Below are 54,934 nucleotides of genomic sequence, written 5' to 3'. Positions count from 1 at the left end.
CTCGGTCAGCCGCTTCTTGAACATGGCCTTGAAGGTCACGCCGAAGCCGGCCACCGGATTCTGGAAATCAGACACCGTCCGTCTCCTTTCCCTCACTCGCAGTAGCAGTATCGGGGCCACCACTGACAACGAGGTCCCGGTCGTGCCGGGGCCTGCGCCGGGGTACGGGCGGCAGGGACTGTCCGGGCTTGGGCGGTACGGGGAAGCCGCCGGCCATCGGATCGAAGGGGCGCTCGTCCTCGACCTCGGCCGCCTTGGCCCTCCCGTCGCGGAACATGTCCGCGATGAAGGAGAGGAGGAGGACGGCGATGACGGCGCCGGCGACGTACAGCACGATGTTCTGGAAGGCGACGTTCTCGTTGCGCAGCGCGCGGACGGTGGCGACGAGCATCAGCCACAGCACCGAGACCGGGATGAGGACCTTCCAGCCGAGCTTCATCAGCTGGTCGTAGCGGACGCGGGGCAGGGTGCCGCGGAGCCAGATGAAGAAGAAGAGCAGCAGCTGCACCTTGAGGACGAACCAGAGCATCGGCCACCAGCCGTGGTTCGCGCCCTCCCAGAAGGTGGAGATCGGGTACGGGGCGCGCCAGCCGCCGAGGAAGAGCGTCACGGAGACGGCGGAGACCGTCACCATGTTCACGTACTCGGCGAGCATGAACATCGCGAACTTGATGGAGGAGTACTCGGTGTTGAAGCCACCGACGAGGTCGCCCTCGGACTCCGGCATGTCGAACGGGGCGCGGTTGGTCTCGCCGACCATCGTGACGACGTAGATGATGAACGAGACCGGCAGCAGGACGATGAACCAGCGGTCCGCCTGCGCCTCGACGATCGCCGAGGTCGACATCGACCCGGAGTAGAGGAAGACGGAGGCGAACGCGGCGCCCATGGCGATCTCGTAGGAGATCATCTGCGCGCAGGAGCGCAGACCGCCGAGGAGCGGGTACGTCGAGCCGGAGGACCAGCCGGCGAGCACGATGCCGTAGATGCCGACCGAGGCGATGGCCAGCACGTACAGCATGGCGATCGGCAGGTCGGTGAGCTGCATCGAGGTGCGGTGGCCGAAGATCGAGACCTCGTTGCCGGCCGGACCGAACGGGATCACGGCGATGGCCATGAACGCGGGGGCGGCGGCGATGATCGGCGCGAGGATGTAGACGACCTTGTCGGCGCGCTTGACGACGACGTCCTCCTTGAGCATCAGCTTGATGCCGTCCGCGAGGGACTGGAGGAGACCCCAGGGTCCGTGCCGGTTGGGTCCGACGCGCAGCTGCATCCAGGCGACGACCTTGCGCTCCCACACGATGGAGAACAGCACGGTGATCATCAGGAAGGCGAAGCAGAAGACGGCCTTGATCGCGACGAGCCACCAGGGGTCGGTCCCGAACATGGAGAGGTCTTCAGCAGCGAGCAGCGTGTTCATGCCTGCACCTCCGTCGAAACCGCCGCGCCGATGCGGACCAGGTCGCCCGGGTGGGCGCCGGTGTCGGAGAGGACACCGCCCGCCGTGGAGTTCAGCGGGAGCCAGACCACCCGGTCGGGCATCTCGGTGACCTGGAGCGGCAGTCGGGTCGAGCCGGCCGGGCCGGTGACGGCGAGGAGGTCGCCGTCCTTGACTCCGGTCTCGGCGGCCGTGGCGGCCGAGAGCCGGGCGACGGCCGCGTGGCGGGTGCCGGCCAGGGCCGAGTCGCCCTCCTGGAGACGGCCCAGGTCGAGCAGGAGCCGGTGTCCGGCGAGGACCGCCTCGCCCTCGCCCGGCCGGGGCGCGGCCTGTGCGGGCTCGACGGGCTCGGAGGCCCGCTCGCCCTCCCAGCCGCCGAGCCGGTCCAGCTCCCGGCGGATCGCGCGCAGATCGGGCAGGGCCAGGTGCGCGTCGAGGGCGTCGGCGAGCATGTGCAGCACGCGCGCGTCCGCCGGCGGCAGCGTCCGGGTCATCTGCTCGGGCTTCAGCGCGGCCTCGAAGAGCCGTGCCCGGCCTTCCCAGTTGAGGAAGGTGCCGGGCTTCTCGGCGACCGCGGCGACCGGGAGGATGACGTCCGCCCGCTCGGTGACCTCGCTGGGCCGAAGCTCCAGGGAGACCACGAAGGCCGCGTCGAGCGCCTCACGCGCGCGTGCCGGGTCGGGCAGGTCGCGGACCTCGACGCCGCCGACGAGCAGCGCGCCCAGTTCGCCGGTGGCCGCGGCCTCGACGATCTGGCCGGTGTCGCGGCCGTAGCCGTGCGGGAGTTCGCGCACGCCCCAGGCGGCCGCGACCTCCTCACGCGCGCGTGGGTCGGTCGTGGGGCGGCCGCCGGGCAGCAGCGTCGGGATGGCGCCGGCTTCGAGCGCGCCGCGCTCGCCCGCCCGCCGCGGGATCCACACCAGCATCGCGCCGGTCGCCGTCGCCGTCCGGACGGCCGCGGTCAGTCCGCCGGGCACGGCGGCGAGCCGCTCGCCGACGGCGATGACCGCGCCATCCTTGCGCAGCGCCTCGGCCGCGTGGGTGCCGGCCTCGTCGAGGCCGACCCGGGAGGTGAGGGCGTCCAGCCACTCGGTCTCCGTGCCGGGAGCGGCCGGAAGGAGCGTGCCGCCCGCCTTGACCAGGCCGCGGGTCGCGTGCGAGGCCAGCGCGTAGGTCTTCTGGCCGCTCTTGCGCCAGGCCTTGCGGAGCCGCAGGAAGACGCCGGGGGCCTCCTCCTCGGACTCGAAGCCCACGAGCAGCACCGCCGGGGCGGCTTCGAGGGAGGTGTACGTGACTCCGCTGCCGTCCAGGTCGCGTCCGCGCCCGGCGACGGTGGAGGCCAGGAAGTCGGCCTCCTCGCTGGAGTGGACGCGGGCCCGGAAGTCGACGTCGTTGGTGTCGAGGGCGACCCGGGCGAACTTGGCGTACGCGTAGGAGTCCTCGACGGTCAGTCGCCCGCCGGCCAGGACTCCGGTGCGGCCGCGCACGAGCCCGCGGGCCGCCGCCTCCAGGGCCTCGGGCCAGGAGGCGGCCTCCAGCTCACCGGTCTCGGGGTTCCGTACGAGCGGGGTCGTCAGCCGGTCGCGCTGCTGCGCGTACCGGAAGGCGAACCGCCCCTTGTCGCACACCCACTCCTCGTTGACCTCCGGGTCCTCGGCCGCGAGCCGCCGCATGACCTTGCCGCGCCGGTGGTCCGTACGCGTGGCGCAGCCGCCCGCGCAGTGCTCGCAGACGCTCGGCGAGGAGACGAGGTCGAAGGGGCGGGAGCGGAACCGGTACGCCGCCGAGGTCAGCGCGCCGACCGGGCAGATCTGGATCGTGTTCCCGGAGAAGTACGACTCGAAGGGGTCGCCCTCGCCGGTGCCGACCTGCTGGAGGGCGCCGCGCTCGACCAGCTCGATCATCGGGTCGCCGGCGATCTGGTTGGAGAACCGGGTGCAGCGCGCGCAGAGGACGCACCGCTCGCGGTCGAGCAGCACCTGGGTCGAGATCGGTACCGGCTTCTCGTAGGTCCGCTTGTGGCCCTCGAAGCGGGACTCCGACTGCCCGTGGGACATCGCCTGGTTCTGCAGCGGGCACTCGCCGCCCTTGTCGCAGACAGGGCAGTCGAGCGGGTGGTTGATGAGCAGCAGCTCCATCACGCCGTGCTGGGCCTTCTCGGCGACCTGCGAGGTCAGCTGCGACTTCACCACCATGCCGTCGGTGCAGGTGATGGTGCAGGACGCCATCGGCTTGCGCTGGCCCTCGACCTCGACGATGCACTGCCGGCAGGCGCCGGCCGGGTCGAGGAGCGGGTGGTCGCAGAACCGCGGGATCTCGATGCCGAGCTGCTCGGCGGCGCGGATGACCAGGGTCCCCTTGGGGACGGAGATCTCGGCGCCGTCGATGGTCAGCGTGACCATGTCCTCCGGCGGTACCGCCGGGGAACCGCCGCCCGCGGGGCCGGCCGTGGTGACCGTCATGCCGTCACCTCCTTGTGGTTGTCCGCCCAGGCGGTCGACTTGGCCGGGTCGAAGGGGCAGCCCCGGCCGGTGATGTGCTGCTCGTACTCCTCGCGGAAGTACTTCAGCGAGGAGAAGATCGGGGAGGCCGCGCCGTCGCCGAGCGCGCAGAACGACTTGCCGTTGATGTTGTCGGCGATGTCGTTGAGCTTGTCGAGGTCGGACATCACGCCCTTCCCCGCCTCGATGTCACGGAGCAACTGCACCAGCCAGTAGGTGCCTTCGCGGCAGGGTGTGCACTTGCCGCAGGACTCGTGGGCGTAGAACTCGGTCCACCGGGTCACCGCGCGGACCACACAGGTGGTCTCGTCGAAGCACTGGAGCGCCTTCGTGCCGAGCATCGAGCCGGCCGCGCCCACGCCCTCGTAGTCCAGCGGGACGTCGAGGTGCTCGTCGGTGAACATCGGGGTGGAGGAGCCGCCCGGGGTCCAGAACTTCAGCCGGTGCCCGGGGCGCATGCCGCCGCTCATGTCGAGGAGCTGGCGCAGCGTGATCCCGAGCGGGGCCTCGTACTGGCCCGGCGAGGCGACGTGCCCGCTGAGCGAGTAGAGGGTGAAGCCCGGGGACTTCTCGCTGCCCATCGACTTGAACCAGTCCTTGCCCCGGTTGAGGATCGCGGGAACGGAGGCGATGGACTCGACGTTGTTCACCACGGTGGGGCAGGCGTACAGACCGGCGACCGCGGGGAAGGGCGGACGGAGCCGGGGCTGGCCGCGCCGTCCTTCGAGCGAGTCGAGCAGCGCGGTCTCCTCGCCGCAGATGTACGCGCCGGCGCCCGCGTGCACGGTGATGTCGAGGTTCAGGCCGCTGCCGAGGATGTTCCGGCCGAGGAGGCCGGCGTCGTACGCCTCGCGCACCGCCTCGTGCAGGCGGCGCAGGACGGGCACGACCTCGCCGCGCAGGTAGATGAACGCGTGCTCGGAGCGGATCGCGTAGCAGGCGATGATCATTCCCTCGATGAGGGAGTGCGGGTTGGCGAAGAGGAGCGGGATGTCCTTGCAGGTGCCCGGCTCGGACTCGTCGGCGTTGACGACGAGGTAGTGCGGCTTGCCGTCGCCCTGCGGAATGAACTGCCACTTCATCCCGGTGGGGAAGCCCGCGCCGCCACGGCCGCGCAGGCCGGAGTCCTTGACGTACGCGATGAGGTCGTCGGGCGTCATCGCGAGGGCCTTCTTCAGACCCTCGTACCCCTCGTGCCTCTTGTACGTCTCCAGGGTCCAGGCGTTGGGCTGGTCCCAGAACGCCGAGAGGACCGGCGCCAGAAGCTTCTCGGGGCTGCTGTTGTTGATCTCGGCTGCCAAGGTCATCACTCCCCCTCCCCACTGGCCGATTCGCCGCGCGGGTGGACGATCTTGTGGTGCGGGGTCTCGCCCTTGGCCAGTCGCAGCCCGACGAGCGAGGCCGGGCCGGCCCCTCCGGTGGCCTCGACGGCCCCCTCGCGCTCGTCGGGGAAGCCGGCCAGGATGCGCGCGGTCTCCTTGTACGTGCACAGCGGCGCGCCTCGCGTCGGCTCGACCGGGCGGCCGGCCCTCAGGTCGTCGACGATCTTCTTGGCGGACTGGGGCGTCTGGTTGTCGAAGAACTCCCAGTTGACCATCACGACGGGCGCGAAGTCGCAGGCCGCGTTGCACTCGATGTGCTCCAGCGTGACCTTGCCGTCCTCGGTCGTCTCGTTGTTGCCGACGCCGAGGTGCTCCTTGAGCTCCTCGAAGATGGCGTCGCCGCCCATGACCGCGCAGAGCGTGTTGGTGCAGACCCCGACCTGGTAGTCGCCGGAGGGCTTGCGCCGGTACATCGTGTAGAAGGTGGCGACCGCGGTGACCTCGGCGGTGGTCAGGCCGAGGATCTCGGCGCAGAACTTCATGCCGGTACGGGTCACATGGCCCTCCTCCGCCTGCACCAGGTGCAGCAGCGGCAGGAGCGCGGAGCGGGACCCCGGATAGCGGGCGATGATCTCCTTGGCGTCCGCCTCCAGCCGGGTTCGTACCTCGGCCGGGTAGTCGGGGGCGGGGAGCTGGGGCATCCCGAGACTGGTCTGTCCGTCCGTCATCGGTCGACGCCTCCCATCACGGGGTCGATGGACGCGACGGCGACGATGACGTCGGCGACCTGGCCGCCCTCGCACATCGCCGCCATGGCCTGCAGGTTGGTGAAGGACGGGTCGCGGAAGTGGACCCGGTAGGGGCGGGTGCCGCCGTCGGAGACGACGTGCACGCCGAGCTCGCCCTTGGGGGACTCGACGGCCGCGTACGCCTGTCCGGCGGGGACGCGGAAGCCCTCGGTGACGAGCTTGAAGTGGTGGATCAGGGCCTCCATGGAGGTGCCCATGATCTTCTTGATGTGGTCGAGGGAGTTGCCGAGTCCGTCCGGGCCGAGCGCGAGCTGCGCGGGCCAGGCGATCTTCTTGTCGCCGACCATGACCGGGCCGGGCTCCAGCCGGTCGAGGCACTGCTCGACGATCCGCAGCGACTGCCGCATCTCCTCCAGGCGGACGAGGAAGCGGCCGTAGGAGTCGCAGGTGTCGGCGGTCGGGATGTCGAACTCGTAGTTCTCGTAGCCGCAGTACGGGTCCGTCTTGCGCAGGTCGTGCGGGAGGCCCGCGGAGCGCAGGATCGGTCCGGTGGCGCCGAGCGCCATGCAGCCGCTGAGGTCGAGGTAGCCGACGTCCTGCATACGGGCCTTGAAGATGGGGTTGCCGGTGGCGAGCTTGTCGTACTCCGGCAGGTTCTTCTTCATGGTCTTCACGAACTCGCGCACGGCGTCGACGGCGCCGGGCGGGAGGTCCTGGGCGAGGCCGCCGGGGCGGATGAACGCGTGGTTCATGCGCAGGCCGGTGATCAGCTCGTACAGGTCCAGGATCATCTCGCGGTCCCGGAAGCCGTAGATCATGATCGTGGTCGCGCCCAGCTCCATACCGCCGGTGGCGATGCACACCAGGTGGGAGGAGAGCCGGTTGAGCTCCATGAGGAGGACGCGGATGACGCTGGCGCGGTCCGGGATCTGGTCGGTGATGCCGAGCAGCTTCTCGACGCCCAGGCAGTACGCCGTCTCGTTGTAGAACGAGGTGAGGTAGTCCATGCGCGTGACGAAGGTGGTGCCCTGCGTCCAGGTCCGGAACTCGAGGTTCTTCTCGATGCCGGTGTGGAGGTAGCCGATTCCGCAGCGGGCCTCGGTGACGGTCTCGCCGTCGATCTCCAGGATCAGCCGCAGCACGCCGTGCGTGGACGGGTGCTGGGGACCCATGTTGACGATGATCCGCTCGTCGTCGGCCTTGGCGGCGGACTCGACGACCTCTTCCCAGTCGCCACCGGTGACCGTGTAGACGGTGCCTTCGGTGGTCTCGCGTGCGGAGGCATGTTCGGTGCTCATCAGCTGTACGACCTCCGCTGGTCAGGAGCCGGGATCTGGGCGCCCTTGTATTCGACGGCGATGCCGCCGAGGGGGTAGTCCTTGCGCTGCGGGAAGCCCTGCCAGTCGTCCGGCATCATGATCCGGGTGAGGGCGGGGTGGCCGTCGAAGACGATGCCGAAGAAGTCGTACGTCTCGCGCTCGTGCCAGTCGTTGGTCGGATAGACCGCGACGAGCGACGGGATGTGCGGGTCGGCGTCCGGGGCGGACACCTCCAGCCGGATCAGCCGGCCGTGGGTGAGCGAGCGCAGGTGGTACACGGCATGCAGCTCGCGGCCCTTGTCGCCGAGGTAGTGGACGCCGGAGACGCCCGTACAGAGCTCGAAGCGCAGGGCGGGGTCGTCGCGCAGGGTGCGGGCGACCCGGACGAGGTGCTCGCGGGCGATGTAAAAGGTCAGCTCGTCCCGGTCGACGACGGTCTTCTCGATCGCGTTCTCCGGCAGGAGTCCCTGCTCGTCGAGGGCGCCCTCGAGCTCGTCGGCGACCTCGTCGAACCAGCCGCCGTAGGGGCGGGCGGCCGCGCCGGGGAGGCGTACGGAGCGGACGAGGCCGCTGTAGCCGGAGGTGTCGCCGCCGTTGTTGGCGCCGAACATCCCGCGCTGGACGCGGACCTCCTCACCGTGCTCCCCGCGCTGCCCGGGCAGGTTCTGCTCGGAGAGCTCCTTCTCGGGGTTCGGAGTTTCGTCGCTCACCGGAGCAGACCCTTCATCTCAATGGTCGGCAGGGCCTTGAGCGCCGCTTCCTCCGCCTCGCGGGCCGCTTCCTCCGCGTTCACGCCGAGCTTGGAGGTCTGGATCTTCTGGTGGAGCTTGAGAATCGCGTCCATCAGCATCTCCGGGCGCGGCGGGCACCCCGGCAAATAGATGTCAACCGGAACAATGTGGTCAACGCCCTGCACAATCGCGTAATTGTTGAACATTCCGCCCGAAGACGCGCAAACCCCCATGGAGATGACCCACTTGGGGTTGGGCATCTGGTCGTAGACCTGCCGCAGGACGGGCGCCATCTTCTGGCTGACGCGCCCGGCCACGATCATCAGGTCGGCCTGGCGCGGAGATCCGCGGAAGACCTCCATGCCGAAGCGCGCCAGGTCGTACCGCCCCGCGCCGGTCGTCATCATCTCGATGGCGCAGCAGGCCAGGCCGAAGGTCGCGGGGAAGACGGACGCCTTGCGCACCCAGCCCGCGGCCTGTTCGACCGTCGTCAGCAGAAAGCCGCTCGGCAGCTTCTCTTCGAGTCCCATAGGTGCCCCTCAGCCCCTCAGTCCCATTCCAGGCCGCCGCGCCGCCACACGTAGGCGTAGGCGACGAAGACGGTGAGCACGAAGAGCAACATCTCCACGAGCCCGAAAAGCCCCAGGGCGTCGAAGGTGACGGCCCAGGGGTAGAGGAAGACGATCTCGATGTCGAAGACGATGAAGAGCATCGCCGTCAGGTAGTACTTGATGGGGAAGCGGCCACCTCCGGCCGGCGTCGGCGTCGGCTCGATGCCGCACTCGTACGCCTCAAGCTTTGCCCTGTTGTACCGCTTTGGGCCGATTAGCGTGGCCATGACCACGGAGAAGATCGCAAACCCCGCACCCAGGGCACCGAGCACGAGGATGGGCGCGTACGCATTCACGCTCCTCGCTCCTTCCAGTCGTCCTTGACCGTTGGACCGCACGGTCGGGCCTCGAAGATCGCCCCCATGTGAGGCAGTTCACAAGCCCGACTGCCCCGCATCTTATGCCCGCCCCTCTGTGATCTGCGACACGGGGTACACCAAGGACTTTGTGATCTCCACCACCTGACGAAGGATCATGAAGTCGGATGAGCGGTGATCTTGGCACTCGAAGCGCCCAGGTGATCACCAGATGTGACATCCGGACCGGAAAGCGCTGGTCGGAGGGGGTGGCGCACTATCAAGAGGTGGGCCATGCAAGCAAATTGGCACTGGATGCCACGCAGGTGATAAAGCAACCGCCCGTCGCCCGGTCGGGGGCACTCGCGGACGAGAGTGGACGCGTGCGCTCTTTCACGAGCCGGATGTGACCTGCACCACACCCTCACCCGTCCGGAGAAAGCGGGGCTTGGCCATCGGTGTGAAGAGGTGGTAAGCGGCGGTCAATTCGGACGTTTCGCGGAAAACCCGTGATCAAGGGCTTGATCGGCCATGCCCGTATTGTCCGTTACGGCGTCAATAAGGGCGCCAGGTAAGCGGATTATGTGGTTCCGAACGTAACTGTGGCGCAACCCACGTTTCTTGAAGGGAACCGTGAAGCCCTGATAGCGGTTGTACTCATGTCCCACACCGCTCACATACCCAGCCACCGGAAGCCCCGCCGCAGCGCCTCGAAGCTCGCGCTCCGGGCAGGAGTTGCCGGTGGCGTCCTCAGCACCATCGCGGTGGCCGGTGCTGCCGGGCCGGCGAATGCCGAGCCGGTGACCGAGACCATCGAGATGCCCACGCTCGGTTCCCTCGACATCGACCTGGCGAGCGCCGTCTCCGCGTCGGCCGAGGCCTCCCAGCAGGAGGCCCTCGACCTGAGCCTGCAGGCCCAGGAGAACGCCGCCATCGAGAAGGCCGCCAAGGAGGCCAAGAAGGCCAAGGCGGAGGCCGACCGCAAGGCCGAGGCCGAGAAGGCCGAGAAGGCCCGCGCCGAGGCCCGCGAGCGCGCCTCCCGCACCCAGGCGCGCACCTCGCTCTCCGCGTCCTCCGACAGCGGCTCGTCGTCCAGCGCCGACAGCAGCTCGCAGGTGGCCACCGGCTCCGCCGCGGCGATCGTCGCCTTCGCCCGCGCCCAGGTCGGCGACGCCTACATCTCCGGCGGCACCGGCCCCAACTCCTGGGACTGCTCCGGTCTCGTCCAGGCCGCCTACCGCCAGGCCGGCGTCGACCTGCCGCGCATCTCCAGCTCCCAGTCGTCCATGGGCACGTCCGTCTCGCTGAGCAACCTGCAGCCGGGCGACATCCTGTACTGGGGCAGCCGCAGCGGCTCGTACCACGTGGCGATCTACGTGGGCGGCGGCAAGTACGTCGGTGCGCAGAACCCGTCGACCGGTGTCGTCGAGCGCTCCCTGGACTGGGACATGCCCTCCGGCGCGGTCCGGATCCTCTGATCACCCGCATCGCGAAGCACGACGAAGGCCGTCACTCCTCGGGGGAGTGACGGCTTTTCGCCGTTTGCCCTCTTTGCGCCTTACTTACGGAACGCCTCGATGATCCGGGCGTAGCTGTCACCGCCGTGGCCCGCGTCGACCGCGGCCCGCATCAGCTCCAGGTGCAGCTCCGGCAGCCGGTTGTCGATGCCGCGCGCCTCCCCCGCGTGCAGCAGATGCCCGATGGCGGCCACCTGGACGTCGATCGTGGCGTCCGCGCCCGGGTACTCCCCCGCGTCGATCTGCTCGGCGTACCCGGTCATGAACCAGGAGACCGTCCTCATCCAGCGGGTGGCCACCGCCGTGAAGTCCCGGGCCGGCACCCCGTCGGCGCCCGCGAGGGCGGTGGCGTGCAGCCAGCCGCCGAAGACCGACCACATGAGGCCGAGCAGTCCGGCGTCGTAGAGCGAGGCGAGGCCCGCGTCCGCGCCCAGGTCCACCGGGTCGCCGAGGACGGCCAGCGTCACGCGGTGCTCGGCGAGGAGCTCGGGCGCACCCGCGTAAAGGATCATGTTGGCGCTGTCGCCGACCCCGGGCGGCGTCGTCATGACGGCGCCGTCGAGATAGCCGATGCCGTGCTCCGCCGCCCACTCCGCCTCGGCGCGGGCCTGCTCGGGCGAGCCGGTGGTGAGGTTGACCAGGACCCGGCCCCGCAGCGACTCGGCCACGGGGGCCAGGAGTTCGCGTACGGCGGCGAAGTCGAGGACGCAGACCACGACCAGTTCGCTCGCGGTGACCGCCTCGGCGACGCCGGCCGCGCGGACGGCCCCGCGGGCGACCAGGGCGTCGGCCTTCTCCGGAGTGCGGTTGAAGACGGTGGTGCGGTGGCCGGCGGCGAGGAAGGCGTCGGCGAGGGCGGAGCCCATCTGTCCGAGGCCGATGACCGTGATGTTCTGTGCGTTCATGGACTCCACGCTCGCAGCGGCGGAATCCGGCCGACAGTGGCAGGGCTGACGACGGGCGCACGATTCCTGCCGTAGCGTCGGCGGTATGAGTACGGGAGTCGTCGCCATCGCCGTCGTACCGGACCGGCGGATCGGAACGTCGCTGTGGGAGCTGTACGAACTCTCCCTCGCGTGCGGGGTCTTCGGCATCCCGCACCCCGACCTCGCCGACCCCTGGTACGAGCTTCGGCTCTGCGGAAACTCCGGTGACGCCGGGGTCTTCTCCCTGCGGACCGACCATGGTCTCGACGGACTCGTGGGCGCGGACACCGTCATCGTGCCGTCGGTGCCCGACGCGGTCGTGGAGGACGGCGAGGAGGTGCCGGCCGAGCTGGTCGAGGCGCTGCGCGCGGCCGCCGCCTCCGGCGCACGGATGGTGTCCCTGTGCACGGGCGCCTTCGCGCTCGCCGCCGCCGGACTCCTCGACGGCCGCCGGGCCACCGCCCACTGGCAGCACACCGGGCAGCTGGCCGCCCGCCACCCCGAGGTGATCGTGGACGACTCCGTCCTCTACACGGACGAGGGAAGCGTGCTGACGAGCGCGGGAGCCACCGCCGCGCTCGACCTGTGCCTGCATCTCGTGCGCAAGGACCTCGGCGCCACGATCGCGGGGCAGCTCGCCCGGCGCCTGGTCGTGCCTGCGCACCGCACCGGCGGGCAGGCACAGTTCATCGAGGCACCGCTGCCGCCGAGCGACGGCGACAGCCTGGGACCCGTCCTGCAGTGGGCGACCGAGAACCTCGCCGACCCGCTGACCGTCGACGACCTCGCCCGGCGGGCCCGGATGAGCCCGCGCACCTTCCACCGGCGGGTGCAGGAGGCGTACGGCACCACGCCGTTGCAGTGGCTCCTGCAGCAGCGGGTGGCCCGCGCCCAGACCCTGCTCGAGTCCACCGACCTGCCGGTGGAGCTGGTCGGCGACCGCAGCGGCCTGGGCACGTCGGCCAATCTGCGGCGCCACTTCACCCGTACGGTCGGGGTCTCCCCCTCCGACTACCGGCGCGCGTTCCGGTTCAGCGACGCAGCGCCTCCGCGGGCGCGATCCGCGACGCCCGCCACGCCGGATACAGCCCGGCTATCACCCCGGTGACCAGTCCGATCGCCGGGGCCGCGGCCACCGTCGCCGAGTGCACGACCGGTGTCCAGTCCCGGACGAGCGCCACGGCGATCACCGTCGAGACACCCAGCGCCGTGCCGACCAGCCCGCCGACCGCCCCCAAAGCACCTGATTCCGTGAGGAACTGGACGGTGATGTGCCGTCCTCGGGCGCCCAGGGCCCGGCGCAGACCGATCTCCCCGGTCCGCTCCAGCACCGCCACCAGCGTGGTGTTGGCGATCCCGACCGCGCCGATCACCAGACAGATGGCGGCCAGCAGCAGGAAGAGCTGATTGAGGTCGTCGGTCACGCCGGCCCGGAGCGTCCTCGGATCCGGCGGCGGGATCGCCTTCAGATACTCCGGATGGTCCGGGCGCAGCGCCACCGGCGCCTCGTGCGCGACCTGCTCGGCCGCGCCCGCCCGGGTCGCGATCAGCATCTTCGCGTCGCCCTGCTGAGGTGGCCCCCACAGCTTCTCGGCGGTGGTCCGCGGCACCGTCACCGACATCAGCACATCGGCCCGGCGCTTCACGTCGTCGATGATCCCCGCGACGGTGAACGGCTCGTCGCCGATGAAGACCGCCGGACTCGTCTCCAGGGTGGTGATGCCGAGCCGGGCGGCCACGGACGCCCCGAGCACCACCACCGGCTGGCCGCTCTTCGAGGCGAAATCGTCGTAGAGCCGCCCCTGGGCCAGCTTCGGCACCGCGGCGTGCAGCGCGCCCGGGGAGGCGGCCACCACATCGATCTGTTCGCCGCCCGCTCCGTCGCCGACCGGCGCGGACCGTACCGTCGTGCCGGGTTCCAGCCGGACCGTCCAGTACACCCCGGCGTGCTCGACGCCGCCGAGCCGCTCGATCCGGGCGTCCGCGTCGGCCGGGAAGGCGGGATCGGCGAACTCGTTCTGCTCCTGGGCGATGTCCTCCACGGTGACCTCGGTGGCGGTCAGCAGATTGAACCGGGAGTCGATCTGCGAGGACGTCGTCGCGGTCAGCCCGAGGATGGCCACGAAGGTGCCCACGCCCAGGACGGTGCCGAGCGCGGTGAGCGCCGAGCGGCCCGGGCGCTGGAGCATCCCCGCGACGGCCTCGGACAGCACGTCCCGGGCGGTGAGCCGGGACGGCTCCACCACACGCGGTGTGGATCTGCGCAGGCGCATCCGGCTCACCCCACCCTCGCCGACTCGCTCAGCACCCCGTCGCGGATGGTCACGGTCCGCTCGCCGCGCGCCGCCACCTCCGCGTCATGGGTGATGACCACGATCGTCATGCCCGAGGCGTGCAGTTCGCCGAGGAGTCCGAGGACGGATTCGGCGTTGTCCGAGTCGAGGTTTCCGGTCGGCTCGTCGCACAGCAGCAGCGAGGGGCGTCCGGCCAGCGCGCGGGCGATGGCCACGCGCTGGCGCTCGCCGCCCGACAGCCGGCCGGGCAGCGCGTCGACGCGGTGGCCGAGGCCGACCCGTTCCAGGGAGGAACGGGCCCGCGCCCGGCGCTCGGCGCGCGGCACGGCCGAGTACACCATCGAGAGCATCACGTTCTCCGTCGCGCTGCGGTGGGGCAGCAGATGGAAGGACTGGAAGACGAAACCGATGCGGCGGCCGCGGAGCGCCGTACGGTCGCCGTCGCGCAGCCCGGCGGTGTCGATGCCGTCCAGCAGATAGGTGCCGCCAGTGGGCGCGTCGAGCAGTCCGGCGACGTTCAGGAAGGTGGACTTGCCGGAGCCGGAGGGCCCGACGATCGTGATGAACTCGCCCTTCTCCACGACGAGTTCACACGGCCGAAGCGCGGTGACCGGCGGCGGCCCCGGGTACGTGAGACTGACCTGGCGGAACTCCATGACGGGGGTGGCCGGGGACGGACCTGTGCGGGGGTCGGGGCCCTGATCCGGGCCGCTCACGAGCTGCCCTTGGACGCGCCCGCGGCTCCGCCGGGGTTGATCCCGGTGACGACCTTGTCACCCTCCTTGAGGGCACCGTCCGTGAGCGGGGTGACCTCCACGAAACCGTCGCCGGTCGTGCCGGTCCGTACCTCGATCCGCTCCTGCCTGCCCGTCCCGTCGACGGTGGTGACGACGGTCTTCCCGTCGGATCCCGCCGAGACCGCCGTGATCGGGACGACCAGCGCCTTGCCGTCGGTGGACGCGGCCTCGATGGTCAGCCGCACCTCCTGGCCGGCGAGTTCGGAGGGCAGCTCCCCGGTCGGCTGGGCCGTGAAGAGGTAGCCGACCGCGCCGGAGGCTCCGCCACCGCCCGCGTTCCCGTCGTCGTCGCCACCGCCCCCGTCCTGTGGGGCGCCGTCCTGCGCATCCTGCTGCCGGGTGGGCGAGTCGGCGACGGAGACGACCTTCGCGGCGATCTCCCTGCCCGAGTTCTCCTCCAGGATCTTCACCTTCTGGCCGGCTCTGACCATGCCCTTCTGGTGGTCCTGAAGATGGCCCTGCGCCACCAGCTTCCCGGAGGACAGGGTCATCACCGTCCCGTCGACCTGCGCCCCGGGCCGTGCCGCGACGGACGCGACCCGTGCGGGGAAGCCCTGCACGAAGACGACCTCCCCGGCCGGAAGCATCGGACCGGCCGCGGCCCGCGCCTTGGCCAGGGCTGTACGGGCGGTCCGCAGATCCGCGTCGGCCCGGTCGCGCGCCTTGCGCAGGGTCTTGTCCTGGGCCTGGTCCGTGTTGGCCCTCAGGGCGTCGCGGGCGTCCTCGGCGGCCCGTTCTGCTCCGGTGACCGCGGCCTTGGCGCCGTCGACGGCCGCGCCGTCGTCGTCCACGGCCGGCTTCGGGTCGTAGCCGACGGCGGCGTAGAAGTCCTCGACCGCGTTCTTCGTCCCCTCGCCGAACGTGCCCTTGGCGTCGCCGCCTCGGCCGTGGCCGAGCGCGGCCAGACCCTCCTGGAGCTGCTTCACGTCGTCGCCGGTGGCTCCGGGCTTGAGGTCCCGGTAGACCGGCAGCCCGCCCTTCAGCACGAAGACGGGCCGACCGGATATCTCCAGGAGGACCTGGCCCTGCCGGACGGTGTCGCCGCTCTTGACCGGGACCTTGGTGACGACCGGGGCACCACTGCCCTCGCCGCCCGAGGCCACCGGCGCGACCTGCACGGTCTGACCGGCCGCGACGGTGCCCCGCAGGACCACCGTCTCGGCGAGGACCCGCTTCTCGACCCGGGCGATCAGAACGTCCGGAGGAGGCGGTTCGGCGTCCGCCGCCACCTGGGAGGGCGACTTGATGAACGTCCCGGCGACGATCCCGCCCCCGGTCAGCACCACCGCGCCGACGACCAGACCGACGACCCAGAAGCGGCCGCGCGAGAGCCGGGAGCCTTCGGAGACGGCCTCGCGTGTGGGCGTGGCCCCGGGCGAGGTCTCCTCAGCCACCGACGACCGTCCCGCCGCTGGTGCCACCGGCCGCCGGGGAGCACTTCTTCAGGGCCTCGATCACCTTCTGGTCGCCCTTGATCTTCTCGCCCAGCGCGCCGTCGAGCGCCACCTCCCCGGTCTTGGGGTCGGGGTCCGGGTAGTCCGTGACGCCTTCCTTGCGCACGCACTCGGAGATCTTCCTCGCCTCGGCGAGCGCCGCCGGGTCGGCCTGGCCCTGGGCCGGCAGCTTGCTCGCGCAGGCCGCCTCCGCCTTCGTGATCGCGTCGGGCTTGTTGGCGTCCTTGTCGACGCGCTTCTCGCCGCTCCCGGTGTCCTGGAGCGTGAGGCCCTGCGCGGCCAGGCAGTCGTAGTACCCGGCCCAGTCCGCGGTCTTCTCCGAGGGAGAGACGGACGCGGCCGGGGGCGGCGTGCTCGCGCCACCCTTGTTCGGGGATGCGCCGTCCCCTGTGCTCGCGCATCCCGCGAGCCCGAAGGCGGCGATCAGCAGAGGTACGACGGCCGTACGGCGTGTCATCAGAGTGGTCCTTCCGGGAGGGCTTCCCATGCATGGGGGAACGCGCGATGAGGGGCCGTCGCGGCGCTGCGCTACGTCGCGTCATGGCCCCTGCGCGGGAACGGCCGGCGCCCGGCGGGCGACTCGGCACCGTCAGGATAGCCACGGGTAGTCGTGCCGGTAACTGTCTCAACGGACAGTGGACTAGCGCCTGTTGGTGCTGTTCGCTCTTTAGCGGCGGCCCACTCGGGTCGCAGACACCACACCAGCACCATCGATATGAAAGGCACCACCATGCAGCGCACTGCTATCCGTCGCGTCGCCGCCACGGCGATCGCGCTCGCCGCCATCGGCGCGGGCGCCCTCGCCACCGCGGGCTCCGCCTCGGCGGCCACCGGCAAGAACGGCTACCTGGAGAGTGGCGAGTTCGGCCTGTACTACAACTCCGGCCTGAACGGCGCGGTGTTCGACCTGTACGTCTCGGACTCCAACTTCTCCGGCGACACCTTCCCCGGCCCGGGTGCCGGCGCGGGTCAGTCCGCCAACGACAACACGGCCTCCTACTGGAACCGTGACTCGAACGTCTGGTGGGTGTACACCGACGCCAACGCCGGTGGCATCGAGGGCAGCCTCCCCGTCGGCTACAGCGGCGACGCTTCGTCGAACTTCAAGAACAAGATCTCCTCGGCCTACTACTACAAGGCCCGTTGATCAGCACTGATCGACCCGTCGGACGGCCTGTAGGCATCGCCGACGACATGTAGCGACACAGGAGCCGTTGCTCTGCCCGAAAGAGGCGGGCAGAGCAACGGCTTCGCCCATGGTAGCCACGCACATTCCTCTGGAGCAGCCCCATGCGCCCACTCGCCACGCGCGCCTCCGTCCTTCTGCTGAGCGCCACGCTTCTCACCGCCTGCTCCTCGTCGGACTCCGGTGGCGGCGACCCCAAGAGCGAGCCACAGATCGGCGCGGTGCCCAAGCTGCTCCGGACGGCCGGGCTCTCGTACCCGCTGGACACCTACGAGACCACCCACGAACAGCAACAGCAGCTCCAGAAGGCCCAGAACCGGCTGATCGGCCAGTGCATGAAGCGGTTCGGTTTCTCCTACGAGCCGCCCCCGCCCGTCGAGTCGGGCCGCGGGTCCGGATCGGACGACTCCCGCTACGGCCTCACCGATGCCGACAAGGCGGCTCGGCACGGCTACGACACACGCGGAGGCGTCGAGCCTCCGGCGAAGCCGGCGGCTCCTTCCCTCAGCGCCACCGGACAGCTCGCCCTCAGCGGCCCGGACGCCAAGGGCGGCTCGGCTCAGCCGATGAGCTGGGAGGAGGCGCAGGGGGTGGACAGCGGCAAGGTCGTCAACGGGCAGAAGGTGCCCATCGGGGGCTGCAACCGGGAGAGTTACCTCAAGCTCTACGCCCCGAAGAAGGGTGCGGTCGACGTCATGTTCGTCTTCAACGTCACCGCCGACGCCTTCACCCGTGCCCGCGAGGACTCCCGCGTCGCGGAGGCGTTCAAGGCGTGGTCGGCCTGCATGGCCGAGAAGGGGTACAAGACGGACGACCCCGTGAGCCCCCAGGAGGACCTCGGGATCGCCTCGGACACCTACGGAAGCCCGAAGGCCATCGCCGCCGCCAAGCAGGATGTCGCCTGCAAGGATCGAGCCAACCTCGTCGGCGTCTGGTACACGGTCGAGACCGCCTATCAGCAGCGGAACATCGAGCAGAACGCCGAGACTCTGAACCAGGCGAAGACCGAGCTGGGAGACCGTTTGAAGCTGGCGACGACGCTGAACGGCTGATCAGCAAAGCACCCAGACCGGCCGGAAACCGACTGATCAGCACGTCGGTTTCCGGCCGTTCGGGCGAGGACCATCAGGCGAGACGGGCAATGGATTCCGCCTCGCCGGGGGTTACGGTCACTGGCGCGACGCCGCGCCGTCGCACCGTGCACGCCGTTGCACGGTGCTCAACGAATGCCGTCTCTGGGGGGGGACAGACATGCATCGTCATGGCCAGTACTACAACCCGACACGTCCTACGGAAGCCGACGAGGAGAGATCCGGCCGGGTCAACCCGGTCACCGCTGCCCTGAACCGGCTGGATCTCCTCACCGACCGCGAGCGGGAAGTCCTCTCGGCCATGCCCGGTGGCGAGTCCAACACGGACCTCGCCGTACGGCTCGGCATCACCGAACGCACCGTCAAGTTCCATGTCACGAACATGCGCGAGAAGCTCGGCGGGCTCTCCCGTCTCCAGCTCCACCTGCTGGCCCTGCTGGCGGAGATCGTCTGGCCGGGCCGTCTTTGTCGCCCCTCCGGAGCCGGGCGGGCGACGCAGCCGACGACCGTGATCGCCCGAGGACTGCTGCTGAGGCGCACTCCCGAGGTCAGAACCTGCCCGTGACACGCGGATGCCCCCGACGACAGGCGTCGGGGGCATCACCCGTTCGTGGGCGGCCGTGGCCGCGGCACCGGCTCAGGCCTTCGGGGCCACCTTCGACAGGCCGTTGATGATCCGGTCCATCGCGTCGCCACCGGTCGGGTCCGTGAGGTTCGCGAGCATCTTCAGCGTGAACTTCATCAGGACCGGGTGGGTCAGACCGCGCTGCGTCGCGATCTTCATGATCTTCGGGTTGCCGATGATCTTCACGAAGGCGCGGCCGAGCGTGTAGTACCCGCCGTAGGTGTCCTTGAGGATCTTCGGGTAGTTGTGCAGGGCCAGTTCGCGCTGCGCCGGGGTCGACCGGGCGTGCGCCTGCACGATGACGTCGGCCGCGATCTGGCCCGACTCCATCGCGTAGGCGATGCCCTCGCCGTTGAACGGGTTGACCAGGCCGCCCGCGTCACCGACGAGCAGCAGGCCCTTGGTGTAGTGCGGCTGGCGGTTGAAGGCCATCGGCAGGGCGGCGCCGCGGATCGGCGTCGTCATGTTCTCCGGGGTGTAGCCCCAGTCCTCCGGCATCGAGGCGCACCAGGCCTTGAGGACCTCGCGCCAGTCCAGCTCCTTGAAGGCGGAGGAGGAGTTCAGGATGCCGAGGCCGACGTTGGACGTGCCGTCGCCCATGCCGAAGATCCAGCCGTAGCCGGGCAGCAGCCGGTCCTGCGGTCCGCGCCGGTCCCACAGCTCCAGCCAGGACTCCAGGTAGTCGTCGTCGTGGCGGGGGCTGGTGAAGTACGTCCGTACCGCCACGCCCATCGGCCGGTCCTCGCGCCGGTGCAGGCCCATGGCGAGCGAGAGCCGGGTCGAGTTGCCGTCGGCGGCGACGACGAGCGGCGCGTGGAAGGTGACCTCGCGCTTGTCCTCGCCGAGCTTGGCGGTCACACCGGTGATCCGTCCGGTGCGGTCGTCGATGATCGGGGCACCGACGTTGCAGCGCTCGTACAGCCGCGCGCCGGCCTTCTGCGCCTGCCGGGCGAGCTGCTCGTCGAAGTCGTCCCGCTTGCGGACGAGTCCGTAGTCCGGGTACGAGGCGAGGTCCGGCCAGTCGAGCTGGAGCCGGACGCCGCCGCCGATGATGCGCAGGCCCTTGTTGCGCAGCCAGCCGGCCTCCTCGGAGATGTCGATCCCCATGGCGACGAGCTGCTTGGTGGCACGCGGGGTGAGCCCGTCGCCGCAGACCTTCTCGCGGGGGAACGCGGTCTTCTCCAGGAGCAGGACGTCGAGTCCCGCCTTGGCCAGGTAGTACGCGGTCGTGGAGCCGGCCGGGCCTGCCCCGACGACGATCACATCTGCGCTGTGCTCGGAGAGGGGCTCGGTCACGGCGTGGTCTCCCGAAGGGTCGAGGGAAGGTCGGTCGAAGTCTATTGCGGCGGTCCCGGGGCTTCCGGGCGGTGTGCCCCTACGGGAGCTTGAAGCCCCGGTGCATCGCCACCACGCCGCCGGTCAGGTTGCGCCAGGCGACCTTGGACCAGCCGGCCTTCTGCAGCAGCCCCGCGAGGGCCGGCTGGTCGGGCCAGGACTGGATGGACTCGGCGAGGTAGACGTACGCGTCCGGGTTGGACGACACCGCCCGGGCCACCGGCGGCAGCGCCCGCATCAGGTACTCCTCGTACACCGTGCGGAACGGCTTCCAGGTCGGGTGCGAGAACTCGCAGATCACGACCCTGCCGCCGGGCTTCGTCACCCGGTACAGCTCGCGCAGCGCCCCGTCGGTGTCCTGGATGTTGCGCAGCCCGAAGGAGATCGTCACCGCGTCGAAGACGTCGTCGCGGAAGGGGAGCTTCGTACCGTCGCCGGCGGTGAACGGCATCCACGGGTGCCGCTTCTTGCCGACCTGGAGCATCCCGATCGAGAAGTCGCAGGGCACGACATAGGCTCCGGCCCGGGCGAAGGGCTGCGAGGAGGTGGCCGTCCCGGCCGCCAGGTCCAGGATCCGCTGCGCCGGGCGGGCGTCGACCGCCTTCGCGACCTCCTTGCGCCAGCGTCGGTCCTGGCCGAGCGAGAGCACATCGTTGGTGAGGTCGTAGTTCGCCGCCACGTCGTCGAACATCGAGGCGACTTCGTGCGGCTGCTTGTCCAGGGATGCTCGGGTCACCCGGCCATTGTGGCAGCCCTCGCGCCACGGCCTTCGGGAGCCCTCCGTGGCCGCCGGGGATTCGTCGAAAATTTCCTCTCAACCTTTTCGGGGGCAGCGCACTCAAGGAGGGGTGACAGTCGGGCAGCGGGGGACGCCCCCAGGGACGGAGGAGCGCGATGCAGGCACCGCACGGCTCGGACGAGGCGTTCGAGGAGTTCGCCCGCGCCGGGCAGACGCGGCTGTACCGCACGGCGTACCTGCTCTGCGGCGACGCCGAGACCGCCCGCGATCTCACCCAGACCACCCTCGCCAAGCTGTTCCAGCACTGGCGCAGGGCCGGTACGGCCGAGTACCCGCATGCCTACGCCAAGACCGTCCTGACCCGCACCTTCCTCGCCGAGCGACGTCGCCGACTGCGCGACCTGCTCGCCTTCACCAAGACCGGCGGGCTCGGCCCCGCACCCACGGCGGAGCACACCGACCTCCGGGTCACCCTGCTCGCCGCGCTCGCCGAGCTCCCGCCCAGAGCCCGCGCCATGGTCGTCCTGCGGTACTGGGAGGACCTCAGTGTGGAGACCGTCGCCTCGCTCCTGCGCTGCAGCGAGGCGACGGTCAAAAGCACCTGCTCCCGCTCGCTCGCGCGGCTCCGAGACCGCCTCGGCGAGGCCCACCTCTACGCCACCGACCACCACGCCACCGGAAGGTGAGGCCCACCGTGGACGACGCCACACTGCTCAAGAGCGCCATGGAGCGTACGACCGAGGACCTTCCACCGCTCCCCGACCTCGCGCCCGTCGCCATCGTCCAGGGACGCAGACGGCGCGCCCGGGCCCGCCTCGCCGCCGTCGGCGGTGTCTTCGGCACGGTGACCGCCGCGGCCCTCGGCCTGACCCTGCTGCCGGGTCCCGGCACGGGGGTGGCGATGCCCGCCGCACCCCCGGACGCCTTCCCCTCGGCGTACCACACGCCCGTGCGGCTCACGCCGACACCGGGCCAGGAGCCTCCGGCACCCGAGACCGGGGCCGAGGCGGAGCGGCGCGCCCAGTTCCAGCAGCAGGTCGCCGCGCTCCTGGACGAGCTGCTGCCGACGAACGTGACGGACATCCGGCCGGTGGAAGGCGAGGTGTCGCTCTACCAGATCACCTCTAGTGGGCGGGACTTCACCACGATGCTGTCGGTGCGTCCGGCGGAGGGCGAGGCGCTGCAGCCCTGCCGGGACATGCCCTCCAAGAAGACGACCTGCGAGAAGGCGGACCTCGGCACGGGCCGTACGGCTCAGGTGTACTCGATGCCGGTGAACGATCTGGACACCATGGGCGCGATGGTCGTGTTCGCCTACGGACGCAGCCACGTCCTGCTCTCCGTCAACCCGTCGGAGGCCGCGGGCAAGCCCGGTGTCTCCGCTCCGGTGACCGCGGATCAGCTGCTCACCGTCGCCCGCGACGACCGCTTCACGAACCTGGTGAAGTACGCGGACGAGAACCCGGTCCAGAAGAAGTCCACAGCGGTCAGCGGCGGCTGACGGACGCCGAAGCGACACGCCCTAGCGGCGGCGGAAGACCAGACGGCCGCCGAGAACGGTGGCGACGCAGGTGCTGGCCCCGCGGGCCACCAGATCGGCCTCGTCCGCCACGTCGAAGACCGCCAGATCGGCGGGTTCGCCGACCTGCAGCGGACCGTGGACCGTGCCGTCCAGGTCGTGACCCTCCACGAAGGGGTCCAGATCCGGGCCGTCCCAGACCGGCGGCGCCAGGACCGGCGCGTTCGGGACCTCTCGCAGCCCGGCCCGCCCCACGGCCTGCCGGACCGCCGACCGGGGCCCGAGCCCCACATGCGTCGTCCCATGGGCCAGCATCCGCTGGATCCCGCGCCGCACACTGCCCGCCATCCGGGCCGCGTCGGGCGCGAGGGCGTCGAAGGCCGGACCCATGACGGGGGCGGTGCCCAGCTCGTCCGCCTCACGCGGGTCCGGGTGGTACACCCGTGTGAGCAGCCAGTGCCCGTGCCACTGCCGCAGCCCCGGGGTCAGGACGCCCGGCCAGCGGCGGACCCGCGCCTCCGGGTTCGCCGCGGCCACCTCCTCGTACGGGCCGACGGCCACGATCTCCGCGTCCCGGACGGCCACCGCGCCGCCGGGCACGGGGTCGTGACCCAGGCCCGGCAGCACCACGTCCGCCGTGTGAATCGTCAGCACGAAGGCGTCAGTTGGCGTTCAGGAGCTTCAGCTCGGGGTGCGCCGTGCCGCCCTCGATGGCCGTGGAGGAGATGTGCGAGGCGACCCGCTCGTCGACCGGGTCGTTCGCCGGGTCGTCGTGGACGACGAGGTGCTCGTACGTGGTGGAACGCTGCGCCGGGACACGGTCCGCCGTACGGATCATGTCGATCATCTCGCGCAGGTTGGAGCGGTGCTTGGCGCCCGCCGAGGAGACGACGTTCTCCTCCAGCATGATCGAGCCGAGGTCGTCCGCGCCGTAGTGCAGGGTCAGCTGGCCGATCTCCTTGCCCGTGGTGAGCCACGAGCCCTGGATGTGGGCGATGTTGTCCATGAAGAGCCGGGAGATCGCGATCATCCGCAGGTACTCGAAGAGCGTGGCGTGCGTGCGGCCCTTCAGGTGGTTGTTCTCCGGCTGGTACGTGTACGGGATGAAGGCCCGGAAGCCGCCCGTCCGGTCCTGCACGTCACGGATCATCCGAAGGTGCTCGATGCGCTCGGCGTTCGTCTCGCCGGTGCCCATCAGCATCGTCGACGTCGACTCCACCCCGAGGCCGTGCGCGATCTCCATGATCTCCAGCCACCGCTCGCCGCTCTCCTTGAGCGGGGCGATCGCCTTGCGCGGGCGCTCCGGCAGCAGTTCGGCGCCGGCGCCGGCGAAGGAGTCGAGACCGGCCGCGTGGATGCGGGTGATCGCCTCCTCGACGGAGACGCCGGAGATCCGGGCCATGTGCTCGACCTCGGACGCGCCGAGGGAGTGGATGACCAGCTGCGGGAAGTCCTTCTTGATGGCGGCGAAGTGCTTCTCGTAGTACTCGACACCGAAGTCCGGGTGGTGCCCGCCCTGGAACATGATCTGCGTGCCGCCGAGCTCCACGGTCTCCGCGCAGCGGCGCAGGATGTCGTCGAGGTCGCGGGTCCAGCCCTTGGCGGTGTCCTTCGGCGGCGCGTAGAAGGCGCAGAACTTGCACGCCGTCACACAGACGTTGGTGTAGTTGATGTTCCGCTCGATGATGTACGTCGCGATGTGCTCCGTACCGGCGTAGCGACGACGGCGCACGGCGTCGGCGGCCGCGCCCAGCGCGTGCAGCGGCGCCGAGCGGTAGAGGTCGAGCGCCTCCTCGGGGGTGATCCGGCCACCCTCTGCGGCGCGGTCGAGGACGGACTGAAGGTCGGCCTTCTCGGTCACCGGCTGAGTCCCTTTCGGAGGGTGGAATCTAAGGACTGAACCAGCCTACGCCAGCACTTCTCAGGACTTCCGGAGGGTGCCGCTAGGGCGGCCCGCGGCTTCCTCGTGGGAACGGTAGGTGAGGGTGCCGTCGGGGTTGCGGGTCAGCGTGAAGGTCGACGTGCCGGTGGTGCAGAGGCCTTGGGTGCCGGGGCGGTCGGGGTCCGTGCGGTCGGCGATGTTCAGTTCGGTGGCGGAGGCGGAGGTCAGCTTGCCGAGGCCGTGACAGCTGACGGTGGTGCCGAGGACGGTGATGGTGTGGGTGGTGCGGACGACGTCCTTGCCGGTGTCGCCCTCGGAGACGACGACGGTGAAGTCGCCGTGCGGGGAGCCGTTGCGCTCGGTGGTGGGTCCGGTCCAGGTGCCGAGGAACGCTTCCGGGACGGATCCGGAGGGCGTGGTGGAGGCCGAGGGCCTGGTGGCGGGGGGATTCGTCTTGCTCCCGCCGGTGTCGCTCGCGTCGGCTCCCCGGCGACCGCCCGGCATCAGGTCGTAGAGGTACCCCGCTCCCAGGGTCACGGCGGCGAGCGCCCCTGCGACGGCGAGCGCGACCGTACAGCTGACGCGTCGCCCCGCGGCGAGGGAGAGCGTGGCCTGCCGCCGCCGGCCGCCTTCACCGTCGGGGGAGGTGTGCCCCTGGTCCGACGGGGTGGCGAAGCCGCCGGGTGCGGGAGCGATCGGCGGGCCGAAGACACCGGGATCGGGAGCCGCCTGCCCGGACGGACCCGCCGTCTCGGCGCGGGCGTCGGGCGACAGAACCGCCGGAGGACCGAAGACGCCCGACGGCGGGCCGGTCGGGGCCCCCGCGGGGGCCGGTGCCCACACGGAAGGGGCCGTGAAGGGCACGGGCCCCGATGCGTTCGGGTCGGGCGCGGCACCGGGGACCGGTTCGACCGTTCCCGTGCCCGCGTCGAGTTCCAGGAGGCGTACGGCGGTCCGGCTGATCTCCTCCACCAGCGGGCTCGGCAGCCAGCCGCCCGACACCAGCGCCGCCGCCCCGCGCGGGGCGAGCGCGACCGCGACCGCGCCCGGGGTGGGGCGGGCCGCCGGGTCCTTCGCGAGGCAGGCCGCCACCAGCTCCCGCAGCTCTCCCGTCAGCGAGCCGAGTTCGGGCTCCTCGTGGACGACCTTGTACAGAAGGGCCGCGGAGGTGTCGCCCGGGAAGGGCGGGGCGCCGGTCGCCGCGTACACGAGGACCGCTCCGAGCGAGAAGACGTCGGACGCCCCGGACGCTCCATGGCCCAGGATCTGCTCGGGCGCCATGTAGCCGGGCGAGCCGATGGAGACCCCGCTCGCGGTGAGCGACGCCGTGCCGTCCGTGGCGCGCGCGATGCCGAAGTCGATGAGCCGGGGCCCCTCCAGGGTGGCCAGCACGTTGGAGGGCTTCACGTCGCGGTGGACCAGGCCGAGTCCGTGCACGCCCGCGAGCGCCTCGGCGAGGCCGGCGCCCAGGGTCCGTACCGTGTGCGCGGGCAGCGGGCCGATCGCCTCCACGGCGCGGGTGAGCGTCGGCCCGGCGACGTACCCGGTGGCGACCCACGGCACGGCGGCCTCCGGGTCGGCGTCCAGGACGGGCGCGGTCCACTCCCCGCCGACCAGCCGGGCGGCCTCCACCTCACGCCGGAACCGGGACCGGAACTGCTCGTCCAGGGCGAAGTGCGGGTGCACGATCTTCACGGCGACGGTCCGGCCGCCCTCGTTGCGCGCCAGATAGACCCGCCCCATGCCACCGGAGCCCAGACGGCCGAGGATCCGGTAGGCACCGATGGTCCTGGGTTCCCCTGCTTCGAGCGGCTGCATGTCTCCCCTTCCGGCGGCGCACGGCCCTAGGTGGGCCGGATCACCACGATTCGGAACCGTACCCAGCCAACCGATCCCCCACCACGCCCCTCCTCTTCTCCGTAATACGTCGCAGTGTCCGAAGCACCCCGGAGTCACCCGATGACACGCCTCCCCAGGATCACGAGGAACCCCAAGGTCCCGAGGACTCGCAGGATCCTCGCCGCCGCGCTCGCCCTCGGCGCCACGGCCGCTCTCGTCGGCGGCTGCTCGGACGAGGGGGCGCCCGTCACCTTCGACACCCCGAGATCGACGGCCACGGCCGACAGGGCGGGCGCGCCGAGCACCCCGCGGACACCAAGGGCGAACGTCCCCGAGACCGTCCTGCCCACCGGCCCCAAGGCAAGCTTCACCACGGCCAACACCCTCGACGACGGCACCAAGATCGGTGTCACCACCCTCGCGGGCGCGAAGTCCGGCTTCACGGGCAAGGTGTGGGTCTGGGCGCCGAAGCAGTATTTCGACCCGAAGTACGCCGACAGCGGGTTCCCGGTCCTTGTGGCTCTGCCGGGCGGAAACGGCTATCCGATGAATTACTGGATGGGTACGGACCTCAAACTCCAGTCGAGCATCAGCGCATGGTCGCAGGAAGGGAAAAGCCTTCCGTTCATTGTCGTGATGCCTGTGCTCAACCCCGACGACAAGTACTACTACGACGGAAGCGATATACCCGGGCAGCCGAGAATGGGGACCTGGCTCGCCGAGGACGTGCCCGATTTCGTCCGGGCGAATTTCCGCACCTTCAAGTCCCGTGACGGCTGGGCGTTCATGGGCTCGTCCTCCGGCGCCTTCGCCGGGCTGAAGGCGGTGCTCCAGCACCCCGACAAGTTCAAGGCCGTCATCGCGTCCGGCCCCGACACCGTCCCCGACTCCCCGCTGTGGGCGGGCCACGAGGCGCAGCGGCAGGCGAACAACCCGGAGAAGCTCGCCAAGGCGCTCGGCACGAAGCCGGACACCGAGGCGAACCGGGTCTACCTGGCGTTCCAGATCGGGACGGAGGAGTCGGGCGAGCCCCGGCTGAGGTCCTTCATGAAGACCTTCACGAAGGGCCCGGTGAAGACCCGCCTCCAGGTCATCCAAGGCGGCGGGCACAACGCCAAGGGCTACATCAGGGGGATGGGGGACGGCTCGATGGAGTGGATCAGCCGGCAGATGCAGGGCCCGGTGCCTTCCCCCTGACGCCGTGACGCTTCGACCTGAGGTTGACGCTCCGACCTCAGGCGAGCAGGTCCACCTTCACGTCCGCCGGGAAGCCGGTCGTCGGACCGGTCCGGCGGGCGAACTCGCGTACCCCCGCCAGCTGCTCGGGACCGAAGCGGAAGTCCAGCGTCCGGAAGTACCGCTCCAGGAGCTCCGCATCGAAGGACTCCCAGCGCGCGGCCTGCTCCGCGACCTTGGCGACCTCCACCAGCGACACATCCCGCGAGGCCAGGAACGCCTCGTGGACCTCGCGCACGGTCTCCGGCTCGCGGACCAGGAAGTCCTTGCGCGCCGCCCACACCGCGAAGACGAACGGCAGGCCCGTCCACTCCTTCCACATCAGCCCCAGGTCGTGGACCTCCAGCCCGAGCCGCGGGGCGTCGTGCAGCGAGGCCCGCAGGGCGGCGTCGCCGATCAGGACGGCGGCGTCCGCCTCCTGCATCATCAGCCCGAGGTCGGGCGGGCACGTGTAGTAGTCGGGCCGCACGTCGAACCGCTCGGCGAGCAGCAGCTGCGCGAGCCGTACGGACGTACGAGAGGTGGATCCGAGCGCCACCCGCGCCCTGTCCAGCTGCTTCAGGGGCCGCTGGGAGACGATCACGCAGGACATGACGGGGCCGTCGCAGCCCACGGCGATGTCCGGCAGGGCGACAAGATCGTCCGCGTTGCGGAGATACTCCACGAGGGTGATGGGCCCGATGTCGAGGTCGCCCCGCACGAGCCGCTCGCTGAGCTTCTCCGGGGTGTCCTTGGTCAGCTCCAGATCGAGGAGCGTTCCGGTACGGGCCAGGCCCCAGTACAGGGGCAGACAGTTCAGGAACTGGATGTGTCCGACGCGGGGCCGGCTGCGCTGGTGGTCGTCGGTTGCATTGTCCACATCGTGAGGCTAGACCTGTCTCGCACGGTGGACATCGCCGGGGCGCGCGTGGCGCTCGCGTCAGCTCATCAGAAGCACGTCAAACGTGTGGGTGACGTGATCTTTCCCTCTAGTGCGGCGCACACCCTGCGTGCTACGCTCATCGCAAGTTGCAGTTTGGTTTCCCTTGCAGTACAGAGCCTGCGGAGCATGTGACCCGCAGGCTTTTGTAGTTTTCAGACTTGTTTGCAGGTTCTGGAGCAGGGCAACCCTTTGGCCCAAGGAGGGCTTATGGCTACCGGAACCGTCAAGTGGTTCAACGCTGAAAAGGGCTTCGGCTTCATCGCCCAGGACGGCGGCGGCCCGGATGTCTTCGTCCACTACTCCGCGATCAACGCGTCCGGGTTCCGCTCCCTCGAGGAGAACCAGGTCGTGAACTTCGACGTCACGCAGGGTCCGAAGGGCCCGCAGGCGGAGAACGTCACCCCGGCCTAAGTTGCCCGGGTCGGCGATCGCGCACGGCTAGAGAAGTACCCAAGGAGCCCCGCTCCGTGTCCTCGGGCACGAGCGGGGCTCCTGCCTTTTCGGCCCACTCCCCCGCCGCCCGGGCCCCTCGTAGTCTGGACGTATGACCGAACGCAAACCGCCTGGCGTCAGCTTCGAGTCTTTCGTGGACAAGCAGATCCGCGAGGCCACCGAGCGCGGCGAGTTCAGGAAACTGGCCGGCTTCGGGAAACCGCTCGACGACGACAACGCCCCCTACGACGCGCTGTGGTGGATCAAAAGCAAGATGCACCGCGAGGGCGCGTCGGTCCTCCCGCCCTCGCTGGCCCTGCGCAAGGAGGCCGAGGACGCCGTGGAGGCGATCGGCCGGGCGGCGTCCGAGGCGCAGGTGCGCCGGATCGTGGGCGAGATCAACACCAAGATCGCCGCGGCCCTGGCCCGCCCGCCCGCGGGGCCGCCGCTGAACCTGAAGCCCTTCGACCTGGAGGAGACGGTGGCGGGGTGGCGGGCCGATCGGGCGAAGCGGGAAGCGTAGGGGGGCTGACGTGCGGGCGCGAGGTTCGCCGTCGACGGAGCGAGCTTCGGGTCCCCCACGGGGGACCCGAAGGCCCACCCGCACCCCCTCTTGTGGATCGCCTGGTGGGAACCGGTCGCCGGGCTCACGGGTGGCGGCCGAGGGCCGCGAGGATCCGGTCGAGCGTCCCGGCACCCGGGGGCAGGGGGATCCCCGGGCGGAAGGGGCTGTCCGCGCTGAGCCGGGTGGCGCCGTCCGGGACGGAGAGGGCGATCGGGAGCGCGGCGTCGAGGATGTCGGCGTCGGGGTCGTACGGGAGGTCCAGGCCGCGGGCCATGTCCCAGCCGTGGACGACGTAGTCGATGAAGTGGAAGCCGACGGCCCGGCCCGCGGGGAAGGTCCGGTCGACCGTGAACTCCGGCAGGAGGAAGGGCCGGTCCGGGCCGCCCAGGGCCGCGAACGCGGCGACGACGTGCTCGGCGGCCTCGGCGTACCGCGCGACGGCGTCGGCGGTGTCGGTCACCGGGTGGACGGACCAGTGGGCGAGCTCCGCGCCGTCGCCGAGGGCGGCGGCGGCGAACCCGCGGTGCTGCGCCGTCATATGGGCGAGCAGATCGGCGACCGTCCATCCGGCGCAGGGCGTCGTCCGACCGAGGTCGCCGGGGGTCACCCGCTCCACCAGGGCGACGCTGTCGCGGACCACGCGCGCGTGGAGGAGCCGTAACCGCTCGAACGGTCCCTCAGCTTCCAAAGAGATACGCATGTGCTTACGATCTGCTCGTGCCTACTAATTGTCAACGGGTATTTTCGTGGCCATGGAAGAGCCCCGCCCCGATCTCGCCGCGATGGTCGTGCCGCTGGGCCGCACCCTGATGGCGGCGGAGCAGCCGGTCCTGGACGCCCACGGCGTGACGATGTGGGCGTACGCGGTCCTGCTGCACCTCGACGAGACCCCCATCCGCACCCAGGCAGCCCTGGCCGAGGCCATCCGGGCGGACAAGACCCGGATCATCGCCGTCCTCGACGACCTGGAGACGCGCGGCCTGATCGGACGCCGCCCCGACCCCCAGGACCGCCGGGCGCGCCTGCTCTCCCTCACCCGCGAGGGCCGCGAGCTGCGGGACACCGTGCGGTCCGAGATCCAGGAGGGCGAGGAACAGCTGCTCTCCCGGCTCCCGGCGGCGGACCGGGAGGCGTTCGTCCGGGCTCTGCGGATCCTGACCACCGAGTAGGTGAACTCGGCCGGCTCCCGGCCCTGTCACCGGCCGCGCGGCCCGTCGTCGGCACCTTCTCGATGGCCCACTGGGTGGAGCACACCGCACCGTCGAGCGAGGAGTGAGTGACATGAGGAGCGCCGATCTGCTGCTGGACGCCTTCGGCCGCGTCCAGGAGGCCGTGCGCGGAGCCGTCGAGGGCCTGTCCGAGGACGAGCTGGCGCTACGCATCGACGAGGACGCGAACTCGATCGCCTGGCTGGTCTGGCACCTGACACGGATCCAGGACGACCACGTCGCGGGCGTGTTCGGCACCGAGCAGGTGTGGACGTCCGACGGCTGGAAGGCCCGCTTCGGCCTTCCGTTCGGGGCGGGGGCCACGGGTTACGGCCACTCCAGCTCGCAGGTCGCCAAGGTCCGGGCCTCCGCGGAACTGCTCCTCGGCTACTACGACGCCGTCCACGCCCGGAGCGTGGAACACCTCGGCACCCTGACCAACGCCGACCTCGACCGCGTCGTGGACGATGCCTGGGATCCCCCGGTCACCCTGGGCGTCCGCCTGGTGAGCGTGATCGCGGAGGACAACCAGCATGCGGGCCAAGCGGCTTACGTACGGGGCGTGGTGGAGCGACGCGAAAGATCGTGACGGGTGTCGGCCGGGGTTGCTATCCTCCGGCCACAGTCCACGGAAGGCGAAGATCCGGATGGGGGGAACCTCCGGCCGCCGCCGTGTCTTCCGATCGCCGCCGCCCCAGTCGTCGGGCTGCGCGCGGTCGCCTCAAGGGGAGGGCCCGTCCGTTGCACCACCATTCCCATGGATTCAGCCGCAGACTCGCCGTCGCGGTGGGCGTCACCGTCGCGGTGACCGTCGGCACCGCCTTGCCAACGGGGGCCGCGGCGGCCGCGGCGCCTGTCCCGGCGTCGGCCACCGAGGGCGCGGCGGAAGCGGCGTCCACCGACGTCGTGCCGTTCCCGAAGAACACCACCATCCTCGGCGCGGGCGCGACGGGCTTCCTGGCGCTCACCAAGACCCGGGCCTCGGGCGACGTGCCCTACTCCGAGACGCGCTCCTGGGTTCCGGCGGACGGCTCCGCTCCGAAGGAGCTGAACTGGGCCACCACCAGGATCGAGAGCACCGGTTCGGGGGACGTCGTGGCCGCAAGCTGGCCCCAGTCCAAAGCCGAACTCATCGACATGGCGACCGGGCAGACGCTGCTCTCGGTACCCACCGAGACCGGGCCCGATTACGCGGGAGCCGCCGGCAACGCCCTGTTCACCTCGGTCGGCAACACCAAGGGACACAGGCGCCTTTCCATGCACACCGCAGCCGGCGGGGCGGCCGCGCCGACTGCCGGTCTTCCGGCAGAGGTCACGAGCGCCAAGGTCAAGGCCGGCACAGCCGATCACGCCCTGGTGACCTACTACGTCGGCGACCAGGTGAGTTCCAAGAAGTACCTGGGCACGATCGACCTCGCCACCAACACAGTGGCGGAGCATTACGAGATGCCCAAGACCGTGGAGGGCAACATCGCCATCTCGGCGACGCACCTCGCCTGGGTCGACTACGCGGGGTCCAACGCCACAGTGGTGATCGTCGACCGTTCCACCGCCACGGCCCAGCGCATCGCGGTCGGCAGCACCTCGCGGCACGACGTCGAGGTCGGTCTCGTCGGCGACTGGGTCACGTACGGCACTCGCAGCGGCATGGCCGGCACCGGACTGAATCCCCTGAACGCGCTGACCGCGCGCAACCTCAAGGACGGAGTGACGACCCACAAACTCCTCGACCACACCACCACGTCCGCCGTCGCACCGGACGGTGCCCAGATCGTGCGCGGTGGCACTATCGAGCAGGGGGAAGGTCTCTACCGGATCGCCCCCGGCGGCGACGGCGCGCCGACCGCCACGCTCGTCGCTGCCACCGGGGAGCCCACCAAGATCACCCTGGTGAGCCACAACGTTCCCGCCACGCTCGATTTCGACCAGGACCCAGCGCTGCTCCAATGGCAGTTCTCCCGGGAGAACATCGGAGGCTCGTTCACTCTGCGCCACGTGCGGACCGGCGAGATGGTCGCATACGAGCACTTCTACATGCTGGGGAACGGCGTCCTGCCCTTCAGCTGGACGAGCTACGTCGCAGAGAAGAACGCGTACAACGGCGACTACGTCTGGGAGATCAAGGCAGATCCGCTGAACTTCATCGGCCCGAGCCTGGTCGCCTCAGGGACCTTCAAGGTCGTCCACAAGCCCGCCCCGCACGACTACAACGACAACGGCTCCCCCGACGTGCTCCTGCGCGACAACCAGGGGGTGCTGTACCGCGCCGATACGCATTACGACGCGTACAGCCGCCGGCTGACGGCCGGCGGGCAGCAGTGGGTAAGCGGCGGCTGGGGTGGCTACGACCAGATCGAGGCCGCCGGGAACATCGGCGGAGCCGCCCACGCGGACGTCGTCGTCCGCGACAGGAGCGGCGTCCTCTGGCACTACCTCGGCAAGGAGGACGGCACCTTCGCCACCCGATACAAGATCGCCACCGGCTTCGGCGCCTACAACAAGATCGCCGCCGGAAGCGACCTCAACGGCGACGGCAGGCCCGACCTTCTCGCCACGGACACCGCGGGCGCCATGTGGCTCTACAAGGGCACCGGGAACTGGCGCGCCCCCTACACGACGCGCGTCAAGATCGGCACCGGCTGGAACGGCTACAACCAGATCACCGCCACCGGGAACATCGCCGGAGGCGCCGCCGGAGACCTCGTCGCCCGCGACAGCGCCGGCGTCCTCTGGCTCTACCTCGGCAACGGCGACGGCACCTTCGCCACCCGGGTGAAAATCGGATCCGGCTGGGGCGGATACAGCCACATCGTGGGAATCGGGGACGCCGACCGCGACGGGCGCCCCGACCTGTTCGCGACCAATGCCGCCGACCGCGGGGCGTACCTGTACAAGGGAACGGGCAACTGGCGCGCCCCGTTCGGGACGCGGGAGATCACCGCCGTACCCAACTACGAGCCCACTTCCGTGGCCTGATCCCCGGAACCGGGGCTCGTTGGTTCACCCTGGTCGGACCAGCGAGCCCCGCTCCGCCCCGGCCTACAGGTACGGGCGGGTGATCAGCTCGATCGCGTGGCCGGCCGGGTCCTTGAAGTAGACGCCCCGGCCGCCGTGCTCGTCGTTGATCTCGCCCGGGCGTCGCATCTGCGGATCGGCCCAGTGCACGACCCCGCGGTCGCACAGGCGCTGGTACGCCCGGTCGAAAAGCTCGTCGTCGAGCAGGAAGGCGTAGTGCTGCATCTGGATCTCGATGTGCCCCGGCGGCGTCGCGAACTGGAGCAGCACGCCGTCGGCGAGCTGCACGTTGACGAACGGGCCCCAGGACGGCGCTTCGGGGAGTTCCAGCAGCTCACGGAAGAACCGCGCCGACTCGGTGCTGTCCTTGGCGGCGATGATGGTGTGGTTGAACGTGACTGACACAGGGATGACCTCACTCTGATTCGGCATGGAAGAAACGGACTCGCGGTGCAGAAGCAGCGCTGGGAGGTCCGCGTGCCGAACCGAGGTGGTGGGGGTGCTTCGAAAGCACCCGCCGAGCGATCAGCCCACCACCGGGTAGCCGATCCGTGTGTGGCGTCGATGCGCCGATCCGGTGTTCACGTCGGATGATCTTACTGATCGCCGACCGACGGCGCAGGTGATTAACGCGCCATGGGTACGAGGATTCCGGCCAGGCCGGCGGGGGTCAGAACGCGAAGACCGTGCCTGTCTCGGCGTTCAGCTCGCAGGTGTTCCCGAACTCCTTCTTCCAGCCGACCGGGACGTCGTCGAAGGTGCCCTGCGCCTCCGCCACCACCGGTTCGTAGACCATCGGGCAGACCACGTCGGCGTCACCCTTCAGCTTCTCGAAGTCTCCGCGCGCGTCGTTCACGGCGCCGCATGCGACCTCTGCCTGCGGGTGGTTGCCCCCGGTGGGGCCACACCCGAGATAGACCTCCTTCACGTCACCGGTCGCGCCGGACGTGATCGTCAGGAAGATCCTGGTGGGCGGGGTGGGCGCGGGGTCCGCCGCGCCCGCGAGGCCGAAGCCCGCGACGGTGGCCGTGGCCACGGCGAAAGCAAGGGTGCTCTTCATGCCCCGGCAAACGAGCACCCCGATCCCGGGTCACTAAGCTCCACCCGTATGACCAGGAAGTTCATCCTCTTCGACGTCGACGGCACCCTGATGGACGCCGTCGCCAACCAGCGGCGCGTCTGGCACACATGGGCGGCACGGCACGGACTGGACGGGGAGGAGGTGTACGCGGTCGCGCTCCGCACGCGGCCCGTCGAGACGTTCGCCGCCGTCGCGCCCGACCTCGACCCGGAGGCGTGCCTGGCAACGCTCCACGCGTTGGAGGACGAGGACGTACGGAGCGGTGAGTACAGCGCCTTCGCGGGCGCCGCGGAGCTTCTCGGCGCCCTCCCTTCGGGCTCCTGGGCGCTCGTGACCTCCAACTACGAGCACCGGGTGCGGGGCCGTTTCGCGCGCACGGGCCTTCCGCTCCCAGGGCTCGTCGTGGACGCCGCCTCCGTCACCGAGGGCAAGCCCTCCCCGGCGCCGTACCTCCTGGCGGCGGAGAAGCTGGGCGCTTCGCCCGCCGACTGCCTGGTGATCGAGGACGCGCCGTCGGGCGTCCGCTCCGGGGTGGCCGCGGGCATGACGGTGTGGACGGTCAACGCGCCGTCGGGGTCGGGCGGGCACCGTCACTTCCCGACCCTGTCCGAGGCCGCTCCGGAGATCGTGGCCTTCGCCCTGTCGGCCGCGCCCGCGTAGCCTCAACTTCTGTATCTGTTCCGCGACTTGACGGGTGTACAGATCGCAGGATAGCTCCGCTATCCTGCTGCCCATGCAGGGGGAGCTGGAAAACAACTCGTATATGACCGGCAGCGGAGCCACGCCACTGGAGTCGGGGGATCCCCGGCGGATCGGCGCGTTCCGACTGCTCGGCGTCCTTGGATCCGGGGGCATGGGGCGGGTCTATCTCGGGGCCGTGCCCGGGAAGTTCGCGGCGGTCAAGCGGGTGTTGCCCGTGCTGGCCGAGGACCCGGACTTCCTGAACCACTTCGGGCACGAACTCGACAACCTGGCCCGGCTTCCCGGCGGCGCCAGTGTGAAGCTGCTCGCCAGTGACCGCACGGCGAAGCCGCCGTGGTTCGCGACCGAGTACATACCGGGGGTCACCCTCAACGAGGCGATCAGACTCCATGGCGGCCCGCTTCCCGTCGACGCCCTCTGGCGGCTCCTGCACCAGGCGGCCGCCGGGCTGAAGGCCGTGCATGCCGCCGACATGGTGCACCGCGACCTCAAGCCGTCCAACGTCATGCTGACGCCCGACGGCCTGTCCCTCATCGACTTCGGTGTCGCGCGCGCCGCCGACCAGAGCCGGCTCACCCGAACCGGCATGGTCATCGGAACGCCCGCCTACATGGCGCCCGAGCAGGCCGTCGCGGACCCCCAGCTGACGGGGGCGGCCGATGTCTTCGGCCTCGGCAGCCTGCTCCTGTACGCCGCCGTCGGCCGTCCCCCGTTCGGCGACGGCTCGGGGCCCGGCCTTCTCTACCGGGTCGTCCACGGAGAGCCCGACTTCGGCCGGCTCCCGGAGACGGCGCCCGAGCTCACGGAGGTCGTACGGTCCTGCCTCGCCAAGAACCCGGCGGACCGGCCGACGGCGGCCGAGCTCGTCGGCCTCACGGTCGGCCACGCGGAGGGGGTCCGGTGGCCCGCGGCCGTCGCCGAACGGGTCGAGGAGCGGGCGGCCTTCGCCGCCGGGGCGCCCACGGCCGAGCAGCTCGCGGAGCTCGGGGACGGCGGGGAGGGCGATCGGGTCGAGGACATCGGGACGGTGGCGCTCACCCCGCGCGGCCCGCGGGAGCCCGCGACGGCGGGGCCGGACGCGGCCGCCGTCACCGGCCCCACCGCGGTCCGCGGGTGGCGGGAGCGGCGCAACCGGTTCGTCCTGGTCGCCGTCCCCGTCGTCGTGGCCACCGGCACCACGCTGACCGTCGCCCTCGGTCCGTACGAGATCGGCCGGCAGGGCGGCGGCCCCGATGCCTCGGCGGCCCCGCCCGCGGCCACCGCCTCGCAGCCGGCACCGGGCGCGCCCCCGCCGGCGACCACGCCCCCGTCCGTCTCACCGTCCGGCTCCGCCTCCGCGTCGGGCTCCCCCTCGGGCCAGGGACCGGGTCCCACCACGGGCGGAGCCGGCGGCGCGGCGTCAGGTGGTGGGAGTGCGGCAGGCGGTGGGAGTGCGGCAGCGGGCGGCGGCGGGGCAGCCGGCGGCACCGGCACCGCGCCCGGAAGCGGAAGTGGCAGCGGCGGTGGAGGCGGGTCCTCCTCGACCGGAAGCGGCTCCGGCTCCACGACCACGCAGCCCAAGCCCCCAGCGTCGTCCGGCGGCTCGGCGCCCTCGGGAACGTACTCCCTGGAGAACGCCTCCAACGGCGAGTGCATCGGCGAGTACAACCCGGGGTACGGCGTCTTCGCCAACACCTACGAGTGCGGTTCCGTGCCCAACAACAGCGGCACCATGGCGTACGCCTGGACCTACAGGGCGGGGGCGAACGGCACGTTCCGGCTGGTCAACAGGACGACCGGGAAATGCCTCCAGGCGGGCGGGAACCCCGGCGGCGTCGGCGTCGGCGCATGCAACGGCTCCAGCAAGCAGTCGTGGAAGATCCATGCCACGACGTCCTACGGCCGGACGATCATGAACATGAGCAACGAGGAGTGCATGGTCGTCGGGCCGCCGTTCCTGACCACGTACGCCTGCGACTCCGGCAACCGCGCCCAGCTCTGGCGGAACATCTCAGCCCTCTGACGACGACCCGAAGACGGGGACCCGGACCTCCCCCTCCGCGCGGAACGAGACCTCCAGATCCATCCCGATCCGGAGGTCCGTCTCCGCCACCCCCACCACCTCCGTCATCATCCGCGGGCCCTCCGCCAGGTCCACCACCGCCGCCACGTACGGCACCCGGTCGCCGAACGGCGGGAGGTCGTTGCGGTGCACGACCGACCAGGTGTAGAGGGTGGCGCGGCCGCTCGACTCCTCCCAGCGGACGTCCTCGCTCCAGCAGTGCGGGCAGAACTCGCGCGGGTAGTGGTGCGCGCGACCACAGGCGTCGCAGCGCATGAGGAGCAGGCGGCCCTCGGCCGCCGCGTCCCAGTACGGGCGGGTGAAGGCGTCGATGTCCGGGTCGGCGGCCGTCATCGGAACAGTCCGATCGCGTGGTCGAGGGACCAGGTCTGCCAGGACATCGCGAAGAGGGCGACCAGCGAGATCAGCGCCATCATCGCGTTCTGCCCCTGCTCGGCCCAGTCGTGGATCATCAGGACGAGGTAGAGGAGGTTGAGGAGGAGGCCGCCGATCAGGGCCACGGGCGTGAGGAGGCCGAGGATCAGGCCGAGGCCCAGGGCCAGTTCGGCGTAGACGACGACGTACGCCATCGCCTTCGGGCGTGGCGCGACGACCGAGTCGAAGCCCTTCTTCACGAACGGCCACCGGTGCTTGCCGGCGACGTCCGCCGCCCAGGCTATGCCCGTGCCGCGCTCGAACCAGCCCTTCTTGTCCTTGTGGCGCCAGCTCTCCAGCCACCACAGGCCGAGGCCGATGCGGAGGACGGCGAGCCATTCCGCGCCGGTGAGCCAGATGGTCTGCATCGGTCGATACCTGCCCCTCGCCGGTCCTTATCTGACGGTACGTCAGTTCAGCGGATGCGGCGACGTCTGCGCAAGACCCCCGCACGCCCCCGCACACTCCCCCCACGCCCCACCCACACGTGACCGTTTCGCAACCGATTCCCCTCTTGACCGAGACCCAACAAGTGAGCATCTCGTTACGCTGAGCATTCGTGACCAACACCCCCCGTTCCAGACCCGACCACCCCGTCTACGTCATCGGCGGCGGACCCGGCGGACTCGCCGTCGCCGCCTCCCTGCGCGCGCAGGGCGTACGGGCCGTCGTCCTGGAGAAGTCCGAGGCCGTCGGCGCCTCGTGGCGGGCGCACTACGACCGTCTGCGGCTGCACACCACCCGCCGCCTCTCCGCGCTCCCCGGACTGCCGATCCCCCGCGCCTTCGGGCGCTGGGTCGCGCGCGCGGACGTCGTGCGGTACCTGGAGAAGTACGCCGAGTTCCACGAGCTGGAGATCGTGACCGGCGTCGAGGTCTCCCGGGTCGAGCGCGTCGGCGAGGACTGGCTGCTGCACGCGACCGGCGGGCGGCGGCTGACCGGCCGCGCCGTCGTCGTCGCCACCGGGTACAACCACACCCCGCGGCTGCCCGAGTGGCCGGGACTCGAGGCGTACGGCGGCGAGCTGATCCACGCGAGCGCCTACCGGAACCCGGGGCCGTACGAGGGCAGGGACGTCCTCGTCGTCGGCGCCGGGAACACCGGCGCCGAGATCGCGGCCGACCTCGTCGAGGGAGGGGCGGCGCGGGTACGGCTCGCGGTGCGCACCGTGCCGCACATCGTGCGGCGCTCCACGGCCGGGTGGCCGGCGCAGCGCACCGGCATCCTGGTGCGGCGCCTGCCGGTGCGCCTGGTCGACAAGGTGGGCGAGCTGATGTGCCGCGTCTCCGTGCCGGACCTCTCGGAGCAGGGGCTGCCCCGACCGGACACGGGTCTCTACTCACGGCAGCGCGAAGGGGCCGTCCCCGTGCAGGACGTGGGCCTGATCGACGCCGTGCGGAAGGGGAGGGTGGAGGTCGTCGGCGCGGTCGAGTCCTTCGACGGCGACAAGGTCCTCCTCGCGGACGGCTCGGCGATCACCCCGGACGCCGTGATCGCGGCGACCGGCTACCGGCGGGCCCTGGAGCCGCTCGTGGGACATCTCGGCGTCCTCGACGAGCGCGGGCGGCCGGTGACACAGGGCGCGCGGGCTCCGCGCGAGGCGGCGGGTCTGTACTTCACGGGGTTCACGAACCCGATCAGCGGGATGTTCCGGGAGATGGCGATCGACGCGGAGAAGATCGCCCGCGCGATCCGCAGGTCGGCCGGCCGAAAGACGACCGACACCCCGGAAACGCCCGGTCGGTGACCCCCGCCGTCGGCTCCTTCGTTCATTGGCTCTGTCGCAGTCATTCCTGACTGAGCGTCAGTTCTGTAATCTGACTGAGTGTCAGGTGACATGGCTGCGGCACGACGACGAGCGGGAGAGTGGGCGGAAACGATGCTTGGATCGACTCACGGCACCTTCACCACCGACCTCCGCGCCCGCGTGGTCGCCTGCGGGGAGCACTCCGGGACGCCCGGGATCGCCGTGCACGGTGTCACCGCCGTGGACGGCGACCGGGACGTCAGCGGGCGGCCCCTGCACGCCCCCGTGCCCGACCTCGACCGGTTCTTCCGGCCCGGGTCCGTCGCCGTCGTCGGGGCGTCCGACGCCGAAGGGCGGCCCAACACCGGCATCACGCGGCAGCTCATCGCCTGGGCCGAGCGGGTCGGCGCCCGTCTCGTACCCGTGCACCCCACCCGCACCAGCGTCTTCGGGATCGACTGCGTGCCCTCGGTCGGCGCACTCGACGAGCCCGTCGACCTCGCCGTCCTGCTCGTCGCCGACCCGCTGCCCGTGATCGAGGAACTGGCCGAGGCCAAGGTGAAGTTCGCCGTCGCCTTCGCCTCCGGCTTCGCCGAGACCGGCGACGAGGGCGCCGCCGCGCAGGAACGTCTCGCCGACGCCGTACGGCGCTCCGGAATCCGCCTGCTCGGCCCGAACACCAACCTCAACGCCTTCGAGCGCTTCCGCGACGACCTCGACGGTCCGGCGATCGCGCTCATCACGCAGTCGGGCCACCAGGGGCGGCCCGTGCACACCCTCCAGGAGCTGGGGGTACGGCTCTCCCACTGGGCGCCCACCGGCAACGAGGCCGACCTGGAGACCGCCGACTTCATCTCGTACTTCGCGACCCGCCCCGAGGTCGGCGCCATCGCCTGTTACGTCGAGGGGCTCAAGGACGGGCGCTCCTTCCTCCTCGCCGCCGACCGCGCCGCCCGCCAGGGAGTGCCGGTCGTCGCGGTGAAGGTCGGGCGGACCGAGACCGGGGCGCGGATGGCCGCCTCGCACACCGGCAAGCTCACCGGCGCGGACCAGGTCGTCGACGCGGCGATGCGGCAGTTCGGGGTCATCCGGGTCGACGGGCTCGACGAACTCCAGGACACCGCGGCCCTGTTGGCCCGGGCCCGCAAGCCGGTCGCCGACGGAGTCGTCGTCTACTCGATCTCCGGCGGCACCGGCGCCCACTTCTCCGACCTCGCCACGGCCGCCGGGCTGCGTCTGCCGACCCTCCCGCAGGCCAAGCAGGACGAGCTGCACCAGTGGATACCTCCGTATCTGAACGTCGCCAACCCGGTCGACAACGGCGGGCATCCGGTGGGCGACTGGCGCGGGCGGAAGATCATCGACGCGATCCTCGCCGATCCGTCCGTCGGGGTGCTGATATGTCCCATCACGGGCCCCTTCCCGCCGATGAGCGACAAGCTCGCGCAGGACCTGGTCGACGCGGCCGAGGCCACCGACAAGCTGGTGTGCGTGGTGTGGGGTTCGCCGGTCGGGACCGAGGCCGCCTACCGCGAGACCCTGCTCGGATCCTCGCGCGTAGCCACCTTCCGTACGTTCTCCAACTGCATCGGGGCCGTGAAGGCCTATCTCGACCACCACCGCTTCACCGCCGGCTACCGCTCCCCCTTCGACGAGGCCCCGCGCACGCCGTCCCCCTCCTTCCGCAAGGCGCAGGCCCTGATGCGGCCGGGCCGGCAGCTGAGCGAGCACGCGGCGAAGCAGCTGCTGCGGGCGTACGGGATCCGGGTGCCGCGCGAGCAGCTGGTGACGAGCGCCGCGGCGGCCGTCCGGGCCGCCGGGCTCGTGGGCTACCCGGTGGTGATGAAGGCGTCCGGCGCGCAGCTGGCGCACAAGACGGAGCTGGGCCTGGTGAAGGTCGGGCTGACCTCGGCCAGCCAGGTCCGGGACGCGTACCGCGAGCTCACCGACATCGCGCGCTACGAGGGCGTCGACCTCGACGGGATCCTGGTCTGCCAGATGGTCGGGCGCGGGGTCGAGATGGTGGTGGGCGTGACGCGCGACCCGCTCTTCGGGCCGACGGTCACGGTGGGCCTGGGCGGCGTGCTGGTCGAGGTCCTGAACGACGCGGCGGTGCGCGTGCCGCCCTTCGGCGAGGACCAGGCGAGGGAGATGCTCGGCGAACTGCGCGGGCAGGCGCTGCTGAAGGGCGTACGGGGTGCTCCGCCGGCGGACGTGGACGCGCTGGTGGAGGTCGTGCTGCGGGTGCAGCGGATGGCCCTGGAACTGGACGACGACCTCGCCGAACTGGACATCAACCCGCTGATGGTGCTGCCACGGGGGCAGGGCGCGGTGGCGCTCGACGCGCTCGCGGTCTGCCGATAGGAGCCCTGGTGGAAGACCTGCTGCACTCCGTCGAGAACGGCGTCTCGTGGATCACGCTCAACCGGCCCGAGGCGATGAACGCGGTCACCTGGGACCAGCGCGAGCGGATCATCGCGCTGCTCGGGGATGCCTCGGCCGACCCGGACGTACGGGCGGTGGTGCTGACGGCGACCGGACGGGGCTTCTGCGCGGGGGCGGACCTGCGGGGCGCCCCGTCGTCGGGCGCGAGCGGGACGGGGGTCCCCCCGGCCGGCGGCGCGGGGCGGATCGCCGGGGACGTGGCGCGGACCATCCGGCTCGGGGCGCAGCGCCTCATCGGGGCCGTACTGGACTGCGAGAAGCCGGTGATCGCGGCGGTGAACGGCACGGCGGCCGGGATCGGCGCCCATCTGGCGTTCGCCTGCGACCTCGTGCTCGCGGCGGAGCCGGCGAAGTTCATCGAGGTGTTCGTACGGCGCGGCCTGGTGCCGGACGGGGGCGGGGCGTATCTGCTGCCCCGGCTGATCGGCCCGCAGCGCGCGAAGGAGCTGATGTTCTTCGGCGACGCGGTGACGGCTCACGACGCCCGGGAGCTGGGCCTGGTGAACCGGGTGGTCCCGGCGGAGGAACTGGAGAAGACCGCACGGGAGTGGGCCGAGCGGCTGGCCCAGGGCCCGACGCGGGCGCTGGCGCTCACCAAGCAGCTGGTGAACGCCTCGCTGGAGGCGGACCGTACCGCCGCCTTCGCGGCGGAGGCGGCGGCGCAGGAGATCAACATGACGACGCGGGACGCGAACGAGGGCGTGGCGAGCTTCGTGGAGCGCCGGACGCCCCGGTACGAGGGGCGTTGAGCCGTGACCGGCGGGCCGTGCCGCTCGCCGGGACCACGGAGCCGTAACCGGCGAGCGGGCACGACGGGCAGGCACGAGGGACAGGCACGGCAGGCACGGCCCGGACCGGGACCCTGGCCGCGAGGTGTCAGGGCGCACGGGTTCCCATCTGACGGTACGTCAGGTTCAATGGGAGATGTGATGGGACATGCTGGGATGGCGGCCACCGCCGTCCGATACCTCAGATCGGCCGGATCACCGACGGCCGTCGAACCGCATCCACGGCCGCTGCTGCGTGCGGTAGGGGACGACGAGCGGCTGCCCGTCGACCCGGCCGAGTTCCGGCGCGTCCTCGGACACTTCGCGAGCGGGGTCACCGTCGTGACGGCCCTCGATCCCGGCGGTCCGACCGGCTTCGCCTGCCAGTCCTTCGCCTCGCTCTCCCTGGACCCGCCCCTGGTGGCCTTCATGGTCGCCCGTACGTCGACGACCTGGCCCCGGCTCGCCCGGGCCGGTGTCTTCTGCGTCAACGTCCTGGGCGCGGACCAGCGGGACCTGTGCCTCGGGTTCGCGAAGAGCGGCGCGGACAAGTTCGCGGGGGTGTCGTACGACGCCGCCCCGGCGACCGGTTCGCCCCGCCTGACCGGCGCCCCGGCGTGGATCGACTGCACGATCGCCCAGGTCCACACGGGCGGCGACCACCTGATCGTGGTGGGCCGGGTGGAGGCCCTCGGCACCCCGGCCGAGGACGACGGCGAACCGCTGCTCTTCCACCGGGGCCGGTTCGGGCGCTTCGGCGGCTGAGAGACGCCCCCGGGGCGTCAGGCCGTCGTCACCGGCGGGTTCACGGACGAATCCCGGCGGCGGATCACCAGGGCCATCAGCGCAGCAGCCGCGCACAGGGCGCCCGAGGCGTACCAGACCACGTCGTACGAGCCGAAGACGTCCCGCGCCGCGCCGCCCGCGAAGGCGACCACCGCCGCGCCCACCTGGTGGGAGGCGAGGACCCAGCCGAAGACGATCGCGCTGTCCTCGCCGTAGTGCTCGCGGCACAGGGCGATCGTCGGCGGGACCGTGGCCACCCAGTCCAGACCGTAGAAGACGATGAAGAAGACCATCGGCGGGTGCACGGACGGTGCCAGGAGCATCGGCAGGAAGAGCAGCGAGATCCCGCGCAGCGCGTAGTACACGGCGAGCAGGCGCCGCGCCTCGAAGCGGTCGGTGAACCAGCCGGAGGCGATCGTGCCGACGACGTCGAAGACCCCGATGACGGCGAGCAGCGAGGCCGCCGCGGTGATGGGCATCCCGTGGTCGTGGGCGGCGGGCACGAAGTGGGTCCTGACCAGTCCGTTCGTCGAGGCGCCGCAGATGGCGAAGGTGCCGGCCAGGAGCCAGAACGGGCCGGTCCCGGCCGCCTTGAGGAGGACGTTCACGGCCCGGCGGGCCGCACCGGTGACCGGGGCGGGCTTGGGCGCGAACGTGCCGCCGTACGGTGCGAGACCCACGTCCGCCGGGTGGTCGCGCAGCAGCAGCCAGACGAAGGGGACGATCACGAGGGCGGAGAGGGCGACGGTCACCGAGCCCGGGCGCCAGCCGTGGTTCTCGACAAGCCAGGACAGCAGCGGCAGGAAGACCAGCTGGCCCGAGGCGCCGGCCGCCGTGAGGATGCCGGTGACGAGACCGCGCCGGGCGACGAACCACCGGTTCGTGACCGTCGCCGCGAACGCCAGCGCCATCGTGCCGCTGCCGAGGCCGACGAGGATTCCCCAGTACAGGACGAGCTGCCAGGACGCCGTCATCCAGACGGTCAGCAGGGACCCGAGCGCGATCACGCTGAGCGCGACGGCGACGACCCGGCGGATGCCGAATCGGTCCATCAGGGCCGCGGCGAACGGCGCCGTGAGGCCGTAGAGCGCGAGGTTCACCGACACCGCGAAGCCGATCGTGCCGCGCGACCAGTCGAACTCGCCGTGCAGCGGCTCGATCAGCAGGCCGGGCAGCGAGGCGAAGCCGGCGGCGCCGATGATCGTGACGAAGGTGACCGCCGCGACGAACCAGGCACGGTGGACACGGGGGGTACGAGTGGAGCGCCTGCCGACGGGTGCGGGGGACTCGGTTGTCTGGGTCACGTCACACAGCTTCGTGACCAGGGGTCACGCCCACCACTGGCCCGGATGACAGCTTTCACAAGGATCGGGCCATGCCCCGCTCCGAGCCCGCTTCCGGAAGCTACGCCCGCGGCAGCGTCCTGATCGGCCGCACCACCAGCAGCGCCACCACGACCAGCACCGCGATCCCGGCCCCCGCCAGCAGAACCTCCTCCGTGCCGACGGCCTCCGCCACCGGGCCCGCCAGCGCCCGGCCCGCCGCCATCATCAGGAGCGAGCCGGCCACCTCGTACGCGTGCATCCGGTTCAGCGCGTCCTGCGGCACATGCGTCTGCACCGACGTCGACCACATCACCAGCCAGAACGCGAACGCCGCCCCGCCCAGGAACTGCCCCGCCCCGAGCAGCGCGACGGGCGCTCCCGAGCCGAGCAGGACGAGGTTCACCGGGAGGCCGAGCAGGGCGACCGCGCCGGCCGCGAGCGGACGGCGGGGCCGCAGCCGCAGGGCGAGGAGCCCGCCGGCCGCGTTGCCCGCGCCGGCGACGGCCATCAGCACGCCGTACGTGGCCGAGCCGTGGTCCCCGGTCACCAGGGTCGCGGTCAGCGGCACCATCGGCCCCGCGACCGTGAATCCGTACACCGTCCAGATCGCGATCACACCCCACAGCCAGGTCCTGGCCGTGAACTCCCGCCAGCCGACGACCATCTCGGCCCGCAGCGAGCCGCGCCGCACCGAGTCGAACGGAGCCGCGGGGAGCCGCATCAGGGTGAGGCAGACCGCGCTGACGGCGAACGTCGCGCCGTTGAGGCCGAAGGCGGCGCCCGCGCCTCCGGTGAGGGCGACGAGGACTCCGGCGGCGGCCGGACCCGCCATCGTCATCAGCGACTCGACGACCCGCAGGACGGCGTTGGCACGCTGCACGTCGGGGGCGATGCGCGGGATCGTGGAGGCGACGCCCGGCTGGAAGAGCGCGGCGCCGATGCCGCTGACGGCACTCAGCGCGTACACCGCCCAGAGGGGCGGGCTGCCGACGCTGAACGAGACGGCGAGGACGGCCGCGCCGGGGAGCCGCACCAGATCGGCGAGGATCATCATCCGGCGGGCGGTGAACCGGTCCGCGAGGACCCCGCCGACGACGACGAACAGGGCGAAGGGGCCGATCCAGGCACCCAGCGCGTAGCCGACGGAGGAGCCGGGGTGCCCGGCGCCGAGCAGACCGGCGGCGAGGGCGACGGGCACCATGCCCTCGCCGAACACCGCGGCGGCCCTGGCCACGAAGAAGAGCCGGAAGTTACGGTTCCAGAGGGCCGGAGCACCGACGGGTCCGGGAATGCGCTCCCGGCCCGCGGACTTGTACGAGTACCGCTCCGCTCGTCCGTCCGTCGGCTCGTCCGCTCGTCTGTCCGCCTGCTCGTCCGTCGTCACGGATCCGACTTCTAGCAGCAAGTGGTCTGGACCACAAAGGGATTTTCTCGTGCCGCACCGCATCGCCGTCCTCGCCCTGCCCGGCCTCCTCCCCTTCGAGCTGGGCATTCCCCACCGGATCTTCGGCCGCGCCAAGGACGCCGAGGGCCGGCCGCTGTACGAGATCGTGACCTGCGCGCCGGTCCCCGGTCCGGTCCAGACGGACGCCGACTTCGCCGTGCATGTGGAGCACGGCCCGGAGGCGCTCGCGACGGCGGACACCGTCGTCGTCCCCGCCTCGTACGAACTCGGTCCCGTCTACGACGAGGGCAGGCTGACCGACGAGCTGGCGGCCGCCCTCGCGCACATCCGGCCCGGGACCCGGCTGGTGTCCATCTGCACCGGCGGGTACGTGCTCGCCGCCGCCGGCTACCTCGACGGGCGGCCGGCCACCACGCACTGGGCCTCGGCCGAGCACTTCCAGCGGCTGTTCCCGAAGGTACGGGTCGACGCGGACGTGCTGTTCGTCGACGACGGGGACGTGCTGACCTCGGCGGGCGTGGCCGCCGGGCTCGACCTGTGCCTGCACATCGTGCGCCGCGACCACGGGAGCGCCGTCGCCAACGAGGTGGCCCGCAGGACCGTCGTACCGCCGCACCGGGACGGCGGGCAGGCCCAGTACATCGCCCGCCCGCTCCCGGAGGCGGGGACGGCGACCACGACGTCGGCGCGCGCGTGGGCGCTGGCCCATCTGCACGAGCCGATCCAGCTGCGGGACCTGGCGGTACGGGAGTCGATGAGCGTACGGACGTTCACGCGCCGCTTCCGTGAGGAGGTCGGCATCAGCCCCGGCCAGTGGCTGACCCAGCAGCGGGTGGAGCGCGCCCGCCACCTCCTGGAGTCCACCGACCTGCCGGTCGACCAGGTGGCGAGGGACGCCGGCTTCGGCACGCCCCAGTCGCTGCGGTCACACCTCCAGGCGGCGATCGGCGTGACCCCGACGACGTACCGGCGCACGTTCCGCGCCGGCGCGGTGGGCTGAGGGTTCGCGGCCCCGGGCGGGGCTAGAAGGTGAGCACCCCCCGTGCGACGCGCCCCTGTTCGGCGTCCTCGGCGGCCTTGGCGAAGTCCTCCACCGGATAGGTCTCGGTGACGAGTTCGTCGAGGAGGAGCCGGCCCTGCCGGTACAGCTCGGCGTAGAGCGCGATGTCCTTCTGCGGGCGGGAGGAGCCGTAGCGGCAGCCGAGGATCGACTTGTCCAGGAACATCGCGGCCGGCAGGAAGCTCGCCTCGGCGGTGGGCGCGGTCATGCCGAGGAGGATGGCCTGGCCATGCCGGTCGAGGAGGTCGATCGCGGTGCGGACGAGGCCGGTGTGGCCGACGCATTCGAAGACGTGGTCGGCGCCGGTGGGAAGGACCTCCCGTACGCCGTCGGTCGAGGTCAGGAAGTGGGTGGCGCCGAAGAGCAGGGCGGTCCGCTCCTTGGCCGGGTTGGTGTCGACGGCGACGATCGTCGTCGCGCCGGCGATCCGGGCGCCCTGGAGGACGTTGAGGCCGATGCCGCCGGCGCCGATGACGACGACGGTCTCGCCGCGGTCGACCCCGGCGCGGTTGAGCACGGCTCCGACGCCGGTGAGGACTCCGCAGCCCATCAGGGCGGCGGAGGTGAGCGGGATGTCCTCGGGGATCTTCACGGCCTGGACGGCCTTGACGACGGTCCGCTCGGCGAAGGAGGAGTTGGAGGCGAACTGGAAGAGGGGGGTGCCGCCGAGGGAGAAGGGCTGCTTGGGCATCCCGATGGCCTTGCGGCACATGGTGGGCCGACCACGGTCGCAGTCGGCACAGGCGCCGCAGTTGGCGAGCGTGGAGAGCGCGACGTGGTCGCCTTCGGCGACATGGGTGACACCCGGACCCACCGCCTCGACGACGCCTGCGCCTTCGTGGCCGAGGACGACGGGGGCGGGGAAGGGGATCGTCCCGTCGATGACGGACAGATCACTGTGGCAGAGGCCGGCGGCGCGGACGCCGACGAGGACCTCACCGGGCCCGGGATCCCGAACCACCAGGTCGTCGACGACCTGGACGTGCTTGCCGTCGAAAACGACACCGCGCATGTGCGTACTCCTTCGTCGGTCGAGTTGTGGGCGTACGTCCCGCGGGGGCGGCGCCCCCGCTCCCGGCTAGCCGTTCGGTCGGGCGCCCTGCGACGCCGCTCTCGCCATCTCCTCCAGCCGCTCCAGCATCGGCATCGGGTCCACCCCCACCGTCCCCGGCAGGAAGTCCGCGATGCGTTCCGGCGTCCACGCGCCGCCCTCGGAGTACCCCGCCCGCAGCTCCCTCGGCTGCGCCCAGACCGCGATCTTGGGGCCCGCGATCGTGTACACCTGGCCCGTGATCTTCTCCGCCCGCGCCCGCTCCGACAGGAGGTAGACCACCAGCGCCGCGACGTCCTCCGGCTCGCCGATCTCCTTCAGCTCCATCGGGACGTTCGCCGACATCCGCGTCCGCGCCACCGGCGCCACCGCGTTCGCCGTCACCCCGTACTTGTGCAGGCCCAGCGCCGCCGACCGCACCAGCGAGATGATCCCGCCCTTCGCCGCCGAGTAGTTCGCCTGCGCCACGGACCCCTGGTGGTTGCCGCTCGTGAAGCCGATCAGCGTCCCGCCACCCTGCTTCCGCATCACCGCCGAAGCCGCCCGGAACACCGTGAACGTCCCCTTCAGATGCGTCGCGACGACCGGGTCCCACTCCTCCTCGGACATGTTGAAGAGCATCCGCTCGCGCAGGATCCCCGCCACGCACACGACCCCGTCGATCCGGCCGTACTCCGCGAGCGCCACGTCCACGATCCGCTGGCCGCCCGCCATCGTCGAGATGTCGTCCGCGACGGCGACCGCCGACCCCCCCGCCGCCTCGATCTCCTTCACCACCGACAGCGCGACCTCCGACGTCGGCTCTCCGCCCTCGATGGAGACGCCGTAGTCGTTGACGACGACCTTCGCCCCCTCCGCCGCGCACGCGAGGGCGACCGCGCGGCCGATCCCCCGCCCCGCGCCCGTCACGGCGACGACCTTGCCTGCCAAGAAGTTCCCCACGCCCGGCCCCTTCCCGCAATTTCTGACGGTCCGTTAGATTCGTTCGTCGACAGGATTCTACGGTCCGTCAGATGCAGGAAAACAAGACCCTGGAGGCCCCGATGTCAGTTCCCTCGCAGCTGCCCGTCGAATTCCACGACATCGCCAAGCGCGTCAACAACTGGGGGCGTTGGGGCCGAGACGACGAAGTGGGGACCCTCAACCTGATCACCGACGACGTCGTACGGGACGCCGTCGCGACCGTCCGCTCCGGCCATCGCGTCCCCCTCGCCCTCGACCTCCGCCAGGACGGCGTCCAGACCGGCATGATCCCGGGCCGGGTCAACCCCCTCCACGTGATGGTCCAGGTCAACCAGGAGCTCTTCGGCCCCGGCACGGTCGCCACCAGCGACGACGCCGTGACCCTCGGCCTCCAGGCCGCCACCCACTGGGACGCCCTCACCCACGTCTCGCACTCCGGCAAGATCTACAACGGCCGCCCCGCCGCCACGATCACCCCGCACGGGCGCTCCGAGTTCAGCGGCATCCACACCGCCCGCCACATCGTCAGCCGCGGCGTCCTGCTCGACGTGGCCGCCGCCAAGGGCCTGGACCGGCTGCCCGGCGACCACGCCGTCACCCCCGAAGACCTCGACGAGGCCGCGGAATTCGGCCGCGTCACCGTCCGGGCCGGCGACATCGTCCTCGTGCGGACCGGGCAGATGCGGCAGTACCTGGCCGGGGACAAGCACGGCTACGCCTTCCCCTCCCCCGGTCTCTCCATCCGTACGCCCGAGTGGTTCCACGCCCGCGATGTCGCCGCCGTCGCCAACGACACGCTCACCTTCGAGATCTTCCCGCCCGAGATCGAGAACCTCTGGCTGCCCGTCCACGCCCTCGACCTCGTCGAGATGGGGATGCTCCAGGGGCAGAACTGGAATCTGGAAAGTCTGTCCACAGCCTGTGCACAGAGGGAGCAGTACGCGTTCCTGCTCTCCGCGATGCCCGAGCCCTTCGTGGGCGGTACGGGCACACCGGTGGCCCCGGTGGCGATTCTCTGAATCGAGGGATCGAGGGACCGAAGACGTTGTACGCGGGTGGCGGCGCACTCGCGCGCGCCCCGAGCACGGCACGGCCGCCGCCACCCTGGACACGACCCGCACTCGCCGAGGGCACCTTGGCGCGCCCTCGTCGTCCCCTCACGTCGAATCGCTCACCCCAGAGTGAACAAAACGCCACGAACCGTCAACAGTGCACCGAGGCCGTCGGGGTGGTGACCGCCGACTCCGAAGGCGCCTTCGGCGCCCCTCGGTCCACCTCGCACCAGATGCTCTTGCCGACGCCCTCGCGCTGCCAGCCCCATCTGTCGGCCAGGCCGTCCACCAGCTCCAGGCCGCGCCCGTTGGTGTCCTCGCCCTGAGCGTGGCGCGGCGCAGGCGGCCGGTCGCTCGTGTCGGCGACCTCCACCCGGACCGTCCCGGCCTCCGGACAGCCTCCGCCGAACAGCATCCTCAGCACGGCCGGACAGCCCGTGTGCACCACGGCGTTGGTCACGAGTTCGGAGATGAGCAGCACCAGCGTCTCGGCCAGCGGCTCGTCATCCCCTATGCCCGATCCGGCGAGCCTCGAGCGCGCCCATCGCCGGGCACGCCCCACCTCCGCCGGGTCCGGCCCGACCTCCAACTGAACCTGAAGCACCTGCACCGCTCACACCATCCGAACCGGCGGACACATCGCCTCGCGCCTCACAGCCATCGACGTCCTCACGGACCGTGATTCCCTTGTGAGACAGCATGGTTGACGTACAGTCACCGCAACAAGCGCTTCGGGCATATTCCAGCGCGAAGGAGTACGCATGGTCCATACTGTGCGACGCACGCTGCGGGGAGTCGAACAGGAGGGCGCCCAGCGCCTCCACGGGGTACGAACGGCGGGCATCGCCCGATCCGGAGCCGCCACATCGGCGACACCGGGACGATCCGGGCCCACAAGCACTCGCATCCCACGGAGCGTACCGGAGCGGGGCCCCGACTCCGGGCCGTGACGGACCGGCCGAAGGACACAACCCGATATCGACGCTCCGTGAGCGTCCGCCTACAGGGCGGCCGCCTCCGCCTCCTCCGCCTGCGCCTTCGACGGACCGCGACGCGACCTCACCCAGGCCCGCTTCAGATGCAGATGCACATCGGCCTCCCAGGTGAACCCCATGCCGCCGTGCACCTGCAGACAGTCCCGCGCACCGTCGACCGCCGCCTCGTCGGCGAGCAGCTTCGCCCCGGCGATCTCGACGGGGTCGCCGGTGACGGCGGCCGCGTAGACGGCGGCCCGGGCGACCTCGGTCCGCACGAGCATCCGCGCGCACAGATGCTTGACGGCCTGGAAGGCCCCGATGGCCTGCCCGAACTGCTCCCGGGTACGGGCGTACGAGACGGCCGTCTCGGTGGTGCGTGCGGCACTCCCGAGTTGCTCGGCGGCGGTGAGCAACGCCGCGACCCCCGTCGCGGGCATCGCGACCACGGGCGCCGGCAACCGGTGCAAGGGCGTCAGCGGATCCACCGACCGGACGGCCACGGCCCCGGCGATGTCGCCCAGGACCACGTCCGCCTCGTCGAGCCACTCGACCAGCCCGCCGTCGGCGGCGGTGACGACGACGTCCCCCTCCGCAGCACCCTCGACCACCCCCGCCGCCATGTGCGTGGCCACCAACGGCCCCGGCAGCAACGCCCTTCCCGCCTCCTCGAAGACGAGCACCGCCTCCGGCAGCCCCAGCCCCACGCCCCCGTCCCCCTCCGGCACCCGCAGCGCGAAGAACCCGGCGGCCCCGAGCTCCCGCCACAGGCCGCGGTCGAGCGTGCCGCGCTCGACGGAGGCCCGCAGCGCGTCCCGGTCGAAGCGCCCGGCCAGCAGCTCCCGTACCCCCGCCTTCAGCGCCTTCTGGTCGTCCGTCAGCCGGAAGTCCACGACACCACCCCTCACCGCCCCTTCGGCAGGCCGAGTATCCGCTCGGCGACGATGTTCGCCTGGATCTGACTGGTCCCGGCGGCGATCGTGTACGAGAGCGAGGACAGCCGGTCCAGGTTCCACTCGCGCCCGAGGTCGAGCGCGTCAGGGCCGAGGACGGCGGCCGCCGTGTCGTACAGCTCCTGCCGCGCGTGCGAGTAACGGAGCTTGAAGACCGAGCCGCCGATCCCCGGCACCCCGCCCGACGCCTCCGCCTCGCTGACGTTCCACTGGGTGAGCCGCCACAACGCCCGGAACTCGGCGCTCAGCCGGCCGAGCCCGCGCCGGATCACCGGGTCGTCCCAGGTGCCGTTCTCCCGCGCCGCCTCCGCGAGTTCGGCGAGCACACGCCGGCACGCGACGACCTCGCCGACGAAGGCCGTTCCGCGCTCGAAGGAGAGCGTCACCATCGTCACGCGCCAGCCGTCGTTCTCCTCGCCGACCCGGTTGGCGACCGGCACCCGGACCTCGTCGAGGAACATCTCGGCGAACTCCGTCGACCCTGCGAGGGTCCGCAGCGGCCGGACGGTGATCCCCGGCGCGTCCATGGGCATGGCGAGCCAGCTGATCCCCCGGTGCTTCGAGGCCGCGCCCGGGTCCGTCCGTACGAGCAGCTCGCACCAGTCGGCGACCTCGGCGTGCGAGGTCCAGATCTTGGAGCCGGTGACGACGTACGCGTCCCCGTCCCGCACCGCTCTCGTCCGCAGCGAGGCCAGGTCGGAGCCGGCGTCCGGCTCGCTGAAGCCCTGGCACCACACCTCGTCGCCGCGCAGCACCGGCGGCAGCCACCGCTCCCGTTGTTCGGGCGTGCCTTCGGCGGCGATCGTCGGCCCGGCGTGCAGGAGTCCGACGAAGTTGGCGCCGACGTAGGGCGCTCCGGCCCGCTCGGTCTCCTCCAGGAAGATCAGCCGCTGGGTCGGGGAGGCGTCCCAGTGGACGTCCGCGTATCCGGCGTCGTGCAGCGCACGCTGCCAGCCGCAGTCGTAGGCGCGCCGCCCCGGCCAGTCGAGTGGGTCGGGCTTCGGCGGCAGCGCGGGGAGCGCCGTGGCCAGCCACTCCCGCAGCCGCGCCCGGAACTCCTCCTCCTTCTCGTCGTACGCGAGGTCCATCAGACGATGCCCAGGTCCAGCATGCGGATGGCGTTGCCGCGCATGAGCTTGTAGACCGTCTCGTCGTCGAGTCCCTTGACGTGGTCGAGGGCGACTTCCTTGGTGTGCGGGAAGGTGGAGTCGACGTGCGGGTAGTCGGTCTCGAAGGTGGCGTTGTCCCGGCCGACGACGTCGAGCGAGGCGATGCCGTGCTTGTCGCGGAAGAAGCAGCAGAAGATCTGCCGGTAGTAGTACGTCGACGGGGGCTCGGGGATGAGGTCCCGCACCCCGCCCCAGGCACGGTGCTCCTCCCACACGTCGTCCGCGCGTTCCAGGGCGTACGGGATCCAGCCCATCTGGCCCTCGCTGTACGCCAGCTTCAGCCTGGGGAACTTGACCAGGACGCCGCTGAAGAGGAAGTCCATCATCGAGGCCATCGCGTTGTTGAAGCTGAGCGAGGCCTGGACGGCGGGCGGGGCGTCGGGCGAGGCGGCGGGCATCTGGCTGCTGGAGCCGATGTGCATGTTGACGACCGTGCCGGTCTCCTGGCAGACCGCGAAGAACGGGTCCCAGTAGCCGGAGTGGATCGACGGGAGCCCCAGATGGGTCGGGATCTCCGAGAAGGTCACGGCCTTGACGCCGCGGGCGGCGTTGCGGCGGATCTCGGCGACGGCTAGACGGATGTCCCAGAGCGGGATGATGCAGAGCGGGATGAGCCGGCCGCCGCTGTCGCCGCACCACTCCTCGACCATCCAGTCGTTGTAGGCGCGGACGCAGGCGAGGGCGACCTCCTTGTCCTTGGCCTCGGCGAAGGTCTGGCCGCAGAAGCGCGGGAAGGTGGGGAAGCAGAGGGACGCCTCGACGTGGTTGAGGTCCATGTCCTTGAGCCGCTCGACGGGGTCCCAGCAGCCGCGCCGCATCTCCTCGCGGGTGATGCCCTCCAGGGTCATCTCGTCGCGGTCGAAGCCGACGGCGGCGATGTTGCGCTTGTACGGGAACTTGAGGTCCTCGTAGATCCACCAGTCGGTCGGCGGCCCGTCCGGGTCCATCGTGATCTGGTACTTCCCGCCGACATAGGCGAGCTCCCCGATCCCGGCGGTAAACGGCTGGGGCCCCCGGTCGCGGTACTTGGCCGGGAGCCAGGTCTCGAAGAGGTGGGCCGGCTCGATCACATGGTCGTCGACGCTGATGATCCGCGGAAGTTCCGTCATGAGACCCTCTCCCATTCCCGCATTTCTGATGACCCGTCAGATACCGATCGGTCTCAGGCTAGCCCCCGACCCCTGGACCGACAAGCAGCGGGCCTCTACGCTCTCCAGGCAATCTGACTGGCCGTCAGTTGTGGACGGAGAGGGGATCGTCGTGACCGACACCGCACACACCCTGGGCACCTCCCGCACCCTCTGGGAGCTCGTCGAGCGGCGGGCCGCCCTCACGCCCGGGCGGCCCGTCCTCCTCCAGGGGGACCGGAGTCTCACCTTCGGGGAGCTGCGCGAGCGCGCCGAGCGGTGTGCCGCCGGGCTGTACG

54 protein-coding genes and 1 pseudogene (1 of these 55 cut by a window edge) are annotated in these 54,934 nt (G+C 71.1%); 22 read left to right on the top strand and 33 right to left on the bottom strand.

The features are described 5' to 3' along the window. The 9 genes in view from nuoI to ACFQ7Q_RS20935 are tightly spaced (at most 17 nt apart) and all read right to left on the bottom strand, a layout consistent with a single transcriptional unit that may run on beyond the window. Window positions 1-75 carry the 5' portion of an NADH-quinone oxidoreductase subunit NuoI gene (gene nuoI, locus ACFQ7Q_RS20975; RefSeq protein ID WP_383557322.1) on the bottom strand. 504 nt of this gene lie to the left of the window's left edge, so only the first 75 of its 579 coding nucleotides appear in the window; its start codon is at window positions 73-75; its stop codon lies off the left edge, out of view. Then, complete coding sequence (gene nuoH, locus ACFQ7Q_RS20970; RefSeq protein ID WP_383557319.1) at window positions 68-1,423, bottom strand: NADH-quinone oxidoreductase subunit NuoH; 1,356 nt, start codon at window positions 1,421-1,423, stop codon at window positions 68-70. Before nuoH ends, nuoI begins: the two co-directional genes overlap by 8 nt. Continuing rightward, the gene (locus ACFQ7Q_RS20965; RefSeq protein ID WP_383557317.1) at window positions 1,420-3,903 is read right to left on the bottom strand and encodes an NADH-quinone oxidoreductase subunit G; all 2,484 of its coding nucleotides are present in this window, start codon (window positions 3,901-3,903) and stop codon (window positions 1,420-1,422) included. Before ACFQ7Q_RS20965 ends, nuoH begins: the two co-directional genes overlap by 4 nt. Then, window positions 3,900-5,249: an NADH-quinone oxidoreductase subunit NuoF gene (gene nuoF, locus ACFQ7Q_RS20960; RefSeq protein WP_383557315.1), complete on the bottom strand. Its 1,350-nt coding sequence runs from the start codon at window positions 5,247-5,249 to the stop codon at window positions 3,900-3,902. The genes ACFQ7Q_RS20965 and nuoF overlap by 4 nt, the downstream gene beginning before the upstream one ends. Further along, window positions 5,249-5,992, bottom strand: a complete 744-nt coding sequence (gene nuoE, locus ACFQ7Q_RS20955) for an NADH-quinone oxidoreductase subunit NuoE (RefSeq protein ID WP_383557312.1) — start codon at window positions 5,990-5,992, stop codon at window positions 5,249-5,251. Before nuoE ends, nuoF begins: the two co-directional genes overlap by 1 nt. Then, a complete protein-coding gene (locus ACFQ7Q_RS20950) occupies window positions 5,989-7,311 on the bottom strand; it encodes an NADH-quinone oxidoreductase subunit D (protein WP_376433511.1) in 1,323 nt (440 codons plus the stop codon). The genes nuoE and ACFQ7Q_RS20950 overlap by 4 nt, the downstream gene beginning before the upstream one ends. Then, window positions 7,311-8,042, bottom strand: a complete 732-nt coding sequence (locus ACFQ7Q_RS20945) for an NADH-quinone oxidoreductase subunit C (RefSeq protein WP_383557308.1) — start codon at window positions 8,040-8,042, stop codon at window positions 7,311-7,313. The genes ACFQ7Q_RS20950 and ACFQ7Q_RS20945 overlap by 1 nt, the downstream gene beginning before the upstream one ends. Continuing rightward, on the bottom strand, window positions 8,039-8,593 hold the full coding sequence (locus tag ACFQ7Q_RS20940) for an NADH-quinone oxidoreductase subunit B family protein (protein WP_003998928.1): 555 nt from the start codon (window positions 8,591-8,593) through the stop codon (window positions 8,039-8,041). The genes ACFQ7Q_RS20945 and ACFQ7Q_RS20940 overlap by 4 nt, the downstream gene beginning before the upstream one ends. A gap of 17 nt (window positions 8,594-8,610) precedes the next feature. Continuing rightward, complete coding sequence (locus ACFQ7Q_RS20935; RefSeq protein ID WP_030494815.1) at window positions 8,611-8,970, bottom strand: NADH-quinone oxidoreductase subunit A; 360 nt, start codon at window positions 8,968-8,970, stop codon at window positions 8,611-8,613. 659 nt (window positions 8,971-9,629) lie between these two features. On the opposite strand from ACFQ7Q_RS20935, the gene ACFQ7Q_RS20930 reads away from it, so the two are divergent. Continuing rightward, on the top strand, window positions 9,630-10,448 hold the full coding sequence (locus tag ACFQ7Q_RS20930) for a C40 family peptidase (RefSeq protein WP_383557305.1): 819 nt from the start codon (window positions 9,630-9,632) through the stop codon (window positions 10,446-10,448). 80 nt (window positions 10,449-10,528) lie between these two features. Here ACFQ7Q_RS20930 and ACFQ7Q_RS20925 read toward each other — a convergent pair whose 3' ends face one another. Continuing rightward, a complete protein-coding gene (locus ACFQ7Q_RS20925) occupies window positions 10,529-11,500 on the bottom strand; it encodes an NAD(P)-dependent oxidoreductase (RefSeq protein ID WP_383557303.1) in 972 nt (323 codons plus the stop codon). On the opposite strand from ACFQ7Q_RS20925, the gene ACFQ7Q_RS20920 reads away from it, so the two are divergent. Next, on the top strand, window positions 11,478-12,521 hold the full coding sequence (locus tag ACFQ7Q_RS20920; RefSeq protein WP_383557302.1) for a helix-turn-helix domain-containing protein: 1,044 nt from the start codon (window positions 11,478-11,480) through the stop codon (window positions 12,519-12,521). The two genes, ACFQ7Q_RS20925 and ACFQ7Q_RS20920, sit on opposite strands and share 23 nt — an antisense overlap. Here the strand turns inward: ACFQ7Q_RS20920 and ACFQ7Q_RS20915 are convergent. From ACFQ7Q_RS20915 to ACFQ7Q_RS20900, 4 genes are read right to left on the bottom strand one after another with little or no spacing between them, the layout of a single operon-like run. Further along, a complete protein-coding gene (locus tag ACFQ7Q_RS20915) occupies window positions 12,445-13,686 on the bottom strand; it encodes an ABC transporter permease (protein ID WP_383557300.1) in 1,242 nt (413 codons plus the stop codon). The genes ACFQ7Q_RS20920 and ACFQ7Q_RS20915 overlap by 77 nt on opposite strands. 5 nt (window positions 13,687-13,691) lie before the next feature. Continuing rightward, window positions 13,692-14,363: an ABC transporter ATP-binding protein gene (locus tag ACFQ7Q_RS20910; protein WP_383557346.1), complete on the bottom strand. Its 672-nt coding sequence runs from the start codon at window positions 14,361-14,363 to the stop codon at window positions 13,692-13,694. 56 nt (window positions 14,364-14,419) lie between these two features. Continuing rightward, window positions 14,420-15,898, bottom strand: coding sequence for a peptidoglycan-binding protein (locus ACFQ7Q_RS20905; RefSeq protein WP_383557298.1), 1,479 nt, complete (start codon window positions 15,896-15,898; stop codon window positions 14,420-14,422). Then, the gene (locus tag ACFQ7Q_RS20900; protein WP_383557296.1) at window positions 15,891-16,415 is read right to left on the bottom strand and encodes a hypothetical protein; all 525 of its coding nucleotides are present in this window, start codon (window positions 16,413-16,415) and stop codon (window positions 15,891-15,893) included. Before ACFQ7Q_RS20900 ends, ACFQ7Q_RS20905 begins: the two co-directional genes overlap by 8 nt. 273 nt (window positions 16,416-16,688) lie before the next feature. Here ACFQ7Q_RS20900 and ACFQ7Q_RS20895 point away from each other — a divergent pair, with 273 nt between their 5' ends. The 3 genes from ACFQ7Q_RS20895 to ACFQ7Q_RS20885 all read left to right on the top strand — a co-directional run bounded on the left by ACFQ7Q_RS20895 (window position 16,689) and on the right by ACFQ7Q_RS20885 (window position 18,800). Next, the gene (locus ACFQ7Q_RS20895; RefSeq protein WP_383557294.1) at window positions 16,689-17,105 is read left to right on the top strand and encodes a peptidase inhibitor family I36 protein; all 417 of its coding nucleotides are present in this window, start codon (window positions 16,689-16,691) and stop codon (window positions 17,103-17,105) included. A gap of 143 nt (window positions 17,106-17,248) precedes the next feature. Next, entirely contained in the window at window positions 17,249-18,196 is a 948-nt protein-coding gene (locus ACFQ7Q_RS20890; RefSeq protein WP_383557290.1) for a hypothetical protein, read from the top strand. A gap of 199 nt (window positions 18,197-18,395) precedes the next feature. Then, window positions 18,396-18,800 carry a helix-turn-helix transcriptional regulator gene (locus ACFQ7Q_RS20885; RefSeq protein WP_383557288.1) on the top strand — a complete coding sequence of 135 codons (405 nt, stop codon included), beginning with the start codon at window positions 18,396-18,398 and terminating at the stop codon, window positions 18,798-18,800. Window positions 18,801-18,872: 72 nt separating this feature from the next. Here the strand turns inward: ACFQ7Q_RS20885 and ACFQ7Q_RS20880 are convergent, their stop codons facing one another. Further along, on the bottom strand, window positions 18,873-20,156 hold the full coding sequence (locus tag ACFQ7Q_RS20880; protein ID WP_383557286.1) for a geranylgeranyl reductase family protein: 1,284 nt from the start codon (window positions 20,154-20,156) through the stop codon (window positions 18,873-18,875). 79 nt (window positions 20,157-20,235) lie between these two features. After that, a complete protein-coding gene (locus ACFQ7Q_RS20875) occupies window positions 20,236-20,931 on the bottom strand; it encodes a demethylmenaquinone methyltransferase (RefSeq protein WP_383557283.1) in 696 nt (231 codons plus the stop codon). A gap of 158 nt (window positions 20,932-21,089) precedes the next feature. Here ACFQ7Q_RS20875 and ACFQ7Q_RS20870 point away from each other — a divergent pair, with 158 nt between their 5' ends. Next, a complete protein-coding gene (locus ACFQ7Q_RS20870; RefSeq protein WP_383557281.1) occupies window positions 21,090-21,620 on the top strand; it encodes a SigE family RNA polymerase sigma factor in 531 nt (176 codons plus the stop codon). Between the two features lie 8 nt (window positions 21,621-21,628). Further along, entirely contained in the window at window positions 21,629-22,435 is an 807-nt protein-coding gene (locus ACFQ7Q_RS20865; RefSeq protein ID WP_383557277.1) for a hypothetical protein, read from the top strand. Window positions 22,436-22,456: 21 nt separating this feature from the next. Here the strand turns inward: ACFQ7Q_RS20865 and ACFQ7Q_RS20860 are convergent, their stop codons facing one another. From ACFQ7Q_RS20860 to ACFQ7Q_RS20850, 3 genes are read right to left on the bottom strand one after another with little or no spacing between them, the layout of a single operon-like run. After that, window positions 22,457-23,107 carry a hypothetical protein gene (locus tag ACFQ7Q_RS20860; protein ID WP_383557274.1) on the bottom strand — a complete coding sequence of 217 codons (651 nt, stop codon included), beginning with the start codon at window positions 23,105-23,107 and terminating at the stop codon, window positions 22,457-22,459. A 7-nt stretch (window positions 23,108-23,114) separates the two neighbouring features. Beyond that, complete coding sequence (gene mqnC, locus ACFQ7Q_RS20855) at window positions 23,115-24,314, bottom strand: cyclic dehypoxanthinyl futalosine synthase (RefSeq protein ID WP_383557271.1); 1,200 nt, start codon at window positions 24,312-24,314, stop codon at window positions 23,115-23,117. 60 nt (window positions 24,315-24,374) lie between these two features. Further along, complete coding sequence (locus ACFQ7Q_RS20850; protein ID WP_383557268.1) at window positions 24,375-26,153, bottom strand: protein kinase; 1,779 nt, start codon at window positions 26,151-26,153, stop codon at window positions 24,375-24,377. A gap of 141 nt (window positions 26,154-26,294) precedes the next feature. On the opposite strand from ACFQ7Q_RS20850, the gene ACFQ7Q_RS20845 reads away from it, so the two are divergent. Then, window positions 26,295-27,371 (top strand): alpha/beta hydrolase, encoded by a 1,077-nt coding sequence (locus tag ACFQ7Q_RS20845; RefSeq protein WP_383557265.1) that lies wholly within the window; start codon window positions 26,295-26,297, stop codon window positions 27,369-27,371. A 37-nt stretch (window positions 27,372-27,408) separates the two neighbouring features. On the opposite strand, the gene ACFQ7Q_RS20840 is transcribed toward ACFQ7Q_RS20845, so the two are convergent. Then, entirely contained in the window at window positions 27,409-28,269 is an 861-nt protein-coding gene (locus ACFQ7Q_RS20840; protein WP_383557262.1) for a menaquinone biosynthetic enzyme MqnA/MqnD family protein, read from the bottom strand. Window positions 28,270-28,539: 270 nt separating this feature from the next. On the opposite strand from ACFQ7Q_RS20840, the gene ACFQ7Q_RS20835 reads away from it, so the two are divergent. Together ACFQ7Q_RS20835 and ACFQ7Q_RS20830 are read left to right on the top strand one after the other, a co-directional pair. Then, window positions 28,540-28,743 carry a cold-shock protein gene (locus tag ACFQ7Q_RS20835; protein WP_003967102.1) on the top strand — a complete coding sequence of 68 codons (204 nt, stop codon included), beginning with the start codon at window positions 28,540-28,542 and terminating at the stop codon, window positions 28,741-28,743. Between the two features lie 133 nt (window positions 28,744-28,876). Further along, a complete protein-coding gene (locus ACFQ7Q_RS20830; RefSeq protein ID WP_383557260.1) occupies window positions 28,877-29,287 on the top strand; it encodes a DUF1992 domain-containing protein in 411 nt (136 codons plus the stop codon). A 124-nt stretch (window positions 29,288-29,411) separates the two neighbouring features. Here the strand turns inward: ACFQ7Q_RS20830 and ACFQ7Q_RS20825 are convergent, their stop codons facing one another. Then, window positions 29,412-30,029: a TIGR03086 family metal-binding protein gene (locus ACFQ7Q_RS20825; RefSeq protein ID WP_383557257.1), complete on the bottom strand. Its 618-nt coding sequence runs from the start codon at window positions 30,027-30,029 to the stop codon at window positions 29,412-29,414. A 52-nt stretch (window positions 30,030-30,081) separates the two neighbouring features. Here ACFQ7Q_RS20825 and ACFQ7Q_RS20820 point away from each other — a divergent pair, with 52 nt between their 5' ends. The 3 genes from ACFQ7Q_RS20820 (at window position 30,082) to ACFQ7Q_RS20810 (ending at window position 33,513) form a co-directional block, all read left to right on the top strand. Then, window positions 30,082-30,498 carry a MarR family winged helix-turn-helix transcriptional regulator gene (locus ACFQ7Q_RS20820; protein WP_383557255.1) on the top strand — a complete coding sequence of 139 codons (417 nt, stop codon included), beginning with the start codon at window positions 30,082-30,084 and terminating at the stop codon, window positions 30,496-30,498. A gap of 112 nt (window positions 30,499-30,610) precedes the next feature. Further along, window positions 30,611-31,126 carry a DinB family protein gene (locus ACFQ7Q_RS20815; RefSeq protein ID WP_383557252.1) on the top strand — a complete coding sequence of 172 codons (516 nt, stop codon included), beginning with the start codon at window positions 30,611-30,613 and terminating at the stop codon, window positions 31,124-31,126. A gap of 152 nt (window positions 31,127-31,278) precedes the next feature. Next, a complete protein-coding gene (locus ACFQ7Q_RS20810; RefSeq protein WP_383557250.1) occupies window positions 31,279-33,513 on the top strand; it encodes an FG-GAP repeat domain-containing protein in 2,235 nt (744 codons plus the stop codon). Window positions 33,514-33,576: 63 nt separating this feature from the next. On the opposite strand, the gene ACFQ7Q_RS20805 is transcribed toward ACFQ7Q_RS20810, so the two are convergent. Next, a complete protein-coding gene (locus ACFQ7Q_RS20805; RefSeq protein ID WP_383557248.1) occupies window positions 33,577-33,957 on the bottom strand; it encodes a VOC family protein in 381 nt (126 codons plus the stop codon). Window positions 33,958-34,222: 265 nt separating this feature from the next. Beyond that, complete coding sequence (locus ACFQ7Q_RS20800; RefSeq protein WP_383557245.1) at window positions 34,223-34,612, bottom strand: SSI family serine proteinase inhibitor; 390 nt, start codon at window positions 34,610-34,612, stop codon at window positions 34,223-34,225. Window positions 34,613-34,660: 48 nt separating this feature from the next. Here ACFQ7Q_RS20800 and ACFQ7Q_RS20795 point away from each other — a divergent pair, with 48 nt between their 5' ends. Both ACFQ7Q_RS20795 and ACFQ7Q_RS20790 read left to right on the top strand, forming a co-directional pair. Beyond that, a complete protein-coding gene (locus tag ACFQ7Q_RS20795) occupies window positions 34,661-35,293 on the top strand; it encodes an HAD family hydrolase (RefSeq protein ID WP_383557242.1) in 633 nt (210 codons plus the stop codon). A 73-nt stretch (window positions 35,294-35,366) separates the two neighbouring features. Beyond that, complete coding sequence (locus tag ACFQ7Q_RS20790) at window positions 35,367-37,337, top strand: protein kinase (RefSeq protein ID WP_383557239.1); 1,971 nt, start codon at window positions 35,367-35,369, stop codon at window positions 37,335-37,337. Here the strand turns inward: ACFQ7Q_RS20790 and ACFQ7Q_RS20785 are convergent. Together ACFQ7Q_RS20785 and ACFQ7Q_RS20780 are read right to left on the bottom strand one after the other, a co-directional pair. After that, on the bottom strand, window positions 37,326-37,730 hold the full coding sequence (locus tag ACFQ7Q_RS20785; protein ID WP_383557236.1) for a Zn-ribbon domain-containing OB-fold protein: 405 nt from the start codon (window positions 37,728-37,730) through the stop codon (window positions 37,326-37,328). The genes ACFQ7Q_RS20790 and ACFQ7Q_RS20785 overlap by 12 nt on opposite strands. Further along, window positions 37,727-38,179, bottom strand: coding sequence for a DoxX family membrane protein (locus ACFQ7Q_RS20780; RefSeq protein WP_383557234.1), 453 nt, complete (start codon window positions 38,177-38,179; stop codon window positions 37,727-37,729). The genes ACFQ7Q_RS20785 and ACFQ7Q_RS20780 overlap by 4 nt, the downstream gene beginning before the upstream one ends. A gap of 191 nt (window positions 38,180-38,370) precedes the next feature. Between ACFQ7Q_RS20780 and ACFQ7Q_RS20775 the strand changes: the two genes are divergently transcribed. The 4 genes from ACFQ7Q_RS20775 to ACFQ7Q_RS20760 all read left to right on the top strand — a co-directional run bounded on the left by ACFQ7Q_RS20775 (window position 38,371) and on the right by ACFQ7Q_RS20760 (window position 43,535). Next, window positions 38,371-39,558 carry a flavin-containing monooxygenase gene (locus tag ACFQ7Q_RS20775; protein WP_383557232.1) on the top strand — a complete coding sequence of 396 codons (1,188 nt, stop codon included), beginning with the start codon at window positions 38,371-38,373 and terminating at the stop codon, window positions 39,556-39,558. A gap of 132 nt (window positions 39,559-39,690) precedes the next feature. Further along, a complete protein-coding gene (locus ACFQ7Q_RS20770) occupies window positions 39,691-41,922 on the top strand; it encodes an acetate--CoA ligase family protein (RefSeq protein WP_383557230.1) in 2,232 nt (743 codons plus the stop codon). Between the two features lie 5 nt (window positions 41,923-41,927). Then, window positions 41,928-42,752, top strand: coding sequence for an enoyl-CoA hydratase/isomerase family protein (locus ACFQ7Q_RS20765; RefSeq protein ID WP_383557343.1), 825 nt, complete (start codon window positions 41,928-41,930; stop codon window positions 42,750-42,752). A 195-nt stretch (window positions 42,753-42,947) separates the two neighbouring features. After that, a complete protein-coding gene (locus ACFQ7Q_RS20760) occupies window positions 42,948-43,535 on the top strand; it encodes a flavin reductase family protein (RefSeq protein WP_383557340.1) in 588 nt (195 codons plus the stop codon). A gap of 17 nt (window positions 43,536-43,552) precedes the next feature. On the opposite strand, the gene ACFQ7Q_RS20755 is transcribed toward ACFQ7Q_RS20760, so the two are convergent. Continuing rightward, window positions 43,553-44,860 carry an MFS transporter gene (locus ACFQ7Q_RS20755; RefSeq protein ID WP_383557227.1) on the bottom strand — a complete coding sequence of 436 codons (1,308 nt, stop codon included), beginning with the start codon at window positions 44,858-44,860 and terminating at the stop codon, window positions 43,553-43,555. Between the two features lie 100 nt (window positions 44,861-44,960). Then, window positions 44,961-46,172, bottom strand: coding sequence for an MFS transporter (locus ACFQ7Q_RS20750; protein WP_383557337.1), 1,212 nt, complete (start codon window positions 46,170-46,172; stop codon window positions 44,961-44,963). A 142-nt stretch (window positions 46,173-46,314) separates the two neighbouring features. On the opposite strand from ACFQ7Q_RS20750, the gene ACFQ7Q_RS20745 reads away from it, so the two are divergent. Then, complete coding sequence (locus ACFQ7Q_RS20745; RefSeq protein ID WP_383557224.1) at window positions 46,315-47,286, top strand: GlxA family transcriptional regulator; 972 nt, start codon at window positions 46,315-46,317, stop codon at window positions 47,284-47,286. A 22-nt stretch (window positions 47,287-47,308) separates the two neighbouring features. Here ACFQ7Q_RS20745 and ACFQ7Q_RS20740 read toward each other — a convergent pair whose 3' ends face one another. Beyond that, the gene (locus tag ACFQ7Q_RS20740; protein ID WP_383557221.1) at window positions 47,309-48,358 is read right to left on the bottom strand and encodes a Zn-dependent alcohol dehydrogenase; all 1,050 of its coding nucleotides are present in this window, start codon (window positions 48,356-48,358) and stop codon (window positions 47,309-47,311) included. 66 nt (window positions 48,359-48,424) lie between these two features. Further along, entirely contained in the window at window positions 48,425-49,339 is a 915-nt protein-coding gene (locus ACFQ7Q_RS20735) for an SDR family NAD(P)-dependent oxidoreductase (protein WP_383557219.1), read from the bottom strand. A gap of 71 nt (window positions 49,340-49,410) precedes the next feature. On the opposite strand from ACFQ7Q_RS20735, the gene ACFQ7Q_RS20730 reads away from it, so the two are divergent. Beyond that, window positions 49,411-50,379: a cyclase family protein gene (locus ACFQ7Q_RS20730; RefSeq protein ID WP_383557216.1), complete on the top strand. Its 969-nt coding sequence runs from the start codon at window positions 49,411-49,413 to the stop codon at window positions 50,377-50,379. Window positions 50,380-50,563: 184 nt separating this feature from the next. On the opposite strand, the gene ACFQ7Q_RS20725 is transcribed toward ACFQ7Q_RS20730, so the two are convergent. The 4 genes from ACFQ7Q_RS20725 to ACFQ7Q_RS20710 form a co-directional block, all read right to left on the bottom strand. Next, window positions 50,564-51,022, bottom strand: a complete 459-nt coding sequence (locus tag ACFQ7Q_RS20725; protein ID WP_383557213.1) for an ATP-binding protein — start codon at window positions 51,020-51,022, stop codon at window positions 50,564-50,566. Between the two features lie 390 nt (window positions 51,023-51,412). Next, complete coding sequence (locus ACFQ7Q_RS20720) at window positions 51,413-52,279, bottom strand: acyl-CoA dehydrogenase family protein (RefSeq protein WP_383557210.1); 867 nt, start codon at window positions 52,277-52,279, stop codon at window positions 51,413-51,415. 11 nt (window positions 52,280-52,290) lie between these two features. Continuing rightward, window positions 52,291-53,427, bottom strand: a complete 1,137-nt coding sequence (locus ACFQ7Q_RS20715) for an acyl-CoA dehydrogenase (protein ID WP_383557208.1) — start codon at window positions 53,425-53,427, stop codon at window positions 52,291-52,293. Next, a complete protein-coding gene (locus tag ACFQ7Q_RS20710) occupies window positions 53,427-54,617 on the bottom strand; it encodes an amidohydrolase family protein (RefSeq protein ID WP_383557205.1) in 1,191 nt (396 codons plus the stop codon). The genes ACFQ7Q_RS20715 and ACFQ7Q_RS20710 overlap by 1 nt, the downstream gene beginning before the upstream one ends. Window positions 54,618-54,768: 151 nt before the next feature. On the opposite strand from ACFQ7Q_RS20710, the pseudogene ACFQ7Q_RS20705 reads away from it, so the two are divergent. Then, window positions 54,769-54,934, top strand: a pseudogene (locus tag ACFQ7Q_RS20705) (cyclohexanecarboxylate-CoA ligase); the annotation flags it as partial.

Source organism: Streptomyces sp. NPDC056527 (assembly GCF_042794475.1).
In the GTDB taxonomy this organism is placed as follows: domain Bacteria; phylum Actinomycetota; class Actinomycetes; order Streptomycetales; family Streptomycetaceae; genus Streptomyces.
The sequence above is the reverse complement of the archived record's forward strand: the minus strand, read 5'-3'. Positions and strand labels throughout refer to the sequence as shown.

Excerpts from the sequence above, each read along its gene's own strand:
- nuoH (WP_383557319.1), bottom strand. The coding sequence starts at position 1,423 with ATGAACACGCTGCTCGCTGCTGAAGACCTCTCCATGTTCGGGACCGAC.
- ACFQ7Q_RS20965 (WP_383557317.1), bottom strand. The coding sequence starts at position 3,903 with ATGACGGTCACCACGGCCGGCCCCGCGGGCGGCGGTTCCCCGGCGGTA.
- nuoF (WP_383557315.1), bottom strand. The coding sequence starts at position 5,249 with ATGACCTTGGCAGCCGAGATCAACAACAGCAGCCCCGAGAAGCTTCTG.
- nuoE (WP_383557312.1), bottom strand. The coding sequence starts at position 5,992 with ATGACGGACGGACAGACCAGTCTCGGGATGCCCCAGCTCCCCGCCCCC.
- ACFQ7Q_RS20950 (WP_376433511.1), bottom strand. The coding sequence starts at position 7,311 with ATGAGCACCGAACATGCCTCCGCACGCGAGACCACCGAAGGCACCGTC.
- ACFQ7Q_RS20940 (WP_003998928.1), bottom strand. The coding sequence starts at position 8,593 with ATGGGACTCGAAGAGAAGCTGCCGAGCGGCTTTCTGCTGACGACGGTC.
- ACFQ7Q_RS20930 (WP_383557305.1), top strand. The coding sequence starts at position 9,630 with ATGTCCCACACCGCTCACATACCCAGCCACCGGAAGCCCCGCCGCAGC.
- ACFQ7Q_RS20920 (WP_383557302.1), top strand. The coding sequence starts at position 11,478 with ATGAGTACGGGAGTCGTCGCCATCGCCGTCGTACCGGACCGGCGGATC.
- ACFQ7Q_RS20925 (WP_383557303.1), bottom strand. The coding sequence starts at position 11,500 with ATGGCGACGACTCCCGTACTCATACCGCCGACGCTACGGCAGGAATCG.
- ACFQ7Q_RS20915 (WP_383557300.1), bottom strand. The coding sequence starts at position 13,686 with ATGCGCCTGCGCAGATCCACACCGCGTGTGGTGGAGCCGTCCCGGCTC.
- ACFQ7Q_RS20910 (WP_383557346.1), bottom strand. The coding sequence starts at position 14,363 with ATGGAGTTCCGCCAGGTCAGTCTCACGTACCCGGGGCCGCCGCCGGTC.
- ACFQ7Q_RS20900 (WP_383557296.1), bottom strand. The coding sequence starts at position 16,415 with ATGACACGCCGTACGGCCGTCGTACCTCTGCTGATCGCCGCCTTCGGG.
- ACFQ7Q_RS20895 (WP_383557294.1), top strand. The coding sequence starts at position 16,689 with ATGCAGCGCACTGCTATCCGTCGCGTCGCCGCCACGGCGATCGCGCTC.
- ACFQ7Q_RS20890 (WP_383557290.1), top strand. The coding sequence starts at position 17,249 with ATGCGCCCACTCGCCACGCGCGCCTCCGTCCTTCTGCTGAGCGCCACG.
- ACFQ7Q_RS20885 (WP_383557288.1), top strand. The coding sequence starts at position 18,396 with ATGCATCGTCATGGCCAGTACTACAACCCGACACGTCCTACGGAAGCC.
- ACFQ7Q_RS20870 (WP_383557281.1), top strand. The coding sequence starts at position 21,090 with ATGCAGGCACCGCACGGCTCGGACGAGGCGTTCGAGGAGTTCGCCCGC.
- ACFQ7Q_RS20850 (WP_383557268.1), bottom strand. The coding sequence starts at position 26,153 with ATGCAGCCGCTCGAAGCAGGGGAACCCAGGACCATCGGTGCCTACCGG.
- ACFQ7Q_RS20845 (WP_383557265.1), top strand. The coding sequence starts at position 26,295 with ATGACACGCCTCCCCAGGATCACGAGGAACCCCAAGGTCCCGAGGACT.
- ACFQ7Q_RS20835 (WP_003967102.1), top strand. The coding sequence starts at position 28,540 with ATGGCTACCGGAACCGTCAAGTGGTTCAACGCTGAAAAGGGCTTCGGC.
- ACFQ7Q_RS20830 (WP_383557260.1), top strand. The coding sequence starts at position 28,877 with ATGACCGAACGCAAACCGCCTGGCGTCAGCTTCGAGTCTTTCGTGGAC.
- ACFQ7Q_RS20825 (WP_383557257.1), bottom strand. The coding sequence starts at position 30,029 with ATGCGTATCTCTTTGGAAGCTGAGGGACCGTTCGAGCGGTTACGGCTC.
- ACFQ7Q_RS20820 (WP_383557255.1), top strand. The coding sequence starts at position 30,082 with ATGGAAGAGCCCCGCCCCGATCTCGCCGCGATGGTCGTGCCGCTGGGC.
- ACFQ7Q_RS20815 (WP_383557252.1), top strand. The coding sequence starts at position 30,611 with ATGAGGAGCGCCGATCTGCTGCTGGACGCCTTCGGCCGCGTCCAGGAG.
- ACFQ7Q_RS20800 (WP_383557245.1), bottom strand. The coding sequence starts at position 34,612 with ATGAAGAGCACCCTTGCTTTCGCCGTGGCCACGGCCACCGTCGCGGGC.
- ACFQ7Q_RS20795 (WP_383557242.1), top strand. The coding sequence starts at position 34,661 with ATGACCAGGAAGTTCATCCTCTTCGACGTCGACGGCACCCTGATGGAC.
- ACFQ7Q_RS20790 (WP_383557239.1), top strand. The coding sequence starts at position 35,367 with ATGCAGGGGGAGCTGGAAAACAACTCGTATATGACCGGCAGCGGAGCC.
- ACFQ7Q_RS20785 (WP_383557236.1), bottom strand. The coding sequence starts at position 37,730 with ATGACGGCCGCCGACCCGGACATCGACGCCTTCACCCGCCCGTACTGG.
- ACFQ7Q_RS20780 (WP_383557234.1), bottom strand. The coding sequence starts at position 38,179 with ATGCAGACCATCTGGCTCACCGGCGCGGAATGGCTCGCCGTCCTCCGC.
- ACFQ7Q_RS20770 (WP_383557230.1), top strand. The coding sequence starts at position 39,691 with ATGCTTGGATCGACTCACGGCACCTTCACCACCGACCTCCGCGCCCGC.
- ACFQ7Q_RS20760 (WP_383557340.1), top strand. The coding sequence starts at position 42,948 with ATGGCGGCCACCGCCGTCCGATACCTCAGATCGGCCGGATCACCGACG.
- ACFQ7Q_RS20740 (WP_383557221.1), bottom strand. The coding sequence starts at position 48,358 with ATGCGCGGTGTCGTTTTCGACGGCAAGCACGTCCAGGTCGTCGACGAC.
- ACFQ7Q_RS20730 (WP_383557216.1), top strand. The coding sequence starts at position 49,411 with ATGCAGGAAAACAAGACCCTGGAGGCCCCGATGTCAGTTCCCTCGCAG.
- ACFQ7Q_RS20715 (WP_383557208.1), bottom strand. The coding sequence starts at position 53,427 with ATGGACCTCGCGTACGACGAGAAGGAGGAGGAGTTCCGGGCGCGGCTG.
- ACFQ7Q_RS20710 (WP_383557205.1), bottom strand. The coding sequence starts at position 54,617 with ATGACGGAACTTCCGCGGATCATCAGCGTCGACGACCATGTGATCGAG.